This window comes from Bdellovibrionales bacterium (assembly GCA_041662785.1).
In the GTDB taxonomy this organism is placed as follows: Bacteria; Pseudomonadota; Alphaproteobacteria; order UBA9219; family UBA9219; genus UBA8914.
Genome location: JBAZRW010000001.1, coordinates 1 through 57,671, shown reverse-complemented (window position 1 = coordinate 57,671; position 57,671 = coordinate 1). Strand labels below are relative to the sequence as shown.

At 55.3% G+C, this 57,671-nt stretch carries 50 protein-coding genes (1 of these 50 running past the window's edge); 39 read left to right on the top strand and 11 right to left on the bottom strand.

From position 1 onward, the window contains the following. Both WC612_00250 and WC612_00245 read right to left on the bottom strand, forming a co-directional pair. On the bottom strand, positions 1-183 hold the 5' portion of the coding sequence (locus WC612_00250; protein ID MFA6279211.1) for an HU family DNA-binding protein. The gene continues 180 nt to the left of window position 1, outside the view; 183 of the gene's 363 nt are visible here — the first part of the coding sequence; it begins with the start codon at positions 181-183; its stop codon lies beyond the left edge, outside the window. 178 nt (positions 184-361) lie between these two features. Continuing rightward, positions 362-1,408 carry a hypothetical protein gene (locus WC612_00245; GenBank protein MFA6279210.1) on the bottom strand — a complete coding sequence of 349 codons (1,047 nt, stop codon included), beginning with the start codon at positions 1,406-1,408 and terminating at the stop codon, positions 362-364. An 81-nt stretch (positions 1,409-1,489) separates the two neighbouring features. On the opposite strand from WC612_00245, the gene lpxD reads away from it, so the two are divergent. Continuing rightward, positions 1,490-2,587, top strand: a complete 1,098-nt coding sequence (gene lpxD / locus WC612_00240; protein MFA6279209.1) for a UDP-3-O-(3-hydroxymyristoyl)glucosamine N-acyltransferase — start codon at positions 1,490-1,492, stop codon at positions 2,585-2,587. A 9-nt stretch (positions 2,588-2,596) separates the two neighbouring features. Here lpxD and clpA read toward each other — a convergent pair whose 3' ends face one another. Next, positions 2,597-4,921: an ATP-dependent Clp protease ATP-binding subunit ClpA gene (gene clpA, locus WC612_00235; protein MFA6279208.1), complete on the bottom strand. Its 2,325-nt coding sequence runs from the start codon at positions 4,919-4,921 to the stop codon at positions 2,597-2,599. 17 nt (positions 4,922-4,938) lie between these two features. Continuing rightward, positions 4,939-5,298, bottom strand: a complete 360-nt coding sequence (clpS, locus tag WC612_00230; protein ID MFA6279207.1) for an ATP-dependent Clp protease adapter ClpS — start codon at positions 5,296-5,298, stop codon at positions 4,939-4,941. Positions 5,299-5,390: 92 nt separating this feature from the next. On the opposite strand from clpS, the gene WC612_00225 reads away from it, so the two are divergent. The 7 genes from WC612_00225 to WC612_00195 all read left to right on the top strand — a co-directional run bounded on the left by WC612_00225 (position 5,391) and on the right by WC612_00195 (position 13,485). Next, positions 5,391-6,293 (top strand): nicotinate-nucleotide adenylyltransferase, encoded by a 903-nt coding sequence (locus tag WC612_00225; protein ID MFA6279206.1) that lies wholly within the window; start codon positions 5,391-5,393, stop codon positions 6,291-6,293. A gap of 94 nt (positions 6,294-6,387) precedes the next feature. Beyond that, positions 6,388-7,416, top strand: coding sequence for a ribosome silencing factor (gene rsfS, locus WC612_00220; GenBank protein ID MFA6279205.1), 1,029 nt, complete (start codon positions 6,388-6,390; stop codon positions 7,414-7,416). Next, a complete protein-coding gene (locus tag WC612_00215; GenBank protein MFA6279204.1) occupies positions 7,413-7,847 on the top strand; it encodes a 23S rRNA (pseudouridine(1915)-N(3))-methyltransferase RlmH in 435 nt (144 codons plus the stop codon). The genes rsfS and WC612_00215 overlap by 4 nt, the downstream gene beginning before the upstream one ends. A gap of 270 nt (positions 7,848-8,117) precedes the next feature. Beyond that, positions 8,118-9,659: a 2,3-bisphosphoglycerate-independent phosphoglycerate mutase gene (gene gpmI / locus WC612_00210; GenBank protein ID MFA6279203.1), complete on the top strand. Its 1,542-nt coding sequence runs from the start codon at positions 8,118-8,120 to the stop codon at positions 9,657-9,659. Positions 9,660-9,663: 4 nt separating this feature from the next. Then, positions 9,664-10,788, top strand: a complete 1,125-nt coding sequence (locus tag WC612_00205; protein MFA6279202.1) for a peptidoglycan DD-metalloendopeptidase family protein — start codon at positions 9,664-9,666, stop codon at positions 10,786-10,788. A gap of 118 nt (positions 10,789-10,906) precedes the next feature. Then, the gene (locus tag WC612_00200; GenBank protein ID MFA6279201.1) at positions 10,907-12,352 is read left to right on the top strand and encodes a S41 family peptidase; all 1,446 of its coding nucleotides are present in this window, start codon (positions 10,907-10,909) and stop codon (positions 12,350-12,352) included. Continuing rightward, the gene (locus tag WC612_00195) at positions 12,349-13,485 is read left to right on the top strand and encodes a divergent polysaccharide deacetylase family protein (protein MFA6279200.1); all 1,137 of its coding nucleotides are present in this window, start codon (positions 12,349-12,351) and stop codon (positions 13,483-13,485) included. The genes WC612_00200 and WC612_00195 overlap by 4 nt, the downstream gene beginning before the upstream one ends. Before the next feature lie 5 nt (positions 13,486-13,490). On the opposite strand, the gene WC612_00190 is transcribed toward WC612_00195, so the two are convergent. The 3 genes from WC612_00190 to uvrA all read right to left on the bottom strand — a co-directional run bounded on the left by WC612_00190 (position 13,491) and on the right by uvrA (position 19,123). After that, positions 13,491-14,999 (bottom strand): hypothetical protein, encoded by a 1,509-nt coding sequence (locus tag WC612_00190; protein MFA6279199.1) that lies wholly within the window; start codon positions 14,997-14,999, stop codon positions 13,491-13,493. 404 nt (positions 15,000-15,403) lie between these two features. Continuing rightward, on the bottom strand, positions 15,404-16,195 hold the full coding sequence (locus WC612_00185) for a hypothetical protein (protein ID MFA6279198.1): 792 nt from the start codon (positions 16,193-16,195) through the stop codon (positions 15,404-15,406). A 90-nt stretch (positions 16,196-16,285) separates the two neighbouring features. Next, complete coding sequence (uvrA, locus tag WC612_00180) at positions 16,286-19,123, bottom strand: excinuclease ABC subunit UvrA (GenBank protein ID MFA6279197.1); 2,838 nt, start codon at positions 19,121-19,123, stop codon at positions 16,286-16,288. A 124-nt stretch (positions 19,124-19,247) separates the two neighbouring features. Here uvrA and ssb point away from each other — a divergent pair, with 124 nt between their 5' ends. The 26 genes from ssb to WC612_00050 all read left to right on the top strand — a co-directional run bounded on the left by ssb (position 19,248) and on the right by WC612_00050 (position 47,390). After that, positions 19,248-19,718 (top strand): single-stranded DNA-binding protein, encoded by a 471-nt coding sequence (ssb, locus tag WC612_00175; protein MFA6279196.1) that lies wholly within the window; start codon positions 19,248-19,250, stop codon positions 19,716-19,718. A 10-nt stretch (positions 19,719-19,728) separates the two neighbouring features. Next, a complete protein-coding gene (locus WC612_00170) occupies positions 19,729-20,406 on the top strand; it encodes an HAD family hydrolase (protein ID MFA6279195.1) in 678 nt (225 codons plus the stop codon). Between the two features lies 1 nt (position 20,407). After that, positions 20,408-20,731, top strand: a complete 324-nt coding sequence (locus WC612_00165) for a hypothetical protein (protein MFA6279194.1) — start codon at positions 20,408-20,410, stop codon at positions 20,729-20,731. 489 nt (positions 20,732-21,220) lie between these two features. After that, a complete protein-coding gene (gene dnaE, locus WC612_00160) occupies positions 21,221-24,724 on the top strand; it encodes a DNA polymerase III subunit alpha (protein MFA6279193.1) in 3,504 nt (1,167 codons plus the stop codon). A gap of 367 nt (positions 24,725-25,091) precedes the next feature. Then, the gene (locus WC612_00155) at positions 25,092-25,670 is read left to right on the top strand and encodes a hypothetical protein (GenBank protein ID MFA6279192.1); all 579 of its coding nucleotides are present in this window, start codon (positions 25,092-25,094) and stop codon (positions 25,668-25,670) included. A 416-nt stretch (positions 25,671-26,086) separates the two neighbouring features. Then, entirely contained in the window at positions 26,087-26,839 is a 753-nt protein-coding gene (rpsB, locus tag WC612_00150; protein ID MFA6279191.1) for a 30S ribosomal protein S2, read from the top strand. A gap of 111 nt (positions 26,840-26,950) precedes the next feature. Continuing rightward, the gene (tsf, locus tag WC612_00145) at positions 26,951-27,871 is read left to right on the top strand and encodes a translation elongation factor Ts (GenBank protein ID MFA6279190.1); all 921 of its coding nucleotides are present in this window, start codon (positions 26,951-26,953) and stop codon (positions 27,869-27,871) included. A 399-nt stretch (positions 27,872-28,270) separates the two neighbouring features. Continuing rightward, positions 28,271-29,017 (top strand): UMP kinase, encoded by a 747-nt coding sequence (gene pyrH / locus WC612_00140; GenBank protein ID MFA6279189.1) that lies wholly within the window; start codon positions 28,271-28,273, stop codon positions 29,015-29,017. An 18-nt stretch (positions 29,018-29,035) separates the two neighbouring features. Next, entirely contained in the window at positions 29,036-29,584 is a 549-nt protein-coding gene (frr, locus tag WC612_00135) for a ribosome recycling factor (GenBank protein MFA6279188.1), read from the top strand. After that, the gene (gene panD, locus WC612_00130; GenBank protein ID MFA6279187.1) at positions 29,581-29,928 is read left to right on the top strand and encodes an aspartate 1-decarboxylase; all 348 of its coding nucleotides are present in this window, start codon (positions 29,581-29,583) and stop codon (positions 29,926-29,928) included. The genes frr and panD overlap by 4 nt, the downstream gene beginning before the upstream one ends. A 2-nt stretch (positions 29,929-29,930) precedes the next feature. Further along, positions 29,931-30,644 carry an isoprenyl transferase gene (locus tag WC612_00125; GenBank protein ID MFA6279186.1) on the top strand — a complete coding sequence of 238 codons (714 nt, stop codon included), beginning with the start codon at positions 29,931-29,933 and terminating at the stop codon, positions 30,642-30,644. A gap of 361 nt (positions 30,645-31,005) precedes the next feature. Next, complete coding sequence (locus WC612_00120; protein MFA6279185.1) at positions 31,006-32,328, top strand: RsmB/NOP family class I SAM-dependent RNA methyltransferase; 1,323 nt, start codon at positions 31,006-31,008, stop codon at positions 32,326-32,328. Further along, positions 32,325-33,338, top strand: coding sequence for an anthranilate phosphoribosyltransferase (gene trpD / locus WC612_00115; protein MFA6279184.1), 1,014 nt, complete (start codon positions 32,325-32,327; stop codon positions 33,336-33,338). The genes WC612_00120 and trpD overlap by 4 nt, the downstream gene beginning before the upstream one ends. Before the next feature lie 246 nt (positions 33,339-33,584). Continuing rightward, complete coding sequence (locus tag WC612_00110) at positions 33,585-34,421, top strand: phosphatidate cytidylyltransferase (protein ID MFA6279183.1); 837 nt, start codon at positions 33,585-33,587, stop codon at positions 34,419-34,421. A gap of 15 nt (positions 34,422-34,436) precedes the next feature. Next, entirely contained in the window at positions 34,437-35,603 is a 1,167-nt protein-coding gene (locus tag WC612_00105; GenBank protein MFA6279182.1) for a 1-deoxy-D-xylulose-5-phosphate reductoisomerase, read from the top strand. A 261-nt stretch (positions 35,604-35,864) separates the two neighbouring features. Then, a complete protein-coding gene (locus tag WC612_00100; protein MFA6279181.1) occupies positions 35,865-36,731 on the top strand; it encodes a transporter substrate-binding domain-containing protein in 867 nt (288 codons plus the stop codon). Positions 36,732-36,768: 37 nt separating this feature from the next. Beyond that, complete coding sequence (gene rseP, locus WC612_00095; GenBank protein MFA6279180.1) at positions 36,769-37,917, top strand: RIP metalloprotease RseP; 1,149 nt, start codon at positions 36,769-36,771, stop codon at positions 37,915-37,917. Between the two features lie 6 nt (positions 37,918-37,923). Then, positions 37,924-40,278, top strand: a complete 2,355-nt coding sequence (gene bamA / locus WC612_00090) for an outer membrane protein assembly factor BamA (protein MFA6279179.1) — start codon at positions 37,924-37,926, stop codon at positions 40,276-40,278. Next, the gene (locus WC612_00085; protein ID MFA6279178.1) at positions 40,278-40,892 is read left to right on the top strand and encodes an OmpH family outer membrane protein; all 615 of its coding nucleotides are present in this window, start codon (positions 40,278-40,280) and stop codon (positions 40,890-40,892) included. The genes bamA and WC612_00085 overlap by 1 nt, the downstream gene beginning before the upstream one ends. Before the next feature lie 11 nt (positions 40,893-40,903). Further along, positions 40,904-41,779 (top strand): transporter substrate-binding domain-containing protein, encoded by an 876-nt coding sequence (locus WC612_00080; protein MFA6279177.1) that lies wholly within the window; start codon positions 40,904-40,906, stop codon positions 41,777-41,779. Positions 41,780-42,014: 235 nt separating this feature from the next. Continuing rightward, complete coding sequence (fabZ, locus tag WC612_00075; GenBank protein ID MFA6279176.1) at positions 42,015-42,494, top strand: 3-hydroxyacyl-ACP dehydratase FabZ; 480 nt, start codon at positions 42,015-42,017, stop codon at positions 42,492-42,494. Then, positions 42,491-43,288, top strand: coding sequence for an acyl-ACP--UDP-N-acetylglucosamine O-acyltransferase (gene lpxA, locus WC612_00070; GenBank protein ID MFA6279175.1), 798 nt, complete (start codon positions 42,491-42,493; stop codon positions 43,286-43,288). Before fabZ ends, lpxA begins: the two co-directional genes overlap by 4 nt. An 8-nt stretch (positions 43,289-43,296) precedes the next feature. Next, entirely contained in the window at positions 43,297-44,148 is an 852-nt protein-coding gene (gene lpxI, locus WC612_00065; GenBank protein MFA6279174.1) for a UDP-2,3-diacylglucosamine diphosphatase LpxI, read from the top strand. Next, positions 44,141-45,331, top strand: coding sequence for a lipid-A-disaccharide synthase (gene lpxB, locus WC612_00060; protein ID MFA6279173.1), 1,191 nt, complete (start codon positions 44,141-44,143; stop codon positions 45,329-45,331). The genes lpxI and lpxB overlap by 8 nt, the downstream gene beginning before the upstream one ends. Further along, positions 45,322-46,473 carry a glycosyltransferase family 4 protein gene (locus WC612_00055; protein ID MFA6279172.1) on the top strand — a complete coding sequence of 384 codons (1,152 nt, stop codon included), beginning with the start codon at positions 45,322-45,324 and terminating at the stop codon, positions 46,471-46,473. Before lpxB ends, WC612_00055 begins: the two co-directional genes overlap by 10 nt. Beyond that, a complete protein-coding gene (locus WC612_00050; GenBank protein ID MFA6279171.1) occupies positions 46,470-47,390 on the top strand; it encodes a glycosyltransferase family 9 protein in 921 nt (306 codons plus the stop codon). Before WC612_00055 ends, WC612_00050 begins: the two co-directional genes overlap by 4 nt. Here WC612_00050 and WC612_00045 read toward each other — a convergent pair. Continuing rightward, positions 47,370-48,485, bottom strand: coding sequence for a Gfo/Idh/MocA family oxidoreductase (locus tag WC612_00045; GenBank protein MFA6279170.1), 1,116 nt, complete (start codon positions 48,483-48,485; stop codon positions 47,370-47,372). The two genes, WC612_00050 and WC612_00045, sit on opposite strands and share 21 nt — an antisense overlap. A gap of 129 nt (positions 48,486-48,614) precedes the next feature. Next, entirely contained in the window at positions 48,615-50,081 is a 1,467-nt protein-coding gene (gene guaB / locus WC612_00040) for an IMP dehydrogenase (GenBank protein MFA6279169.1), read from the bottom strand. Between the two features lie 262 nt (positions 50,082-50,343). On the opposite strand from guaB, the gene WC612_00035 reads away from it, so the two are divergent. The 5 genes from WC612_00035 to phbB all read left to right on the top strand — a co-directional run bounded on the left by WC612_00035 (position 50,344) and on the right by phbB (position 55,244). After that, positions 50,344-51,051, top strand: a complete 708-nt coding sequence (locus tag WC612_00035; GenBank protein ID MFA6279168.1) for a response regulator transcription factor — start codon at positions 50,344-50,346, stop codon at positions 51,049-51,051. Between the two features lie 8 nt (positions 51,052-51,059). Next, positions 51,060-52,772 (top strand): stimulus-sensing domain-containing protein, encoded by a 1,713-nt coding sequence (locus WC612_00030; protein MFA6279167.1) that lies wholly within the window; start codon positions 51,060-51,062, stop codon positions 52,770-52,772. Between the two features lie 150 nt (positions 52,773-52,922). Next, positions 52,923-54,095: an acetyl-CoA C-acetyltransferase gene (locus tag WC612_00025; GenBank protein MFA6279166.1), complete on the top strand. Its 1,173-nt coding sequence runs from the start codon at positions 52,923-52,925 to the stop codon at positions 54,093-54,095. A gap of 172 nt (positions 54,096-54,267) precedes the next feature. Then, positions 54,268-54,504 carry a tautomerase family protein gene (locus tag WC612_00020; protein MFA6279165.1) on the top strand — a complete coding sequence of 79 codons (237 nt, stop codon included), beginning with the start codon at positions 54,268-54,270 and terminating at the stop codon, positions 54,502-54,504. Then, the gene (gene phbB / locus WC612_00015; protein ID MFA6279164.1) at positions 54,501-55,244 is read left to right on the top strand and encodes an acetoacetyl-CoA reductase; all 744 of its coding nucleotides are present in this window, start codon (positions 54,501-54,503) and stop codon (positions 55,242-55,244) included. The genes WC612_00020 and phbB overlap by 4 nt, the downstream gene beginning before the upstream one ends. Here the strand turns inward: phbB and lpxK are convergent. Continuing rightward, entirely contained in the window at positions 55,241-56,227 is a 987-nt protein-coding gene (gene lpxK, locus WC612_00010) for a tetraacyldisaccharide 4'-kinase (GenBank protein ID MFA6279163.1), read from the bottom strand. The two genes, phbB and lpxK, sit on opposite strands and share 4 nt — an antisense overlap. Beyond that, positions 56,224-57,486, bottom strand: a complete 1,263-nt coding sequence (locus WC612_00005) for a 3-deoxy-D-manno-octulosonic acid transferase (protein MFA6279162.1) — start codon at positions 57,484-57,486, stop codon at positions 56,224-56,226. The genes lpxK and WC612_00005 overlap by 4 nt, the downstream gene beginning before the upstream one ends. Between the last annotated feature and the right edge of the window lie 185 nt (positions 57,487-57,671).

Sequence of the window (57,671 nt, the reverse complement as noted above, 5' to 3'; positions counted from 1 at the left end):
ACCAACACCCTTGGGATGAATGGATCCCATCATGGTGTTGACCAGCGTATCAAACATACCAGTTGCCACTTTACGCGACACTTCATTTTGTTCCGCGATCAAGCCAATCAGGGCTGATTTTGTCAGCGTTTCCTTGACAGGACGAACGGCTGTTACGGTTTTGACGGTTGCTTTTTTGACCATAAGACTCTCCTAAGGTTTGAATGTGTGCTGAAAAGAATAAGGTAGAATCACATCAGCATCCCTATTGTGTTAGCAGCAAATTCACGCGATGCAATCGGGATAATGCAGGAATCGCCTTTAAAAGCGCATTTTTTGTTGGGGCGCGTCTTTTTGTTAACAAATAACGGGGGAAGAGGGGCTATTGCGCGTTGCCTGCCTGTGTTTTGGCAAGGCTAAGGATGGCTTTGGCCATCTTGTCACGGGCTGCCAGAGCCTCGGTTTTCCCTTCGTTTTGGCCTTCATGCGTGAAAACGGTAAAGCCGCCATGAGGGGTCAGGTAGAAAAGAAGAGCCACGGTGACCGTGGGATCCTTATCCTTGTCGTCTTTTTTATCAGCCTTTTTGTCTGTTTTGGGGGCGCAAACGGCGCTGGCAAGGCGCAGGGTCAACCCGCCTTCTTTTTGTTCGCGCTCAATATCAACCTTAAAGGTTCCGGGGCACTGGTCTTTAAGTCCCCCCATATAAATGCCGATCAAATCGGCAAGTGACTTGCCTTCCGGCGCTTTGCGTTCACGGATGCCTGCCAGCACGCTGCCTGTTTTCCAAATATAATCAGCGGGGCGTTCTTCGGCGGGGATGCCTTCCATCGACATGGGAATAATGTCGGTGAAGCCAGCGGTGATCAAAAGGGCTTTCAGCGTTTCAGGCAAGGCGTTTTCGCTTTGAGCCACGGCCTCGTTCTTTTGGCCTTTATTCTGCTTGAGACAAGCTTTCAGCGAGTCGAACAGAGGATTCATCGCGGGCAGGGCAAAGACCAAGGTCTTAGAGGTCGTCCCGACCGAAAGCGTTTGGGCGGCGACTAGTTGTTTGCGGAATTTGGGACTTGCCCCCATTTGCAGCAACAGCGTGCCATCGTCGATGGCTTGGCCGCGGATTTTGCGCCCGTCTTGGCTGCCCAGCGTTAGGGTGATGTCATAACGTGCGCCGACTTCAAAATGTGCGTCAGGGATAGTGAGGCCAAGGTTAAGCTGATTTTCCGGCGATTGGGCGACAGTCATTTTACGCCCATCACTATAGGTATAGCTGCTTAGACAAAATCCAAAGCGGCCATCAGGCTCGAACACGGGGTGCGCCTCGGTAGATGGTGCGGTGGGGGGGGGCGTTGGGGCGGTTTTTGGCGCCTTGCTGGCCGCAAGAGCCGGAGCCGACATCAAACACAGAACAAGGAGGGGGGTAAGGATGCGCATGGGGTATTCTATACAAAAACAGTCCAAACCGCCAATCTTAAGTTTTTGTGTTTTTTACCGTGGGATGGTAGAAGGTTGGTTATGACAAAATCATACACCATGGCAGAAATTGCCGACATTCTGGGGGCCAAGCTGATAGGCGATGGCGCTGTTGTTGTCACGCATGTGGCTCATCCCGCCTCAATTCTTGAGCCGGACGCTCTGGTTCTGGCCATGGACAAGGCCTTTTTGCCGATGCTGGAGCAAAGTGCCGCCAAGGCCGCTATTGTTGCGGACGAAACCGAAATCCCCGCCACGATCCGCGCCTCCATCGCTGTGGGGCGCTCACGCGTGGCGCTGTCCACGTTGACCCGTTTGTTTGAAGAGGTCGTGGCCCTGCCTGTGGGCATCCATCCGACTTCCATCATCGAAGAGGGTGCGATCATTGCGCCAGATGCGCGGATTGGGGCGCAGTGCTTTGTGGCCTCGGGCGCGGAAATTGGCGCAGGCACAACGTTGCACCCACAAGTTTACATTGGGCCTAAGGCCAAGATCGGCGCGGGCGGGTGTCTTTATTCTGGCGTGCGGATTGGGGCGCGGGTTGAGATCGGGGCACGGGTGATTATCCATTTCAACACCTCTATCGGTGCGGATGGCTTTAGCTTTGTTACGCCGCAGATGGGCAGCGTCGAAAGCGCCAAGGCAACGGGCGAGGGTGGTGGCGCATCCAACACATCGCTTATGCGTATCGCGTCGCTGGGCTCCGTGATCATTGGGGACGATGTTGAGATTGGCGCGAACAGCTCAATTGATCGTGGAACGATCATCTCGACGCGGATCGGGAATGGCACAAAAATCGATAATCAGGTTCAAATCGGTCATAACGTGCAGGTTGGTGACAATTGCATGCTTTGCGGACGCACAGGCATTGCGGGGAGTGTTGTGATCGGCAACCGTGTGGTGCTAGGTGGCGCGGTGGGCGTGGCGGATCACGTCAAAATCGGCGACGATAGCGTTGTGATGGCGATGAGCGGCGTTGCGGGTAACCTGCCGCCTCAAAGTCTTGTTATCGGTGTGCCCGCCAAGCCGCGCAAGAAAATGATACAGGACATGCACAATCTGGCTCGCGTCAAAGGGCTTGTCGAAAAAATCGCTGACCTAACGAGTCGTTTGGACGCGTTGGAGAAAAAAGAGGGGTAGACCCCTCTTTTACGCTGTTTCCAGAGGTTCTTCGGCCTCTTTTTCCTTCGGCATCTTTTCTGGCGCAGGGGGAGGAGAGAAAGGCTCTTTAAACAGGAAGGTCAGGGTGTCCGTGGCTTCGTTCACGCCGACCAGAATGGTCCCCCCGTTTTGCAACTTGCCAAAGAGAAGTTCTTCGGCCAGCGGCTTTTTGATTTTTTCCTGAATAAGCCGTGCAAGAGGCCGCGCCCCATAAAGCGGGTCGTATCCTTTTTTGCCAAGCCAGCCTCGCGCCCGTTCCGAAACCGTTAAACTGACCGCGCGATCCGCAATCTGGTTTTCCAGCTGCAGTATAAACTTGTCGACGATGCGAGCCATTGTCTCGGGGGTAAGCGTCTTAAAGCCGATAATGGCATCAAGGCGTCCACGAAACTCTGGTGTGAAAAGACGCTGGATCGCTTCATAATCGTCATCGGTGCGTGTTGTGCGCTCAAAGCCGATGACCGCGCGGGCTAAGTCTGCCGCGCCCGCGTTCGTCGTCATAATCAGAATGACATTCCTGAAGTTGACGCTTTTGCCGTTGTGGTCGGTCAGTTGGCCGTGGTCCATGATTTGAAGCAGGATGTTGAACAGGTCAGGGTGAGCCTTTTCAATCTCGTCCAAAAGGACAACGCAGTGAGGATGCTGATCGACGGCATCGGTCAAAAGTCCCCCTTGCTCAAACCCAATATAGCCCGGGGGCGCACCAATCAACCGCGCGATGCTGTGCTTTTCCATATATTCCGACATATCAAAGCGTTTTAGCTCAATGCCCATGTTTTTGGCCAGTTGCCGTGCGACCTCGGTTTTGCCGACGCCCGTGGGGCCTGAGAATAGATAACTGCCGATAGGCTTTTCCACCTCACGAAGGCCTGCGCGTGCCAGCTTGATGGCGCTGGCCAGCGCTTGGATGGCTTCGTTTTGGCCAAAGACCATCGCCGCCAAATCACGCCCCAGATGTTGAAGGATCGTCTTGTCGTCCTGACTGACAGAATGCGCGGGGATCTGGGCCATCTTGGCGATGACGGCCTCGATATCCTTGGCCTCGATGATTTTCTGGTGTGAGCCCTGAGGAATAAGCTTTTGCGCCGCCCCAACCTCGTCGATAACATCGATGGCTTTGTCGGGCAGTTTACGATCATTGATGTGGCGGGCGGAAAGCTCTACCGCCGCGCGAAGCGCTTCGTCGCTATAGAGCACGTCGTGGTAGGATTCAAACGTGGTCTTAAGACCCATCAGGATAGTTACGGCTTCCTCAATCGAAGGCTCCTCGACATTGATCTTTTGAAAGCGCCTTGCCAACGCATGGTCTTTTTTGAAGATAGCGCTGTACTCTTTATAGGTGGTGGAGCCGATGCAGCGAAAAGCGCCTTCCGTTAAAGCCGGTTTAAGAAGGTTGGACGCGTCCATAGAGCCGCTAGAGGTCGCGCCAGCCCCGATTACACTGTGAATTTCATCAATAAAAAGGATAGCATGGGGGATTTTCTTGATAGCTGCCAAAACATTCTTCAGCCGTTCTTCAAAATCGCCGCGATAGCGCGTGCCCGCGACAAGGGACCCCAGATCAAGGGTCAAGATCGTGGCTTCCTTTAAAACGTCGGGCACTTCGTTTCTTACAATGCGCCGTGCAAGGCCTTCAACAATCGCTGTTTTGCCCACGCCCGCCTCGCCGACGAAAAGGGGATTGTTTTTCTGACGGCGGCAGAGAATCTGGATGGTGCGCTCAATTTCCTTATCGCGGCCAATAAGGGGGTCGATGTTCCCTTGAGCCGCCTTTTGGTTGAGGTTGATGCAATAGGACTCAAGCTCTTCGGAATCGTTTTGTGCTTCGTCGCTGCCTGCGCTCTCTTTGGAAAGGTCTTTGGCTTTTTTGTGGTGTGTGGCCTTTTTCTTAAGGCCGTGCGCGATAAAATTCACGATGTCCAGCCTTGTGACGTTCTGTTGGGTCAAGGAAAAGACGGCGTGGCTTTCCCTCTCTTGGAACAAGGCGGCCAAAAGGTGCGCGCCCGTTGCCTCTGTCTTTCCGGCGGATTGGACCTGGATCACGGCGCGTTGCAAGGCGCGTTGAAAGCCCATGGTGGGCAAAGGCTCGACAATCTGATCGGTGATCAAAACGTCCAGTTCTTCTTCCAAATAGTGATCCAAACTGGCCTGTAACACACCAACATCGACGGCGCAGGCCGTCAAAACGGGCAGCGCATCGGGATCTTCGGTCAGCGCCAGCAGCAAATGTTCCAACGTCGCATATTCGTGGTGATGAACGCTGGCCAAGGTTAAAGCGCGGTGCAACGTGTCTTCAAGATGGGGAGAAAGCATGGGGGCTGTCCTTAAAGTTACGCACGTTCCATTTTGCATTGAAGGGGGTGCTGCGCAACATGCGCGGCTTGAAGTACTTGGGAGACTTTGGTTTCCGCAACGTCAAAAGGATACACGCCGCACAGGCCGCTGTCACTTTGATGCACTTGCATCATGATGCGCATAGCCTCTTCGTGATCCTTGTTGAAGACCGTTTCCAAAACAACGATCACAAAATCCATCGGCGTGTAGTCGTCATTCAAGAGATAAACTTTATACAGCGAAGGCTTTTTTGTTTTGGTTTGAGTGTCGGCGGATGACTGAGTCCATGTGGCGTGACTCTCGCTAGGGTCACTTTCGCGTTCACTCATCATGAGGGGAGAGAGGGTGTGTGTCATGTCTTCCATCTTATATAAAACCGTGCCACAAGACAAATAGATGAAAAGTGTGTATGATTTGCAACACTCCTGTAAAGGGGTAAATTTGAATCATGAAGCTGAAAATGGACGAGAAAAAAATGATCACGAAGCAAAAGCGCATCGGTCTTTTGGGCGGCTCTTTCAACCCTGCGCATGAAGGCCATGTGGCGATGAGTTTGTTCGCGCTCGCGCGGCTGAAACTGGATGAAGTCTGGTGGTTGGTGTCACCGTTGAATCCCTTGAAAACACGGGATGAAATGATGCCTTATGCGGTGCGCCTTACGATGGCGCGTGCCATCGTGGCGCGTCACAAAAACATCATCGTGACGGACATCGAAAAGCGTCTTGGCACGCGCTTCACCATCGACACATTGCACGCGTTGAAAGCGCGTGAGCCGATGAAAAAATTCGTCTGGTTGATGGGCGAAGACAACTTTAAAACGATCTCTTCGTGGAAATCATGGCAACAGATTTTCCTTGCTCTACCCGTTGCTGTTTTCCGCCGATCGGAGTATTCTGATTCGAACGTAGGGGGTGACGCTCATGCAGTCTTTGCAAAAGAGCAGTTGCCTTTAGCGCTGGCCGAGGATCTGGCCGATACCAGTCCGCCCGTCTGGGTGATGCTGGACAATAAAGTGAATCCCTTGTCTGCGACGCAGATAAGACAACGAAGTAAGGTCGCTTCAAAATCTAACCCATCCAATGAAGGAGTACTAGAAATGGTAGTCAAGAAACCAGCCGTTAAGAAACCAGCCGTTAAGAAACCAGCCGCCAAGAAGGCCGTTGCCAAGAAACCCGCAGCCAAGAAGGTTGTGAAGAAGGCCGTTGCCAAGAAGCCAGCCGCTAAGAAGGTTGTGAAGAAGGCCGTTGCCAAGAAGCCAGCCGCTAAGAAGGTTGTGAAGAAGGCCGTTGCCAAGAAACCAGCCGATAAGAAGGTTTTGAAGAAGGCCGTGAAGAAAACAGTCAAGAAGTAAGCTTGATTGACTTTTTATGCCCCATCCGCCTTGCGGGTGGGGCATTTTTATTGCATGATCGGTTTGTAATTATCAGCAATTGGAGAGTTCCCAGATGGTCGTTAAGAAAAAGGTCGCTGCCCCTAAAAAAGTCGCCGTCAAAAAGGCTGTGACCAAGAAGGTTCCGGCAAAGAAGGTTGTCGCCAAGAAAGCGGCCCCTAAAAAGGTTGCCCCCAAGAAGGCTGCTGTCAAGAAAGCGCCTGTGGCAAAAAAGGCTCCTGCGAAAAAAGTTGCGGTGAAGAAGGTTGTAGCCAAAAAGGCCGCTCCCAAGAAGGCCGCTCCCAAGAAGGCCGCTCCCAAGAAGGTAGCTCCCAAGAAGGTAGCTCCCAAGAAGGTAGCTCCCAAGAAGGTAGCTCCCAAGAAGGTAGCTCCCAAGAAGGTAGCTCCCAAGAAGGTAGCTCCCAAGAAAGCCGCTCCCAAGAAGGTAGCTCCCAAGAAGGCCGCTCCCAAGAAGGCCGCTCCCAAGAAGGTAGCCGTGAAGAAAGTACCTGCGGCGAAAAAGGCCCCTGCGAAAAAGGTTGCGGTGAAAAAGGCTGTTGTCAAAAAAGCTGTGACGAAGAAGGTTCCGGCGAAGAGGGCAGCCCCCAAGAAGGTGGCGCCCAAGAAGGCTGCCGTAAAGAAAGCGCCTGTAGCGAAAAAGGCTCCGGTCAAGAAAGTCGTAGCCAAGAAGGTCGCGCCTCCTAAGAAGGTCGCTGCCCCAACGACTGTGGTGACGCCTCCCTTAAGCCTAGAGCCTCTTGGCTTGCCAGAGCAAATGAGGGACGTTGCGTTGCAGGTTCTTGATGAGCGGCAAGCGGAAGATGTGATGGCGCTTGATGTGCGTGGTCGCAGCGCGATTGCCGACCATGTCATTATCGCCTCAGGCCGTTCAGCGCGTCAGTTGGCCGCGATGGCGGAGTATCTGCGTGAGGCCTTCTCTAAACTAGGCGTTAAGAACATGCGTGTCGAAGGGTTGACCCAAGGCGATTGGGTCTTGATCGATGCGGGGGACGTTATTCTTCATTTATTCCGCCCCGAAGTGCGTGCCTACTATCATATTGAGACCATTTGGTCGGCGACAACGCCTGTTGAAACAGGGGAATGAAAAGCCGGATTCTGGCTGTTGGCAAAGTGCGTGGCGCTCAGGCAGCGCTTTGCGATGAGTATATCAAAAGGTTGACGGGTGGCTTTTCTGTTCGTGAATTGGCCACCCAAAACCAAAAGGCTGAGAATGAGGCTATCTTGGCCGCGTTGCCCGCGCAGTCCTTTGTTGTGATTTTGGATGAGCATGGGCAGGATTTGACCAGTCGTGAACTCGCCCACAAAATGGCGGCATGGCAGGATCAAGGCGTATCAGAGCTTGTCCTTGTGATCGGTGGGGCGGATGGCCTGACGGCAGCCGTTAAGGAACGCGCCGATTTTTGCCTAAGCCTTGGCCATAAGACATGGCCTCATCAGTTGGCGCGTGTGATGCTGATTGAGCAGCTTTACCGCGCCCAGCAAATCAATAACGGACATCCTTATCATAGGGATTAAGAGGGGGGCGGGCATATTCCCCTGCTGGTCTTTATGCTTTATACGGTCTTCGTCAGATAAAATGATTCAAAAAAACTGGATCCCCGCTTTCGCGGGGATGACGGTAAGGGGTTAAATTAAAACATAAATCCTGTCATTCCCGCGCCCTCGTCCCGCCGCGCTTGCGGCGGGCGAAAGGGCAAAGCGGGAATCCCGTTTGTTTTCTTTTTTCATGATCACTTTATCGGAGATAGGTTATAGTTTTATAAAACGTCATCCTAAGGAATCACCATGCCTCATTCACTCCCGCATTCCCGCCCCGTTATGTTGTGTATTCTGGATGGTTTTGGCTACCGCGAGCCTGCGGCGGATAACGCCATCAGTGTCGCCAAGGCCCCCACATGGCAAAAAATATGGAACGATCATCCCCATGCGTTGTTAGAAGCATCGGGGGAGGACGTTGGGTTGCCCGTAGGGCAAATGGGGAATTCCGAGGTTGGGCATATGAATCTGGGTGCGGGGCGCGTCGTGTATCAGGATTTGCCTTTGATCGACCGCGCCATCGCCTCCGGCTCCATTGAATCGAACGAGCCATTGACGGCGTTTATCACCAAGCTTCGCGCCAGTGGCGGCGTGTGTCACCTAATGGGGTTGGCTTCTACGGGCGGCGTGCATTCTCATCAAGATCATATGGTGGCGTTGGCCAAGCTTCTGACGGCGGCGGGGCTAACGGTTCAGGTTCACGCTTTTCTGGATGGGCGCGATGTGCCGCCGCAAAGCGCGGTGGAGCAAATCGGCCAGCTTGAAGATTCTTTGATCGACTGCGTGGGCGCGTCCTTGGCGACGGTGTGTGGTCGCTATTACGCGATGGATCGTGACAAAAGGTGGGAGCGCGTCCAAAAGGCCTATAATCTACTGGTGTCTGGTGAAGGCGCACGCGTGCCAGCGGCGGTGGACGCGATTGAATCCAGCTATGTAGATGGGATTTATGACGAGTTTGTGTTGCCTATCGCGATGACCTCTTATCAGGGCATGAAGGATGGCGACGGAATCCTGTTTGCGAACTTCCGGACGGATCGTGCGCGTGAGATTCTTGAGGCCTTACTGTTGCCGTCTTTTAAAGGGTTTAACCGCAAGAAGGTTGTTCTTTTCGGCGCCGCGATGGGCATGGTGGAGTATTCAGAAGCGCTCAATCAGGTGATGACGCCGCTCTTTCCGCCCAAGAAAATTGACATGGGGCTGGGCGAGTATGTAGCTCACCTTGGCTTGACTCAGCTGCGGCTTGCCGAGACGGAAAAGTATCCTCACGTCACGTTCTTTTTTAATGGCGGGCGCGAGGACCCTTACGCGGGTGAAGACCGGATCATGGTTCCCTCGCCTAGGGTGGCAACGTATGACCTTCAACCTGAAATGTCCGCGAAAACGGTGACGGACAAGGCAATTGCGGCGATGGAAGGCAACGCTTATGACCTGATCGTTGTGAACTATGCCAACCCCGATATGGTGGGGCATACGGGATCATTGCCTGCTGCCGTCAGGGCGGTGGAGACGATTGATGCCTGTCTGGCGCGGCTTGTGGCGGCCCTTGAAAAAGCGGGCGGCGTGGCCTTGATCACAGCGGATCACGGCAATTGTGAGGTTATGGCGAATGCGGAAACGGGTGGCTCCCATACGGCGCACACCCTATCCAAAGTCCCCGTTGTGATCGTGGGACGGACATCGTGCCATCGTTTGCGTGATGGTCGTCTGGCCGATGTCGCGCCGACGCTTTTGTCGCTTATGGGAGTCGAGAAACCTTCCCCCATGGAAGGCTCGAGCTTGATTATAGGATAAGGCTTTGCCCCAAAAGACGATCTTTCTTATCGCGTTAGTCGCCGTTTTTCTCTTGTCGCTTAAGGCGCCCAGTCTTGCGCAGACGCCTGCCGATCTCGCGCGGGTCGAAAAGCAACTGGAAGAGCAAAAGGCCGCCGCCCAAGGGCTGGAGAAGAAAGAAACCGCGACGGCTCAGGAGCTGGAGACCTTGCGCGATAAGTTGATTACGGCTGGCCAAGAGCTTCAGACCAAAAGCAATGAACAGGAAGAGCTTGAGGATCGTTTGACGGCTTTAGAAAAGGAAACGGAGCGGCGCACCCTTTCTTTAAATGAATCCCGCCGCCGCCTTGCGTTGCTGACGCGCCTCCTTTTGCAATTTTCCCGTCAGCCGTCCGAGGTTGTCTTGATGCAAGAGGCTTCGCCTGACGATCCCATTCATCGCACGATCTTGCTTCGCTCCATGCTCCCACACCTTAAGGATGAAACGAACCAACTAGCGCAAGAGGTTGAACAATACACGCAATTACAAAATCAGACTGAGAAGCAGCGGAACCTTGTCAAGGCCGCGGGGCAAAATCTTTCATGGCAAAAGAACAAGCTGGATCAACTCATTCAAACGCGCCAAGGGTATTTGGAAAAAACGACTGAAGAAAAAGAAGCCTTAACGCGGCAGCTTGAAAGCCTCACCAATGAAGCGAAAGACCTTCGGCAACTTATGGAAAAGGTTACCGATTCCTCGTGGAGCAAGGCTATCGGCAAGAGCCGCCTATCCCCATCCTCTCGTGCCAAGGCCGGCCTTATCAAGATGCCCGTTTCGGGCAAGGTTGTGCATGGTTATGGCGACAAGGACGATTTTGGCGTGACGAGTGAGGGGATCACCTTTGCGGCGGCGGCGGGTAGTCCCGTGATTGCGCCGCGTGCGGGACGCGTGATGTTCGCGGGCGCTTTTCGTGGGTACGGTAAGGTGATTATCCTTCAGCATGAGGGGGGATATCACTCCTTTCTATCGGGTTTTGCGCGCCTTGATGTCGATGTCGGGCAGCAGGTTGAAAGCGGCGAGCCTTTGGGCATTTTGCCCACCAAGGGGCAGGGCAAGGCTGAGCTTTACTTTGAATGGCGTCATGATTCTAAGCCCTTGGCTCCTGTATAAGAAAAAGGCCGTGCGGCTTCCGATAAGCCTTCTTTTTTTCCGTTTTCTCCTTGGCCACTTATACTCTAAAGTGGCTTAACCTTACCTTCTTCCCCGATTCGATCTGGAGCTTCCCCTTATGACTCGTTTGCTTTCACGAATTTCTCTTGTTGTTTTGTTGGCCGGCTGTCTTGGCGCAGGGGGTGGCGTTTATGCCCGAACGGTGGATCAAAGCACGAGCGCGATGTCAAGCAAGGGGATGGCCGCCGATACGGACACCTATAAACAACTGACCCTTTTTGCCGATGTGCTAGAGCGCACGCGCGCCGATTATGTGGACGAAGTCACGGACGAGAAGCTGATTGAAAACGCGATCAACGGGATGCTTTCTGCGCTGGATCCTCATTCGGGCTATTTGAATAAAAAGAGCTATGAGGACATGCAGACGCAAACGCGTGGCGAGTTTGGTGGTCTTGGCATCGAAGTTACGATGGAAAACAGCCTGATCAAGGTTATCTCGCCTATCGATGATACGCCTGCCGCCCATGCGGGGCTTCAGTCGGGTGATCTTGTAACACATCTGGATTCCAAGCCCGTGACAGAGCTAACGCTTAGCGAGGCCGTTGATAAAATGCGCGGTGTTCCGGGAACCAAGATTACGCTGACCATTCGGCGCGGCGGGCTGACGGGGCAGCCATTTGACGTGACGCTGACGCGTGCGGTTATTCATGTGCAGGCCGTTCGGTGGGAAGTTAAGGACGACGTGGCCTATATCCGCATCAAGACGTTTAATGAACAGACGCAGCCGGGGCTTGATAAGGCTTTGGCCGAGGCGAGCAAGCAAATCGGCGCAAAACTGGTCGGTTATGTGATCGATTTGCGCAACAATCCGGGCGGTTTGTTGGATCAAGCGATTTCGGTCAGTGGCAGCTTTATCGACGGCGGGAAAGAAGTCGTCTCGACGCGCAGCCGTCACAAAGACGAAAACCAAACCTATCTGTCCAAGGGCGGCGATAAAACGGGAGGCAAGCCGCTGGTTGTTCTGATCAATGGTGGCTCGGCGTCGGCTTCGGAAATTGTCGCGGGTGCTTTGCAAGACTATCACCGCGCCATCATCCTTGGCACAAAGAGCTTTGGCAAAGGCTCTGTCCAGACGATTATTCCTCTCGCGGGATCGGGGGCAATGCGCCTGACCACCGCGCGGTATTACACGCCGTCGGGTCGTTCTATCCAGCAAAAGGGGATCGAGCCTGACATTGCCGTTCAGCCCGCCAAGCTTGAAGAAATCGCGACGGGTAAGGGCTTGAGCGAGGCGGATCTGCGCGGCGCTTTGGTCAACGATACGGTCAAAGACGGCAAGGATTCCAAGAAGGACAAGGAAAAGAAAGCCAAGCCTTCTGAGGATGAGGGGGCTTCAGGCGATGGCGTTGATGATAGCAAGAGCGCGGATGGCGATAAGAAGGACAAGACAGGCAAAAAAGCCGAGGCCTATGATTATCAGCTTGAACGCGCCTTGGATCTGATCAGGGGCATTCATTTGTTCAGCCTTAAAACGGCAACAGTGGCGGAGGATAGGGCGAAGTGAGCGACGACGCGCAAGCCCCCGATGTCGGTTCCGTCAATGTCGCCATTGCCCTTCAAGCGGCGCTGGCGGCGCGACGTGAGACATTTCTAGCGCGCTACCCGCGCAAGGTGAAGCTGGCGGCGACGGGCCTGTTGTTGGTTCTTTTGGTGCTTCCTCTTTTTATGGGGGGTGGGGCGCATGTTCGTCCTTCTTACCGTGCGGCGCATGATGTCGCGCCAGAGGAAGAGATGGATTTGGCCTCGATCCCCACGACCCTTGATAAAACACCGACAAAGGAACGTCATGAGCCCAAGACAGAGGCCGAGCAACAAGCGGCCACGGCCAATGACGCGAATACCGAGCCTTTAAGCATTGCGCCCGATATGGCGTTGGTGGAGGAAACGCCGACGGGCTTTCTTCCCAAAATAGCGGAAGATGGACGCCGTCCTTGGCAGGTTTATGCCAGAACCTTTGATTTTCGCGACCCGCGCCCCCGCATTGCGCTGGTGATTGGCGATATGGGCTTTTCGCGGGTGGCGACGGATGCCGCCTTGCATCGCCTGCCGCCCGCTGTGACGCTTGCGTTTGATGCGCAGGGCACGTCGATTGACGAATGGGTAACGCGGGCGCGGCAAGACGGGCATGAAACGCTGCTCTCCTTGCCGATGGAGCCGTTTGACTACCCGCGCAATGATTCAGGGCCGAAGTCCCTTTTGACGACCTTGCCGAACAGCGACAATATGGTGCGTCTGCGTGATGTGTTGCGCCTTGCCCAAGGCTATGTCGGGCTGACGACCCTTTCCGGATCGCGTTTTGTGACGGACTCGGTGAAGATGGAGCCCGTTTTGGAAGAGGCGCGCAAACGGGGGCTTTTGTTTTTAGATTCCAAAATCTCGTCGCACAGCATCATCAGCGATTTGGCGGTCAAGATGAAAGTGCCGACAGCGCAAAGCGTGCGCTTTATTGACTCGACCCCGACGCCGCAAGCCATCGACGCGGCGCTCGCGCAGCTAGAACAAATCGCGCGGGTTGAAGGCGCTGTTGTCGCGATGGCGGAGCCTTTGCCCGTCACGCTTGACCGGATTGAGATTTGGGCGCGTCACCTTCGCGAGCGCGGCGTTGCGCTGGTTCCGCTCTCCTCGGTGGTGCGATAGGCGGCTTAAAAGCGAAGGAACGTGGCGGCCAGAAACAGCGCGACGTACAGCGCGAAAACAAGGCCGAGCGTTGTATAGCCCGTGCGCCCGATGCTTTGCGTGGCGGCCAAGGGAAGGGTGGGGAATTTCTTTTTTAAAGCCCACCGTGCGGCCTGACTCAAAACAAACCAATCTGCGCCTACAACAAAAACCGGTAACGCGGCCTTGATAAGGGTGGCCGTTTTTATTGATAACGACGCCAGAAGCGGCGAGAAAAAGAACAGAGCAAAAATCGCGCCGCTGGCCACAAGGCAACAGGCCGCGATAATAAGGCGCAGCTGCCTTGTTTGGGCACGAAGGGCAAGCTCCATGTGACCCATGATTTCCTTGGCCGTGTCGCCCGACAGGCCGACGGGATAAAGGCGGCGCAGATCGTTGGGACTTATTTTTCCCGCGAGCGCCAGTTTAAGCGCATCTTGAAGGGCACGCGCCGTCAGCGCGGCTTTAAGGGGGATTGCGCCATGCGCGGCCCGCGCCAGTTCGCGGCGCGGTTCTTTGAGCGAAGCATCCAAAAAGGCCGGCACGCCTAAAAGCCGCCCCATCTTGCCCGCGCAGGCGATGAGGGAGCCTTTGCCGTTGATAACAATCTTGATGTCGGCATAGGGAATCTTGGCCTCAAGAAGCAGCGTTGTTTTCTTCTGCGGCTTTTCGGGATCCTCTGGCACAAGGGTGATGTCCGCGTGGCCTTTGGGCAGGTTGGCTTCGCCAAAGCGCGAGACAGCGCGAAGAAGCCCGCTGGGAAGACCCGATGTGGCACTTAGGGAAAAGGACAGCTTTGCGCCCTTGGTGATGTGCGCCTCGCGGCTCATCACGCCCGTGCCTTCGCAGGAGCTGCAGGGCGTCGAGCCCTTCCCCTGACAGGTGATGCAGAGGAGACGGCCTGCTTGGTTGCAGTGGCGGCAGGGGGCATAGTGCGTGCCTTGGCAAATCGGACAGGGGTTGGACGGGTTGGCGGGATCTTGGCCATTGCCGCCGCAGTTATAGCAAAGCTCTCGCCCACGCCCTTCGCAGTGCAGGCATGTGGTAAAGCCAAGCCCCTGACAGTCAAGGCAAGGATGCTGCGCCGTGCCATTACAAGAAGGGCAGTTTTCTGTGGCGACAAGCGTGGTTGTCGGATCGCTCCATGTCAAAAGCGAGTCGTGTTGTCCCCAGCCAAAGCCTTTTGTTTTCTTTATTTCGGCCACGGCGTCCTTGACCCAAGCGTCCTCTTTTTCAAAGGCCTGCTGGCTTTGGGTGATTTCCTCGTCAAGCGCGGCAAAGGAGGGAAGAACCCGCACGCCTTTAAGCTTGCTGCGCCCGTTATAGGCATTGGTGCGAACATCGATATGGGGCGTCATATTTAAAACGCCCGTCAGCGTGTAGGTTTCCTCTTTGAATTCAACAAGCCGAATGGCTTCGGGCGCAAGGCCGTTGCCCTTGGCCAAGGCCTGAAGGCGGGAGAGGGCGGTCTTGGTGAGCGTCTTTTGTTCGGTCACGATGGTTTTTCTTTTCAGACAAAAAGCCGAGGTTTTCCATTGTGCATCAAAAAGCGGGGATTTGCAAAAGGGGAATAGGGGAGGCTTTTAATGAGAACGAAAGTAAAATAACATAAACGACACAAAAAACCACCGTCATCCCGACGAAAGTCGGGATCCAGTTGCGCCGCGTCTGCGGCGCGTATGACTCAAAAGTATAAACAAAAGGGCTGCTTTGATTGATTTGACTCTTATGCCTCGCAGATGCGAGGCCGCTGGATACCGGCTTTCGCCGGTATGACGCTAAAGGGAAATGCGGCCACAAAAACCACCGTCACTCCCGCGAAAGCGGGAGTCCCGTTTGTTTTCTTTACCACTTGCCATCTCTTTAATTGTTTTGGCTATACCCCCTTTTTTTCTTAAAATTAACCCAAGCTCTTATCTTTGATAATTTGCCGAATTGTTTTTCCAAGCCTCTCTCTACGGTCAAGGGCGCGGCGGATCTCAGTTTTTTCGAGCGTAATCGTAATGTTGCGATCATTTTCACACGTTTGAACATGACCAATGGCAAAACGGGTTCTCACCCCGCTGATTTCTTTTCCAGCCATGCGGAAGCAAGTGCGTTCCAAGGCATCGCAAAGCCCTTTGATCCCTACCAAAGGGGCGCTGCTACCTTTCATCATTTTAAGGCAAAATTGTTGATTGTTAAGGGGTTTGCTTTCCCAAAATCTGTTGGTTGCGCGGTTAAAAAACGAAATAAGGCTTTCAATGTTTTTTTCTGTTTTTTTAGTCTCTGCTTCAGCGTTGACTGTTTCCGCCTTTTCGTAGGCTAGAGCGACCATCTGGGCGTTTTGGGTAAGAAGCTCTTCGCGCTCGACGAGTTCTTTAATATCTTCTGGAGGAAGGCGGAGGATCCACCCGCTTTCTGACTTGTAGAAGCCGCCGATCTTGCGCGATCCGGGGCGCAGGATTTTGAGCTTGCCATCGACAACAATGTCGGAGCGCTCTAAAGCAAGGCTAAGTTTGGCGACTTGAAGCGGAGTCAAAGCCGTGCGCGCTGCACTTTGTACAGGCCTAAAATAATTTGCCAGTGTCGTTCTCTCAAAACAAAGGCCCAGAACGCGCATGGAATCGTTGAGCGTTCTTAGCGCGTCGAGTGTTTCGAATTCTTTTTCGCCAGCGTTTGTGGGGATGGTTTCAGTAATTTCGGTTTTCATAAAAGCTTCCTTTTTTAATCATTGAACGCGCGGAGAGCCTATCAATTCGCGGCTTCCTTCGTCAACGCAAGAAGATGGTTAATGCTCCCCTTATCGCCTGAAGGGTCCCAAACACGCTTTCAAATACGCGCCGGTGACGCTGGCTTTGTTCGCCGCGATTTCTTCGGGCGTGCCCGTGGCGATAATCTTGCCGCCGCCATCGCCGCCTTCGGGGCCGAGGTCGATGATATGATCGGCGGTCTTGATGACTTCCAAATTATGTTCGATCACGATGATGGAATTGCCTTGATCGACCAGCGCGTGCAGAACCTCCATCAGCTTGCGCACATCGTCAAAGTGCAGGCCCGTGGTGGGTTCGTCCAGAATGTACAGCGTCTTGCCCGTTGCGCGGCGCGAAAGTTCTTTCGAAAGCTTGACGCGTTGCGCCTCGCCGCCCGACAAGGTGGTGGCCGCTTGCCCAATTTTGACATAGCTTAGGCCCACGCGCTCCAGCGTTTGCAGCTTGTCGCGAATGGAAGGGACGGCAGCAAAGAAAATCGCGCCTTCCTCCACCGTCATGTCCAAAACGTTGGCGATTGATTTGTCGCGATAGGTAATCTCTAGCGTCTCGCGGTTATAGCGCTTGCCGTTGCATACGTCGCAGGTGACGTAAACATCGGGCAGAAAGTGCATCTCGATCTTTGTGACGCCGTCGCCCTCGCACGCCTCGCACCGCCCGCCCTTGACGTTAAAGGAAAAGCGCCCCGCCGCGTAGCCTCGCGCCTTGGATTCCGGCAGGGCGGCGAACCAATCGCGGATGGGCGTAAACGCGCCGGTATAGGTCGCGGGGTTGGATCGCGGCGTGCGGCCAATCGGCGATTGGTCGATGTCCACGATCTTGTCGATAAACTCAATGCCTTTCAGGGAGTCATGCTTGCCCGCCGGATCGCGGGCATTGTTCAGCGCTTTGGCCAGAGCCTTATACAGCGTTTCGTTGACCAACGTGGATTTGCCACTGCCCGATACGCCCGTGACGCAGGTCAAAACGCCCAAAGGAAAACGCGCATGCAGGTTCTTCAGGTTGTTTTCGCGTGCGCCAAAAAGCTCTAGCCATTCTCCCTTGCGTCCCTTGCGGCGTTGCGCCGGAACGGGGATGCTTTTCTTGCCCGTCAGGTATTGCGCGGTCAGGCTGTCCTTACACTTTAGGACTTGCGCGGGTGTTCCCGCCGCCACGACGCTGCCGCCATGCACGCCAGCCCCCACGCCCATATCGATCAGGTAGTCGGCGCTGCGGATCGCGTCCTCATCATGCTCGACAACCAGAACGGTGTTGCCCAGATCGCGCAGGCGTTTCAGTGTTTCCAGCAGGCGATCATTATCGCGTTGATGCAGACCGATGGACGGCTCATCCAGAACATACAAAACGCCCGTAAGGCCAGAGCCGATTTGCGAGGCAAGGCGGATGCGCTGGCTCTCGCCGCCCGATAGCGTACCACTGGCGCGGGACATAGACAGATAGGAAAGGCCGACGTTGTTAAGAAAGCCTAAGCGTTCATTGATTTCCTTAAGGATGCGTGAGGCAATGTCGCGCTGCTTTTTCGTCAGCTTTTTGTCCAGTTTGGAAAACCACGTCGCGGCATCGGCAATCGAGAACGCCGCCACCTCGCTGATATTCAGGCCACCGATTTTTACGGCCAAGGCTTCGGGCTTCAGGCGTTGCCCACCGCAAGCGTCGCAAGGTGTAGAGGCCTGATACTTGCCGATTTCCTCACGGATCCAGCTGCTATCCGTTTCGCGCCAGCGCCGCGCCAGATTGGGGATTACACCTTCAAACGGCTTGGTGGTTTTAAAGCTGCGCGTTCCGTCCTCATAGGCGATTTTGATGGAAACATCGCCGCTGCCATGCAGGATTGCCTCACGAAATGCGGGTGACAGCTTGCGCCACGGCGTTTCCATGCTCTCTTTGTAATGCTTGGCCATAGAGCGCAGCGTTTGTTGATAAAACGCGGCAAAGGTTGTCTTCCACGGGGCAAGCGCACCTTCGTTCAGCGATAGGCTTTCGTCGGGTACGACAAGCGCGGGATCGAACGAGAGTTTTTGCCCCAGCCCGTCGCAGGCAGGGCACGCGCCATGCGGGTTGTTAAAGGAAAACAGGCGGGGTTCAATTTCATCAATTGTAAAGCCGCTGACGGGGCACGCGAACTTAGCGGAGAAAAGGGTGATTTCTTTCGTTGTCGCGTTCTCGGCAAACATCAATCCATCCGCCAGCTTCAGGCAGGTTTCGATGGAGTCGGCAAGGCGGTGATCCATGGCCGTGCGCACGACAAGGCGATCCACCACCACGGCGATATCGTGCTTGATTTTTTTATTCAGCGCGGGCGCGTCCTCAATATCATAAACCGTGCCGTCGATCTTGACGCGCTGGAAGCCCTGTTTTTGCAGGTCGGCAAGCTCCTTGCGGTATTCGCCTTTGCGGCTCCTTACGATGGGGGCAAGAAGCAGAAGTTTCGTGCCTTCCTCCATCGCCGCTATGCGATCCACCATCTGCGAGACGGTCTGGCTTTCGATGGGCAGTCCCGTCGCGGGGGAATAGGGCACGCCAATCCGCGCAAAGAGAAGGCGCATATAGTCATAGATTTCCGTGACCGTCCCGACGGTCGAGCGCGGGTTGCGCGAGGTCGTCTTTTGCTCGATAGAAATGGCGGGGGATAGGCCGTCGATGCCATCCACGTCCGGCTTTTGCATCACTTCCAAAAACTGCCGCGCATAGGCCGACAGGCTTTCGACATAGCGCCGCTGCCCTTCGGCATAGATGGTGTCAAACGCCAGCGAGGACTTGCCCGAGCCGCTCAGGCCCGTGATGACCACCAGCTTATCGCGCGGAATCACCACGTCGATATTCTTTAAATTATGCTCACGCGCCCCGCGCACATGGATGGATTGGTTCATAGCGCGATATATGACCCAACTTTGATCAAAAAACAAGAACAAAAAAAGAACAAAAGCCCTTGCGGTTTGGGGCGACTCTGGGTAGGGTGGTGGCTTAACATCAAGCCTTTGAACGGAGAAAAAGATGGCCGGAAGCGTCAACAAAGTTATCCTCGTCGGCAATTTGGGCAAAGACCCCGAAGTCCGCGCTTTTCAAAACGGGGGGCGCAAGGCGAGTTTCTCCATCGCGACATCCGAAAGCTGGAAGGATAAGGCGACGGGCGAGCGCAAGGAAAAAACCGAATGGCACAATATCTCGGTGATGAACGATAATTTGATTACCGTGTGCGAACGCTATTTGAAAAAGGGCGCGAAGGTCTATATCGAAGGCCAACTGGAAACCCGCAAGTGGCAGGACAAAGAAGGCCATGATCGCTATACGACGGAAGTCGTCTTGCGCCCCTATCGCGGTGAGCTGACGATGCTGGATTCTAAGGGCTCCGGCGGCGGCTCTTCCTATGGCGGCGGCGAGCCTTCGTTCGAGGGTGGCTCCTCCAGTGGTTCCATTAGCGGCGGCTCCAGCGCCCCCGATTTGGATGACGATATCCCGTTCTAAGGGGAAGGCGTTGTCCCCTGACCTTATCATCTGGGACTGTGATGGCTGCCTTGTGGATAGCGAGGTTTTGGCGTGCGCCGTTGCGGCGGAATGCCTGACCGCTATCGGTTATCCGTTGACGGGGCAGGACTATGTCACGCGTTTTGCAGGGCAGACGATGGCCGCGACGCTCGCAGCGCTTGAGGCCGAGACGGGGCGCTCTTTTGCCGAGCGTTTTTCTTTGGACTCTTTTCGGCAAAAAGTGTTGGACCTCTTCGAAACAGCGTTAAAGCCCACGCCCTATGTGGCTGAAGTTTTGCCGCTTTTGGATGTGCCGATGTGCATTGCGTCAGGGAGCAGCCTTAAGCGCAATGCGCGGGCGCTGACGTTGACGGGGCTGGACGCGCACTTTGACGAGGGAACCCTTTTCAGCGCGGAGCAAGTGGCGCGCAGCAAGCCCGCGCCGGACGTGTTTTTATTCGCGGCGGAACGGATGAAGGCGTCTCCTGAAAAATGTCTGGTGATTGAAGATTCCGTGACGGGCATCACGGCGGCCAAGGCGGCTGGCATGCCTGTGTTTGCCTATCTGGGTGGCTCCCATGTGAACGCGGCGTGGCGGCAGCGCGTTGAGGCGGTGCAACCCACTTCGATGTTTGACGATATGCGGCAGTTGCCAGAGATGGCCCTTCATTACAAAAGAGGAGCGTGAGATGACAAAAAAAGTCCTAACAGGTTTTTTGTTTGCTGTCGTTCTTTTGACGGCGTCATATGTGTTTGCTTGTGGTGAGGAGGGCAATACGCCAGAAAAATTAGCCAAGCGGCAAAGCGAAGATTTTGCGCGTAAGGATGTTGATCATGACAATCTCTTATCCTTTTCCGAGTTTTCTACCTTTCAAGACTGGGAAATGGGAGGGCAAAAGGATCACGCCGTCTTTTTCCGTGCGTTGGATAAGGATGCGTCCGGTTCTTTGACTTTCGATGAGTGGCAAGTCGGCTTTCCCTTGAAGGGTTATATGACAAAAGGGGGCTGTTAATAAGAGGAGCGAAAAGTGAGACATTGACCCAAAACACCTCAAGCGTTGGTAAAGGTATTATCGCCCTTTCCCCCTTTGCCTCCCCCCTTGCGGGGGAGGAACGTTTTTCTTGGGTTTATGCCAGTAAGCCCTAGAAAAACGAGGTGGGGGGTTATGATGGGTAGCGTGGTTTTTGTAACCCCCTTCCTGAAAAAACTAAGGTGCTATACCAAAAAGCGAATGAAGTGACTCGTAGAGAAAAAACAAACGGGATTCCCGCTTTCGCGGGAATGACGGTGTTTTTATAGCGATATTCCCCTTTAGCGTCATCCCCGCGAAAGCGGGGATCCCGTTTTCTTTTCTTACAAAGGACAATAAACAACAATGGTGCTAATGGATAGAAAACAAAAAATATACTGGATCCCCGCTTTCGCGGGGATGACGGTAGGAAGGCGGAGCGCTAACCCTTAAATTGTCTGAACCCTAAACCCCTAACCCCTGATCCCTTTTATGACCCTTGCCGACTTCATCCATCTTCGCGTGCATTCCGCCTATTCGTTGGCGGAGGGCGCTATTTGCGTGGTGGAAGCCAAAAGCAAGGATGGCCGCCCCACCGCTCGCAAAGACCTGATTAAACTATGCACGCAACAGGCCATGCCCGCCGTTGCGCTGACGGACAAAGGCAATTTGTTTGGCGCGTTGGAATTCGCGATGGCCGCCAGTGGCGCTGGCGTGCAGCCCATCATCGGCTGCCAGTTGGCGGTGGTGAGGCCGGATCAAAAGGATAAGCTTCCGGCGCGGCGCGATCTGTATGACCAGATTGTCTTGCTGGTTCAAAACGAGCTGGGCTATCGCAATCTGTGCGCCCTTGTCACGCAGTCGTTTTTGGTGACGGATCGCCCCGATCCTTATGTGACCGAAGAAGAGCTGGCGCGGCATGCGGGCGGCCTGATCGCGCTGACGGGCGGCATCGATGGCGTGGTGGGGCGGCTTCTTGCGGAAGGGCAGGCCGAGGCCGCGCAGGAAAAGCTGCTGGCGCTGCGCGATTTGTTCTTTGATCGCCTTTATGTTGAAATCACGCGCCATCATGGCGGCGAGGTCGGCGCACGCGAACAGAAAATTGAAAAAGCCTTGATCGATCTGGCCTATCGTCACGACCTACCGCTTGTCGCGACGAACGATGTTTATTTTGGCGACGAGTCGATGATGGACGCGCATGACGCGCTGCTTTGCATTTCGGACAAAAGGCTGGTGGAGGAAGGCAACCGCCGCCGCCTGACCCCCGATCATCGTTTTAAATCTGCTGCCGAAATGCGGGCGCTGTTCGCGGATGTTCCCGAAGCGTGCGACAACACGCTGGTGATCGCAAGGCGCTGCGCTTTTATGCCAGAGCCTCGCCGCCCGATCCTGCCGCCCTTTCCGATGGAGGAAGGCCGGACGGAGGTTGAGGAGCTGACCGCGCAGGCGCAGGAGGGCTTGGCCAAAAGGCTGGATGCGGCGGGCATTACGGATCGCAAGGTTTATGAGGATCGCTTGGCGTTTGAGCTGGACGTGATCATCAACATGGGCTTTCCCGGTTATTTTTTGATCGTGTCCGATTTTATCAAATGGTCGAAGGCAAACGGGATTCCCGTCGGCCCCGGACGCGGCTCTGGCGCGGGGTCGGTGGTCGCGTGGTCGCTGCTTATTACCGATCTTGACCCCATTCGCTTTGGTCTGCTGTTTGAGCGGTTTTTGAATCCTGAACGCGTTTCCATGCCTGACTTCGATATCGATTTTTGCCAAGAACGGCGGGACGAGGTCATCCGCTATGTGCAAGGCAAATACGGCGCGGATCGCGTCGCGCAGATTATCACCTATGGTAAGTTGCAGGCCCGCGCGGTTTTGCGCGATGTCGGACGTGTTTTGGCGATGCCTTATGGCTATGTCGATAAAATCTGCAAGCTTGTGCCGTCCAATCCCGCCAATCCCGTGACGCTTGCGCAGGCGCTGGAGATGGAGCCTCAGTTGGAGGCGATGCGCCAAGAGGATCCCGTTGTGGCGCAGATGATGGATCGTGCCTTGAAGCTGGAAGGGCTTTACCGCAATGCCTCAACCCATGCGGCGGGCGTTGTGATCGGTGATAGGCCTCTGGTTGAGCTTGTGCCACTTTACCGCGATCCTGATGCGACGCTGCCCGCCACGCAATTCAACATGAAGATGGTGGAGACGGCGGGGCTGGTGAAGTTCGATTTTCTCGGCCTGAAGACGCTGGACGTGATCCAAAACGCTGTTGATCTGATTAAGGCCAGCGGCGTTGATTTTGATCTGGCGACCCTTCCTTTGGATGATCCGAAAACCTACGCCCTGATGGCCAAAGGCGACACGATGGGCGTGTTCCAGCTGGAAAGCTCGGGCATGCGCGATGTCCTGCGCCGCATGAAGCCGAACAGGTTTGAGGATATTATCGCGCTTGTTGCTTTGTATCGTCCGGGGCCGATGGATAATATCCCGCGCTATATTAAATGCAAAAACGGTGAGGAAAAGCCCGACTATCTGCATCCGCTGCTTGAGCCGATTTTGAAAGACACCTTCGGCATCATGATTTATCAGGAACAGGTCATGCAGTCCGCGCAGTTTTTGGCGGGCTATAGCCTTGGCGGCGCGGATTTGCTGCGCCGCGCGATGGGTAAGAAAAAGGTCGAGGAGATGGCGGCGCAACGTGCTACCTTTATCGCGGGCGCGGCCAAGAATGGCGTGGATGACAATCAGGCGGGTCGGATCTTTGATCAAATCGACAAATTCGCGGGTTATGGCTTCAATAAGTCGCACGCGGCGGCCTATGCGCTTATCGCGTATCAAACCGCATGGCTCAAGGCTAACCACCCTGTCGCGTTTTACGCGGCGGCGATGAACTTTGAAATGAACGATACCGACAAGCTGGGCGTGTATCGCCAAGAGCTGGCGCGTCACGGCATTGCTTTGTTGCCGCCCGATGTCAATCGCTCGCGTCCTTCGTTTATGCCAGAGGAAACAGCGGGTGGGCGCGGCGCGATCCGTTATGCCTTGGCGGCGATTAAGGGCGTGGGCGCGGCGGCGATGGAAAGCCTGATCGCGGCGCGGGCAGGGGGCAAGCCGTTTGCCGATCTGTTCGATTTTGCCGAGAGGATCGATCCGCGAGTCATCAATCGCAAGCAGATGGAAGGTCTTGCGATGGCGGGCGCGTTCGACTCTCTTCTTAAAAATCGTGCTCAGGTGATTGCGGCCATCGATATTCTGCTCAAGCATTCGCATGTTATGGCCGATGAGAAAAACAGCGGGCAGGCCAACATTTTCGGCTTTATGGAGGCCGCGCCAAGGCCTCCTTTGCCGCCCGCCAAGGCGTGGGATGAATTGCTGCGCCTTCAAAAAGAGTTTCAGGCGCTGGGCTTTTATCTGTCCGCGCATCCGTTGGACAATTATGGCGCTTTGCTGGATCGCCTTGGCGCGGTGGCGTCGGTGTCAGTGGCCTCGCGCAAGCAAACCTCGGCCTCCAGCCGCTTTAAGCTGGCGGGCATCGTGATGGGCAAGCAGGAACGCACCGCGAAGTCGGGCAATCGCTTTGCCTTTGTGCAGGCCTCGGACTCCAGTGGTTCTTATGAGGTGATGGTGTTTGCCGATCTGCTGGCCTCTAGCCGTGAGATGCTGGAAGCGGGGCAGGCGTTGCTGATCGAGGTGGATGCCCAAGGCGGCGGGCAGGGGAGCGCGGAGGGCGGCGGCGAACTGCGCTATCTTGCGCGGCGCTTTGATCGGTTGTCGGAAGTCGCGGCGCGGCTGGCCAAGGGTATTCGCATCAAGCTTTATGAGGGCAGCGCGTTGCCCGAAATCCAAAAGCTTCTGGCCAACGCTCCGGCAGGGCGCGGCAAGGTGGTGCTGTCGCTGGACCTTGAGGACGACGTGGCGGAGATGGAGCTTTCCGGCGCATGGCTCCTCACCGATGCGCTGAAGACCAGCCTGCGGCAGGTCGGCAATGGCCTTGAAGTGCAGGAATGGTAAGGGGCAGTTAGCATTTAGGATTCAGGCTTCAGGATTCAGCATTTAGCTGCCGTAAAGAGATTGTTAACAGATTTTTGCGCCTCACCAAAGTCGGGAAATTCGGTTTTTCCGTTAAATTAGCCAACCGTTAATGGTTTCTGGGATATCCTAGACTAGAGCTAATATCAAATGCTTGATGAAGTGACACACAAAGAAAAAAAGAAAACGGGATCCCCGCTTTCGCGGGGATGACAATAACGGGTTAAATTAAAACATTAATCCCGTCATGCCCGTGAAAACGGGCATCCCGTTTGGTTTCTGTTTCTATAAGTCACTTCTTTGAGATGTCGGTAATAAGTGTCCTTCAGTTAACTTAAGGAGATCGACCATGTTTCGTAAAATTGTTTTTATTGCTTTGCTGTCTTTCCTCGCGCTGTACGTCATGCCTGCCATGGCGAAGACCGTTCCGCCGAAACCTACGGCAGCGCCGGATACCAGCAATCGGCTTTTCCCGCCATCGAATGTGCAGGGTAATGGTGACGCTTGTCCTACAGGAGAGGTTCTCACGTGGACAGGCAAGGGAGTTGCTTGCACGAAAGGTTATTCGACATCGCAAGGGTGTCCTCTTGGAACGTATGCAACAGGTGTTAGTAACGGCAAGACGGTTTGTATGACCTCCATTCAGGGTTGCACCAATCCGACGGTCGGTAGGGGGGTTTGGACATTATATCCCCAAGTCATCATCGACAGTAGCTCTTCGCTAGGTTTGGCGGCGACGCCGTTGGGCTTTGGGCTGGGTGGTTCAAAGAAGACCACAACAACGGTCATTTTGAGGAAAAAGGATTTTCTGGGCTGGGCAGTGAACTGCACCAATAAGCCGCCTGATGGCGCTTATGGGGATGAAGTAAGTCGTGGCACGAGTAACGAAGACACAACATCCATCCCCGGCACGATAAAAACGTTCTAGTCGGGGAGAAGGCTAAAGTTAATAAGGCCTCCTGTCGAAAAGGCAGGGGGCCTTCTTTATGGGCGTTATTTTCCCCTTAAAATATGCAGTCCATTGAAAGATAACAAAAATAAAAATGAAGTGTAGTGCGCATTTTCCCTTGACATAGGGGATATCTCTGTGGTATTGACATCGCTACGCGCAGCTGTGTCCAAAGTCGCCCCCCCGCTTTTACTGCCTTTGGACAGGCTTTGCTCTTTCCCTTGTCTTTTTCGCCCACGTTGTGTAAAACCGCCCCAGCTTGAAGCCAAGGTGGCTTTAGGCATATCGCACATGCGCTGGGTTATCGGGGGGAGACATCCTTCGAAACCATCCGGTGTTCCCGTTGGGAACGCAATCGGCGCATGGAGGCTTAACCGGAAAATGAAAGGCAGATCATGACAGTTCCCGTCGTGTCACTAAAAGAATTGTTCGAAGCTGGCGTCCATTTTGGACACAAAACGCGCAGCTGGAACCCCAAGATGCAATCTTATATTTTTGGCGTGCGTAACGGCATCCATATCATGGATTTGGAGCAATCCGTTCCCATGATGCAGGCCGCTTTGCAGCAGCTTCGCGACACCACGGCCAAGGGTGGCCGCGTGCTGTTCGTCGGCACAAAGCGTCAGGCGCAGGAAAAGGTCGCCGAGACCGCTAAGCGTTGCGGGCAATACTACGTCAATCATCGTTGGCTGGGCGGTATGCTCACCAACTGGAAGACCATTTCGCTGTCGATCAAGCGCCTTCGTGAATTGGATGAAAAGCTGGCCTCGCAGTCGGCCAAGTTCACCAAGAAGGAAACGCTGGAGATGACCCGCCATCGCGACAAGCTAGAGCGCGCTTTGGGTGGCATCAAGGATATGGGCGGCACGCCTGATATCCTATTCGTGATCGATACCTGCAAGGAAGCTTTGGCCATTCAGGAAGCCGTCAAGTTGGGCCTTCCCGTGATCGCGATTGCGGACAGCAACTCTGACCCCACAAACATCACGTTCCCCGTTCCCGGTAACGATGATGCGGCGCGCGCGATTGAGCTTTATTGCGACATGGCGGCGATGGCCGTTTTGGATGGCATTGAGGCCGAAGTTGTTGCCAGCGGTGTGGATGTCGGCGCAGCCGTCGACGTTCCGGCCAGCGAAACGAAGGTCTAAGCGAGAGATCAGGGGGCAGAGTTTAGAGTTCAGGGAAAGGCTTTCCCTGAACCGACTCTTTGACCCTCTGAACTCTGAACTCTGAACTCTGACCCCCATAGGAGAACCCCAATGGCTGACATTACAGCAACGATGGTTAAGGATCTGCGCGAGAGCACGGGCGCGGGCATGATGGATTGTAAAAAGGCTCTGGTCGAAGCGAACGGCGATATGGAAGCCGCGATTGACTGGCTGCGCAAGAAGGGCCTGTCAGCAGCGGCAAAGAAGTCGGGCCGCGTCGCGGCGGAAGGCTTGGTCGCCGTGACCTCGCAAGGCAAAAAAGCTGTTGTTTTGGAAGTTAATGCGGAAACCGATTTTGTCGCGCGTAACGATGCCTTTCAGGCGTTCGCGTCAAACGCGGTGGCCGTGGCGTTGGATGCCGCCGATATTGAGGCGCTTAAGGTCATGCCTTATCCGAACGCTGGCCGTACGGTTCAAGAAGAGCTGACGCAGATTATCGCGACGGTCGGTGAGAACATGAACCTGCGCCGCATGGCGACGCTGTCTGTTTCACAAGGCGTGATCGCTTCCTATGTTCATGGCGCGATTGCCCCGAGCCTTGGCAAGATTGGTGTGCTGGTTGCTTTGGAATCATCTGCGGATGAAGCCGCTTTGGCCGCTTTGGGCAAGCAATTGGCGATGCACGTCGCTGCCGCTCGGCCTGAGGCTTTGAACACGGCAGACGTGGACACCAAGGCTTTGGATCGTGAGCGCAACGTGCTGGCCGATCAGGCGCGTGCTTCGGGCAAGCCCGAAGACATTATCGCCAAGATGGTTGAGGGTCGCCTTCGCAAATACTACGAAGAAGTCGTGTTCATGGAGCAGGTCTACGTCGTCGATGGCGAAACGCGCATCAAGGACGTGATCGCTAAGGCCTCTAAGGATCTGGGGACTGAGGTCAAACTGACGGGTTTTGTCCGTTACCAGCTGGGCGAAGGCATCGAAAAAGCGGCGGACGATTTCGCCGCCGAAGTCGCCAAGATGGCGGGATAAAGATAGAGTTCAGGGATCAGAGTTCATCCGCCTATGCTCTATGAGCTTCGGCGGACAAGGGGTTCAGGGAAAGGGATTGGGGGTTTTAGGCAAGATTATTCTTCCTAACCCTTGTTTCCCCGCCTCTGAACCCTTTTTCTTGCGCCGTCGTTGCCGAAATCGTAGGGTATAATACCAACGGCTATAAATACTGACTCTTATGGAAAGCTTTTTCCTTTAGCGTCATACCGGCGAAGGCCGGTATCCAGTCGCGCCGTGTCCACGGCGCACAAGAGTCTTATGCCGCGCAGACGCGCGGCGCTGGATCCCGCTTTTCAGCGGGATGACGAAAGGGGATTTGTCCGTCCATGTGTCATTAATTATATCCGTTGGTATAAAAAAGTAGAGAAAGGCCAAATCATGTCGTCATGCGAGTGCGAAGAGAAAACAAAAAGCCCAGCCGCTTATAAGCGCGTGCTTTTGAAATTATCGGGCGAGGCCCTGATGGGGGATCGCGAATACGGCCTTGACCCGCAGACGGTCGAGCGTGTCGCCGAGGAAATCAAGGAAGTCGTTGCCGAGGGCGTTGAGGTTTGCGTCGTGATTGGCGGCGGAAACATCTTTCGCGGCGTGTCCGGCGCGGCCAAAGGGATGGATCGCGCCACCGCCGACTATATGGGCATGCTGGCCACGGTCATCAATGCGCTGGCTATGCAAAACGCTTTGGAAAAGATTTCGGTCAGGACCCGCGTCCAGTCCGCTATCCCGATGGCAGCGGTCAGCGAGCCTTACATTCGCCGCCGCGCCATTCGTCATATGCAAAAGGGGCGTGTCGTTATTTTTGCCGCTGGCACGGGTAATCCTTTCTTTACGACGGACTCCGCCGCCGCGCTTCGCGCCTCGGAAATGCAGTGCGATGCGATCCTTAAAGGAACCAAGGTGGATGGCGTCTATAGCGCCGATCCCGTCAAGGTTACGGACGCCACGCGCTATGAGCGTTTGACGTATATGGACGTTTTAGCGCAGGATTTGCAGGTCATGGATACCTCGGCCATTTCGCTGGCGCGGCAAAGCAACATTCCTATCCTTGTCTTTTCGATTTTCGCGCATGGAGCCTTTGCCGACGTCGTGATGGGCAAGGGCCGGTTCACGATCATCACCGATTAAACCAAAAGGAAACCTGTCATGGATTTAGAAAATGTCAAACAACGGATGGACGGCGCAGTAGACGCGCTGCATCGCGAGTTCTCCGGCCTTCGGACGGGTCGGGCGGCTTCCTCAATGCTGGAGCCTATTCACGTTGATGCGTATGGCAGCTTGATGCCCCTTAATCAGGTAGCGACCATCGGTGTGCCAGAGCCGCGCATGCTGTCGGTTCAGGTATGGGACAAGGGTTTGGCCAAGGTTGTTGAGAAAGCCATTCGTGAGTCGGGTCTTGGCCTCAATCCTCAGGCCGAGGGCGCGGTCATTCGCGTTCCTATTCCCGAACTAAGCCAAGAGAGGCGTTTGGAGCTGGTCAAGGTGGCTAATCGCTATACCGAGCAAGCGCGCGTGGCCGTTCGCAATGTTCGCCGCGATGCGATGGATGCGATCAAGAAGCAGGAAAAGGCCAGCGAGATTTCCGAGGACGAGCTGAAAACTCTTGAAGGCAAGGTGCAGCAAGCCACGGATGCCGCGATCAAGAAAATCGATGAGGCTTTTGTTCACAAGGAAAAAGAAATCACGACGATATGATAAAAAAGCTCAAATGCAAAATCCATCGCGCTCGTTTGACCAAGGTGGATATCGAGTATGAAGGCAGCTGCTCGATTGATCGCGCTTTGATGGAGGCGGCGGGGTTGGAGCCTTTTGAGGCGATTAACGTCTGGAACGCCAGCACAGGCGCACGGCTTGAGACGTATGTGATCGAAGCGCCCGCCGGTAGTGGCGAGGTTGGATTGAACGGCGCGGCGGCGCGTGGTGCGGCGGTCGGCGATATCGTTATTTTGGCGGCATGGCGCTGGCAGGAGGAGGGGGCGACCCTTGCGCCTGCCATCGTTTTTGTGGACGATCATAACCGCATCAAGCAGGGATCCTAATCGTGCAAACGGAGGCGAAAAGTGATCGTCCGCTCCACGTCGCCATTATTATGGATGGCAACGGACGCTGGGCTTCTGCGCGCGGCTTGCCGCGTACGATGGGGCATAAGGCTGGGATCGAGGCCTTGCGCCGCACGTTAGAGGCGGCGCGGGGGATGTCGATCAGTTATCTGACCCTGTATAGTTTTTCAGCTGAGAACTGGCAGCGTCCCGTTCCCGAAGTGCGTGATCTGATGGGGCTGCTTCGCTATTATTTGAAAAGCGAGCTGGAGACTTTGCACAAGAACAACATAAGGCTGCGCATTATTGGCGATCGTGGCTATCTGGCGGACGATATCGCTGCGATGATCGTGCAGGCCGAAAACAAGACGGCGGCCAATACGGGCATGACGCTTGTTCTAGCGCTTAGCTATGGCGGGCGGCAGGAAATCGCGGCAGCGGTCAGGGCTTTGGCGCGTAAGGTTGAATCGGGGCTGTTGACGGCTGAAGCCGTAGATGAAAAGCAAATCGCCGCGCATTTGTACACGCATGATATGCCCGATCCCGACGTGGTGATCCGCACCAGTGGTGAAAAGCGCACGTCCAACTTTTTGCTGTGGCAATCGGCTTATGCCGAATATGTGTTTCAAGATGTTTTGTGGCCCGACTATGGCGAGGCGCATTTGGCCGCCGCCCTTGAAGAGTTCGCCATGCGAGAGAGACGGTTCGGGAAGTAGAGGCAGGATTCAGGATTCAGGATTCAGGATTCAGGATTCAGGATTCAGGATTCAGGGAAGGATGACGCAGAGAGGTTTTTTAAACGTTTTTTCCTGTTCTTTTCCTTTAGCGTCATCCCCGCGAAAGCGGGGATCCAGTTTCCTTTTTTTTTTGCAAAGAGTAACAAGCAACCATGGCGCTAACGGATAGACATTTAAAACAAACGGGATTCCCGCTTTCGCGGGAATGACGGAAGGGTGAGAAAAGCGCGGGAATGGCGGAAGTAAGAAAAGCACGAGAAAGCCAAGTCGTTGAGGAAGGTGTAGGGGCGGTTATGTGCTGCCTTAGAAATATAAAGCAGGAAACAAAGGAAGATAAAGCATGACCCCCGCCGCTCGCCTTGCCGCCGTTTGTGAGATTTTGATAACTATCGATGAAACGCCGCGCCCCGCCGACTCGTTGGTGAGCGGCTATTTTCGTGCGCGGCGCTATATTGGCTCTAGCGATCGCGGCGAAATAGCAAAGCTGACTTATGACATTTTGCGCCATCAGGCGCGGCTTAATTGGTGGCTAGATTATCTGGGCCATCCGCAAACCGCCCGCGCCCGCTTTTTGGTTTATCTCAAGCTGCATGAGAAAAAAACCGCAAGCGAGATTGATCGTTTGTGCGATGGATCGAAATACGCGCCCTCGACGCTTTTACAGAATGAAAAGAAACTGATCGCCGACCTTAAGGGGCATACGCTGCTGCATCCTTCCATGCCGCAGACTGTTGTGGGCGAGTGTCCCGCTTGGGCGGCAGAGGGGCTGACGACCCGCTTTGGTAAAACGTTGATGACGGAGCTAGAGGTTTTGCTGCGTCCTGCGCCTTTGGATCTGCGCGTCAATCCGCTGAAGACGACGCGTGAGAAAGCCATCGCGCATTTGCGCCATCTTGATTTGGATGTGGAGGCGACGCCTTATTCGCCCGTGGGCCTGCGCGTGCATAATCGCCCTGCGCTGGGGCAAATTACGATGCTTAAGGACGGCTCGCTTGAAATTCAAGACGAAGGCTCGCAGCTTGTCGCGCTTTTGGTTGATGCTAAGGCGGGCGAGCGCGTTGTGGATTTCTGTGCGGGCGCGGGCGGCAAGACTCTCGCGATTTCGGTAGGGATGCAAAACAAGGGGCGGATTATCGCGTGCGATGTGCTGGCCAATCGCCTGAAACGTAGCGGGGAGCGATTCCGTCGCGCAGGCCTTCATAATATCGAAACGCACCCTTTGACCAGTGAGCGCGATCCGTGGGTTAAGCGTCATAAGGCCGCGTTTGATCGCGTGCTGGTCGATGCGCCGTGCAGCGGGTGCGGAACATGGCGGCGCAACCCTGATGCGCGGTGGAAATCGCTGGGCCCTGGGCTGGAGGCGTTGGTTCCGTTGCAGGCCAGCATTCTTGAAAGCGCCTCGCGCCTTGTCAAAGGCGGCGGGCGGCTGGTCTATGCGACGTGTTCGTTGTTGCCAGAGGAAAACGAAAAGCAGATCGAAAAGTTTTTGGACAATCATCCCGACTTTACGCTTGTGCCTGTGCGGGAATGCGGCGCGGAATTGCCCAACCTGCCCGACACGGGTGATTGCCTATCCTTGACGCCCGCTCAGCATAAAACGGACGGTTTCTTCGCCGCCGTGATGCAGCGGAAGGTTGAGGAAAAGAAGGAAGAGGGGGAATGACCCTTGCCACCGCCCTTGGTCAAATTACCTTAGGCCAAGACTTGCCTGCTGAGGAAGCGCGGGCGGTTTTTGACCAGATTTTTTCTGGCGAGGTGGCGGAAAGCGATATCGCCGCCTTGCTGGTCGCTTTGCGCAGCAAGGGCGAGGCCGTTTCGGAACTTCACGGCGCGGTGGCTTCTATGTGCGCGCATATGAAGGCGCTGGATGCGCCAGAAGGCGCAATCGACATTGTGGGGACGGGGGGCGATGGGCATGGGACGCTGAACGTCTCAACCGCTGCAGCGCTCGTTGTCGCGGGGGCGGGCGTGGTGGTGGCCAAGCATGGCAACCGCGCCGCCAGCAGCCAGTCCGGCTCATCCGATGTCCTTGGCGAGCTGGGCGTTACGCTTGATCCGCCGTGGGAGGTTTTGGAGAGGGCCGTTCATGATATCGGCCTCGTCTTTCTTTATGCGCCGCGCCATCATCCGGCGATGAGTTACGTCGCGCCGGTTCGGCGCAAGCTGGGCGTGCGTACGATTTTCAACCTGCTGGGGCCTTTGACCAATCCAGCGCAGGTGCGACGCCATTTGATCGGCGTGTTTAATCAGGCATGGAGCCAGCCGATGGCGCAGACTTTGGCGGCGATGGGCAGTGAGACGGCATGGATCACGCATGGCGCGGATGGGCTGGATGAAATATCAATCACGGGACTGACCCATGTGACGGCTTTGGAAGGGGGCACTCTTCGCGATTTTGATCTTTCGCCGCGTGAGGCGGGCGTGCCGCTGGCTAGCCTTAGCGAGATTCAAGGCGGCGACGCGAAGGCCAATGCCGCCGCGATCCATCGTTTGCTGGCGGGCGAGACGGGGGCGTACCGCGACATTGTCCTGATGAACGCTGGTGCAGCTTTGGTGATTGCGGAAAAGGCCAAGGACATTCAAACGGGCGTGGTGCTTGCCGCTGCGTCTATTGATTCTGGCTCGGCGAAGGATAAGCTCGCGCAGCTGGTGCGGATGACAAGCGGGGGGTAGGGGGCAGAGTTCAGAGTTCAGAGTAGGATGTTGCTTAACATTTTTCCCTTCGCGTCATCCCGCACAGCGGATGGCGCGAAGGCGCCAGACGCGAAGATGCGGGATCCAGTTTGTTTTCTTCTTTTTAAAAAGAAAACGGGATCCCCGCTTTTGCGGGGATGACAGAAGAAAGAAAAGAAGAAAAAAGCGTGGCGATGACGGAAGAGGTGAGCGCTATAACATTTCGGAAGTGAAAGGGAGCGAACGATGACAGTGAATTTTTCTGACAATCATTCTGGTTTTTTAAACGCCAATTTGCGGACGCGCGTTTTGTCCGCGCTGGTGATGGCGCCACTTGCGCTGGGCGCTGTTTGGCTTGGCGGATGGGTTTTTGCCCTTGTGGTTTTGGCGGCCATGGCCATCAGCTTTTGGGAGTGGCTGGGGCTGACCGCGCCGCGCTTTACCTTACGGGGTAGGGTGGTGGCCTTTGCCGCGCTGGCGTTCGTGTTCCTTGTGGCGGGTCTTGTCGATGCAGGGTTGGCTGCCGCTTTGTCGATTGGCGTGGCTGTTGTTCTGGCCTTCTATGATGGGGAGCAGGGGGCGCTTACGCCGCGCCTGACAGGGAATGCCCTTTGGGTTGCCTTGGGCATTCCTTATCTGGCGCTTAGCGGATTGTCTCTCATCCTCTTGCGGAACGATGACTCCTATGGCCTTGCTTCCGTTGTCTATTTGCTGGTTGTTGTGTGGGGGACGGATATTGGCGGCTATCTTGCCGGAAGGCTTATCGGCGGCCCCAAACTTTTGCCGCAAATCAGTCCCAAGAAGACATGGGCGGGCCTTATCGGTGGCATGGCTTTGGCCACCGTTTTGGGCTACGCTTGCGAAAGGGGATTCGGGTTCCATCCGACCCTTAGCGGGATCTTGCTTGCCCCTGCTTTGGCGGTTATCGCGCAGGCGGGGGATTTCTTTGAGTCATGGGCTAAAAGGCGCGCTGGCGCGAAGGATAGCGGTACGCTGATCCCCGGCCATGGCGGCCTGTTGGATCGTATCGATGGTTTGTTGTTCGCGGCGATGGCTTTGGCGGCGTTCAGTTTTGGTGATTAAGGGAGAGAGTTTGTTATGGTTGAGAAAAGACGCGTCGCGATTTTAGGATCAACGGGATCGGTGGGCACGCAGACGATTGATTTGATTGCCCGTGAGCCAGAGAAGTATCAGGTCGTCGCGCTGACGGCGCACCGCAACGTCAAAAGGCTGGCCGAGCAAGCGCATGCGCTAAAGCCGGAGCTGATCGTCATCGCGGATGAGTCCCAGTACGGCGAGATGAAAGAGGCCGTGGCCGATTTAAAGGTTGAGGTTGCGGCGGGCGCGGATGCCGTGACGGCGGCGGCCCAGATGGATAGCGATTGGGTTATGGCGGCGATTGTCGGCGCGGCGGGTTTGCCGTCTACCATCGCGGCGGCCAAGCGCGGCGCGAAGCTGGCCTTTGCGAATAAGGAAACGCTGGTTTGCGCGGGCCCCCTTATGATGGATTTGGTGGCCAAGCACAACTGCACGCTTTTGCCCGTAGATAGCGAACATAACGCGATTTATCAGGTTTTTGATGAACAGCACCGTGAGGGAATCTCTCACCTGATTATCACGGCGTCGGGCGGGCCTTTTCGCACGTTCACGCGTGAGCAAATGGCGGTTGTTACGCCCGAACAAGCGGGCAAGCATCCCGTGTGGAACATGGGCGCGAAGATTTCCATCGACAGCGCCTCGCTGATGAACAAGGCGCTGGAAGTGATTGAGGCGGCCTTTCTGTTTCAGATGCCATCCGAGAAGATTGAGGTGCTGGTGCATCCGCAGTCCGTCATTCATTCGATGGTCGCATATAAGGACGGCTCGACCCTCGCGCAGCTGGGCACGCCCGATATGCGGATTCCTATCGGCTATTGCCTTGCATGGCCCGACCGGATGGAGACGCCTGCCGCCAAGCTGGATTTGGAGAAGATTGGCCAGCTGACGTTCGAAGCACCTGACCCTGTCAAGTTCCCGACGCTCCGGCTTGGGCGTGAGGCGATGGCGATGGGTGGAACCGCCCCAGCCGTGTTGAACGCGGCGAATGAGGTTGCGGTGCAGGCGTTCCTTGATGGGAAGATCGGCTTTTTGGATATTGCCGTGATTATCGAAGAAACGCTGGCCCATGTCGGCGCGGCGGCCCTGACGGATTTGGACGTTTTGGCGCAAGCCGATGACGCCGCGCGCAGGTTTGCGGGGGAATGCGTGGATGCTGGAGGGAAGTAAGGGGGGGGGAGGGACGGTGATGTTGTTTGGAGAGCGCCACTCTCTCCTTTAGCGTCATCCCGCTGAAAAGCGGGATCCAGCGGCGAGCGTCCGCGAGCCGTGTGAGTCTTGACTCTTGTGCCGCGTGGACACGCGGCGCTGGATACCGGCTTTCGCCGGTATGACGGTTGGATGGATCGTCTTATTGTGATACTACTTATGTTCTGATTAATAGACGTTAATGAAAATACGGAAATCAACTTGAACAAAGGATGTTCACTTATGAAGCTTTCACAAATTGTTTTGATCGTTGCGCTTTCTGCCGTAACGGCCTTTGCCGTTGGGAAGTACACCACGCACGCCGAGCGGACCGCAACTGCTGGGGAAACGGCTTTTGATCGAGTCACGCGGACGAATACATTGCGGTGCGGATATGCCACCGCTACGCCGTGGTTTATGACGGATCCCACCACGAAAAAACATTACGGGGTTGGGTACGAGATCACGAATGCCGTGGCTGACAAAATTGGTCTTAAAGTTGATTGGGTGGAAGAAACAGATTGGGGCCTTGCTGAACAGGGTCTAATTACTAATCGATATGATATGCTGTGCGGCAGTGTTTGCATTGACCCTAAGCGAGCACGCGTTGCAACCTTTTCGACACCTTTTCTACATATCCCTGTTTTGGCCACGGTTCGTGAGGGGGATCATCGTTTTGATGCAAGTTTAAAAAGCATGAATGACCCGAGCGTAAGAATTGGGGTTAAGAATGGTCATATTTTCGAGTTTATTGCTAATGAGCAGTTCCCTCTTGCCCAAAAAGTTTATGCCAATAATCTTTCTGATGATGGCGAGTTTCTTCAAATGCTCAAGTTTAATAAAATTGACGTTGCCTTTTCTGGACAGACGACGATAGATGCTTTCAATGAAAAAAATCCTGAAGGCAAGACCCGTTCCCTTGACGAGCCTGTTCGTTTTTGTAATGGCGCGTTTATGCTTCCCTTGGGAGACGAGCGTTTAAAGAATGTTGTCGACAATGCAATTGGTGAAATTAACAGCAGCGGTTTGATCAAAACTATTCTTAACAAGTTTGTTAAGGATGACCCGCGTTATGTTCGCACCCCAGCCTTGTTGTTTCGTAATAAGTGATCAAGACAAAACCTAAGGCTTTAAAGGAAAGAAAACGATGGATACTATGTTAGCGGCGGCTCTTTCGGCAGCGCACACGATCATTCCTTTTTTGATCGTTCTTAGCGTTGTTGTGTTCGTGCATGAGTTCGGCCACTTTTGGGTGGCGCGGCGGTGCGGCGTGAAGATCGAAACATTCTCGATTGGCTTTGGCCCTGAGATTTTCGGATGGAACGATAAGCGCGGCACGCACTGGCGTGTGGCGTGGTTGCCTTTGGGCGGCTATGTGAAAATGTTTGGTGACGCTGATCCTTCCAGCTTTGGCACTTCGGAGGGAGCTGCGCAGATGACGGATGTTGACAAGAAGATCGCGTTTTTCTCGCAGCCTGTGCGCAAGCGCTTTGCGATTGTAGCGGCGGGGCCGGCTTCGAATTATCTTTTTGCCGTGGTGGTTTTGGCGGGGCTGTTCTTGGTGAACGGTCAGCCCTATACCGCGACAACGGTGGCCAGTGTGGTCGAAGGTAGCGTGGCGGCAACGGCGGGGCTTTTGCCCAAAGACAAGGTCTTGTCCATCGATGGCAGCGCCATGAACAGCTTTGAAGATATTCGCCGTACGGTTTCTTTGAATGCTGGTACGCCGATGCGCATCGTTTTTGAGCGTGATGGCAAGACGATGGACGTGACCGCCACGCCAGAGGTTTTGACCACCATTGACCGGTTGGGCATGGAACATAAACAAGGTCGCCTTGGTATTGTTTCAACGGAAAATGCGTTTCGCAAGCTGGGGCCTATCGCCGCGATTCGGGAATCAGGCGTTGAAATCTGGAACATTACCGCCGGAACCCTTCAAGGTGTTGGCCAAATGATCATCGGCGTGCGTGGTGCCGAGGAGCTGGGAGGGCCCTTACGCATCGCTGAAATGTCGGGAAAAGTCGCCAAAGACGGCATTTTCGCGCTTTTTTGGTTTATCGTTGTGATCTCGGTCAATTTGGGGCTTATTAACCTCTTCCCGATCCCCTTGCTTGATGGGGGGCATCTGATGTTCTATGGTATCGAGGCGCTAAGGGGCCGTCCGCTTAGCGATCGGGTGCAAGAGTACGGTGCGCGCCTTGGCGCGGGTCTTGTGCTTAGTCTGATGCTTTTTGCGACGTGGAATGATCTGGTTCATTTGCGCGTCGTGTCCTATCTTCGCGATTTGATTTCTTGAGTGGTCATGCAAAACAAACCTCGCCTTCTTAGCACAACAGTTCTTTCAGCTCTTTCGGTTGTAGGGCTGCTGGCCTTTCCGACTGTGACGCGGGCGCAAAGCGTTGCCGCTGCGCCGATCATGGCGGTCGAGCAGACGGCCGAGGATATGTCCGCGCCGATCATTAGTGAAATTCGGATCGAAGGTGCGCAGCGCCTTGAAAAGGAAACGGTGTCATCTTATTTGACGCTGGCCGTAGGCGACCGCGCCGATGAAGAAAAGATGGATGCCTCGTTAAAGGCTTTATACGCCACAGGCCTTTTTGCCGATGTGGCGCTGACGATGGATGGCGAGGCGTTGGTTCTTCACCTTGTCGAAAACCCCATCGTAAACAGGATCTCGTTTGAGGGCAGTGATGCGATCTCGAAAGAGGATTTGGAAAAGGAAGTCCAGCTTCAGCCGCGTTTAGTCTATACCTTGCCGAAAGTGCAAAAGGACGTCGCGCGTTTGCTGGAGCTGTATCGTCGCCAAGGCCGCTTTGCCGCGACGGTTGACCCCAAAATTGTCAAGCTGGATCAAAACCGCGTCGATGTGATCTTTGAAATTGCCGAGGGCAAGCATACGGGCGTTCGCCGCATCAAGTTTGTCGGCAACGATCATTATGACGAAAGCAAGTTGCGTGGCGCGATCAACACGCAGGAAAGCGCGTGGTGGAAGTTCTTTTCGTCCTCCGATTTTTATGATCCCGACCGCACTAATTATGATCGCGAGCTTTTGCGCCGGTTTTATTTGAATGAAGGCTATGTTGATTTCCGCGTCGTGTCGGCGGTGGCCGAGATGACCCCCGACCGCGCTGACTTCTTCCTGACCTTTACGGTGGATGAAGGCCCTCGCTACAAGTTTGGCAAGATTTTGATCAAAAGCGATATTAAGGGGCTGGACGGCGAAACCTTGCGTGAGGATGTGCTGACGAAAGAAGGCGATTGGTACAACGCTGATCTGGCGGAAAAGACCATTGCTAAGCTGACGGCGGTGCTGGGCGACAAACAATACGCCTTTGTCGATATTGCGCCTGAGCCGGATAAGAAGACCGATGAGAAGGTCGTCAACCTGACCTATCATATCAAGCCGGGTGAGCGCGTTTACATTGGCCGCATCAATATAGAAGGCAACACGCGCACGCTGGATAAAGTTGTACGCCGTGAAATGCAGGTGGCCGAAGGCGATCCGTTCAGCACGTCGAAGATTAAGCGATCCGAGCAAAAGATTAAAGATCTGGGCTTTTTTGAGGATGTTAAGGTCACGCCGGCGGCAGGCGCTCAACCCGATCGTTCGGATATCAAGGTCGAGGTTAAGGAAAAATCGACGGGCGAGATTTCGATGGGCGCGGGCTTTTCCTCGACCGATGGGCCTTTGGGCGATTTCAGCATCCGCGAGCGCAACTTCCTTGGCAAGGGACAGGACGCTCGTTTGGGCGCGACCATTTCAGGTGTGACCAAACAGTTTGATTTCAGTTTTACAGAGCCATACTTCCTTGATCGCGATCTATCAGCGGGCATCGATATTTTCCATGTGCGCAGCGATCAACAGAAGCAAAGCGCCTATAACGAAGTCAATACGGGCTTTAGTTTGCGCATGGGCTATCCCCTGTCCGAACGGCTGCGCCAAATGTTGAGCTATACCTTGCGCACTGACGAGATTAGCGATGTGTCTTCGACGGCATCGCGTTTCATACGCGATCAGGTTGGGGAAAGCATGACCTCAATGGTGTCACAAGAGCTGACCTATGACGCGCGTGACAGCAAGCTGGAGCCTACGGAAGGCTTTATGACCAAGCTGAAAACCGATTTGGCGGGTGCTGGCGGCGACCGGAAATATTTCCGCGCTCGTTTGACTAGCGCGCAGTATTATTCGCCGTTTGAGAAAATTGTTTTTGGCGCAACGGCGGAAGTCGGTGTGATCGAGGGCTTTGGGCAGGATGTGCATATCAATGATCGCTTCTTCCTTGGCGGCGATACGCTGCGCGGGTTTGCTTATGCGGGCATTGGCTCTCGCGATTTGACGTCAGGCGCGAACGACGCTTTGGGCGGCAACAGCTTTGCCAGCGGCTCGCTAGAGATGACGTTCCCGACCTTTATGCCAGAGGATCTTGGCTTTAAGGGGCATCTGTTCGTGGATGGCGGCTTGTTGGGCAAGAATGACGAAACGCCACTTCCCACCGAATTGTTTATGTCGGATCAGAGTCTTCGTGGCAGTGTCGGCGTTGGCGTTTCATGGCAGTCGCCCTTTGGCCTCGTTCGGCTTGACTATGCCCAGCCTGTCTTGAAAGAATCGTACGACAAGGTTGAGCATATCCACTTTAGCTTCGGTACGAGGTTCTGATGAACCCACTGCGCCTTTTCCTGTTGGCGTTTATGCTGCTGGGGGTTTTGCCTATAGCCCCTTCGCAGGCCGCAGGCGGCATCGCGATTGTCGATGTGCAGCGGTTGCTTCAGGCGGCCAGCTCGGCCAAAAGCGTGCAGCAGCAACTGGAAACTCAGCGTTCCAAGTTCCAGACCGAGATTGCGGCGGAAGAAGCGGATTTGCGCGAGGCCGAGCAAAAGTTGGCCAAAACGGGTGAGGCAGGCAAGACCGAAGCCTATGACGAGCAAGAGCAAAAGCTGCAGCAGCGCTTTTTGACCGTTGAGCGTCAGGTGCAGGCGCGGCGCAAGGCGCTGGATCAAGCGCTTACGGACTCCATGAACGTGGTGCGGAAAAACTTGATCGATATTGTCTCGCAGGTGTCGAAAGAAAAGGGCATCACGCTGGCGATTGTCAAGCAGCAGGTGATTTGGAACGATTCCGCTATCGACATCACGGACGAGGTTCTGACGCGGCTGGATAAGGTCTTACCGCATGTGGCCGTCACCATTGCGCCGGATGAGGCGGGGATGGAAAACGAGAAACCTGTTGCGCTTAAGCGCCCACCCGTGCCGAAGGCAACCAAGAAGAAGTAGGAGCTACCCCTATGAAACTTTCACACGTTGTTTTGATTGTCGCGCTTTCTGTGGTGACGACGCTTGCAGTCGGTAAATACACGGGGCTAAGCGGTGGCGCGGGGCATATCGCGGCTGCCAAGGAGTCCGCGTATGATCGCGTGATGCGTACGGGAACACTTCGGTGCGGGTATTTTTTCTATCCAAAGTTCTTTGAAAAAGACGTTAACACGGGAAAGCTCTCAGGTTTTTATTATGATCTTGTTGAAGAAATTGGCCGCCGATTAAGCCTTAAGATCGACTGGACGGAAGAAGTTGGTATGGCCAATGCGTTTGAGGGTCTCAAAAGCAATCGATATGATGCTGTATGTGTGCCGTTTACTATGACGCCTAATCGTGCGCGAGAAACGGAGTTTACGCAACCTGTGATGATGGCTCCTTATTTTGCCTATGTCCGCGCTGATGACACGCGCTTTGATCATAATTTAAAGGCTATCAACGATCCTTTGATTAAAGTTGCCTTTTTAGAGGGAGAGTTGTCGCAGACAGTCAGGAACGAAGATTTTCCGAAATCCCAAGCTGTATCCTTGCCAAATATGACGGATGTCTCTCAAGTCTTGCTTCAGGTTGAAATGGGCAAGGCGGATGTGGCTTTTACCGAACCTTCGACGGCTGAGCCTTTTTTGACGATGAATCCGGGGAAACTAAAGCGCGTGGATGCTCCCTCTATACGGATGCAGGCAGTTGGCCTTGATGTTGGAGTGGGCGAGGAAAAGCTAAAGGCTTTGTTGAATACCACGATCCAGTCGTTGCACAGCACGGGCTTTATCGAACGCTTGTTTATCAAGAGCGAAAAGGATAAGGATTTCTATTATCTTCCAACGCAACCTTGGCGGCGCGTGGAGTAGGGGGCAAAATGATTCCGTCATCCCCGCGAAGGCGGGGATCCAGCGGCGAGCGATAGCGAGCGTATGAGTAAAAAAAGAAAAACAAGCGCTGTTGTAACGTTTTTTTGAGTCTTATGCCGCGCCGCAGACGCGGCGCAGCTGGATCCCCGCCTTCGCGGGGATGACAAGAGAAAAGACACAGATGACGGAACAAAAAAACGATCAGAGACCCTTTATAATCTAAACGGAGAATAAGATGGCCGAGCCTAAAACCAATTCAATCGATGTCAACGGGATCATGAAAAGGATTCCGCATCGGTATCCCTTTTTGATGATTGAGAAGGTCATTGATATCGTGCATGGCGAAAGCTGCACGGGGGTTAAGAACGTCTCGGTGAACGAGCCGTTTTTTCAGGGGCACTTTCCGGGCCATCCCATTATGCCCGGTGTGTTGATCATTGAGGCGATGGCGCAGACCGCCGCGACGCTGGTGGTGGATTCCATCGAAGGCGTGGATGCCGGCACGCATGTCGTGTATTTCATGAGCGTTGAGGACGCCCGTTTCCGCAAGCCTGTTTTACCCGGTGACCAATTGCATATCAAGGTGAAGAAAGAACGTAACCGTGGCACGGTCTGGAAATTCCGTGGCGAGGCGTTTGTGGACGGTGGCCTTGTGGCCGAGGCCACGTTTACCGCGATGCTTGTCCCCGATGAGGGCAGGACGGCAACAGTATGACCCAAATCATTCATCCTACGGCACTGATCGATCCTGCGGCTCAGCTGGGCGAAGGCGTGGACATTGGGCCCTATTGCGTTATCGGCGCAGATGTTGTTTTGGGCGATAAGGTCAAGCTTGTCGCGCATGTTGTGGTGGACGGTCGCACGACGATTGGAGCGGGGACGGTTATCTATCCTTTTGCCTCCATCGGGCAGCGTCCACAGGATTTGAAATATCATGGTGAGCTTTCGACGCTAGAGATTGGCGCGAATAACCAGATCCGCGAATATGTGACGATGAATCCCGGCACCGAAGGCGGTGGCATGCTCACCAAGGTTGGTGACAATGGACTCTTTATGGTTGGCGTTCATGTCGCGCATGATTGCGATGTGGGTAACAACGTTGTGATGGCCAACAATGCGACGTTGGCGGGCCATGTGCATGTCGGTGATTTTGCCGTGATCGGCGGCCTTTCCGCCGTGCATCAGTTCGTGCGGATTGGCACTCATGCCATGATCGGCGGGATGTCGGGCGTGGAAAGCGACGTGATCCCTTACGGCATGGTGAAGGGCGACCGCGCCTATCTGGCGGGGCTGAACATCGTGGGCCTTGAGCGTCGCGGCTTTTCGCGTGAGGATATTCATGCGCTGCGTAGTGCGTATCGCATGCTCTTTTCCAAGGAAGGCACGATGGCCGAAAGGCTTGAGGATGTGGCCGAGCATTACGGCAGCCGTTCGCTTGTGGACGGTATGGTTGACTTTATCCGTGCGCGTACCTCGCGGGCGCTGTGCCAGCCGGAACACGAAGAGTAGGGGAGGGTATGGCCGTGACCAACGCCCCAAAACTTGGCATTTTAGCGGGCGGCGGGGCCGCGCCGCGCCAGCTGATTGCCGCGTGTCAGGCGTTGGATCGGCCCTTCTTTGTCGTATGCCTTGAAGGTCATGCGGAGCCTGATCTGGCGGGCGCGGGCGTGCCTCATGAAGTCTTGCCTTTGGGTGCGTTTGCGCGGCTGAAAGAGCTGTGCGAGCGAGAGAAGATTGAGGATATCATTATGCTAGGGCGCGTGCGTCGCCCCTCGGTGGCTGAGCTGAAGCCCGATTGGCTGACGCTGAAAATCCTGACAAAAATTGGCATGAACGCTTTGGGTGACGACGGGCTTTTGCGCGGCGTGGGCAAGGCTCTTGAGGACGAATGCGGCGTTCGCCTTGTTGGCGTGGCGGATGTGTTCGCCGATTTGCTCGCGCCCGAAGGGACGCTTACCACCGTTGTGCCTGATGAGCTGGCGCAAGAGGATATCCGTCGTGCGGTTGAGATTGCCAGCACATTGGGTCGTCTTGACGTGGGGCAGGCCGTGATCGTGCAACAGGGGATCATTCTGGGCGTCGAGGCTGTCGAGGGCACGGATGCGCTGATCGAACGCTCGCTTGGCGTTCGGCGCGATGGCGGCGGCGGCGTCTTGGTCAAGATTGCCAAGCCGCAGCAGGACAATCGCTTTGATCTGCCGACCATCGGCATCGATACGGTGCGCCATGTTCACGCGGCAGGCCTTGCCGGAATCGCGGTGGAGGCAGGTCGCAGCCTGATCCTTGAGCGCGAAAAAACGATTGAGGCCGCCGACATGCTGGGCGTCTTTATCGTAGGATTGCCGTTAAACGGTGCGGAGAATGGCTGAGGCTGGAACAAATGAGGCCCCGCTTTTCTTCCTTGTCGCGGGGGAAGCGTCGGGCGATTATCTGGGCGCGGATTTGATGCGCGGTCTTAAAAAGAAAACGGGCGGTCGCGTGCGTTTTGCGGGCGTCGGCGGGCCTCGTATGGAGGCTGAGGGGATCGATCTGTTGTTCCCTCAAGCGGATTTGGCGCACATGGGCTTGTTCGAGCTGGTCCGTCATCTGCCGCTGTTGTTGCGGCGTTTACGTGAAACGAAAGAGGCCGTGAAGGCGGCGCGTCCCGCCGCGCTGATCACCATTGACTCGCCCGATTTTTCCTTTCGCGTCGCCAAGGCGCTGAAGGGACAGGGTATCCCGTTGATCCACTATGTTGCGCCGACGGTGTGGGCATGGCGGGCAGGGCGGGCGAAGAAAATCGCACAATTTTTGGATCATCTGCTCGCGCTTTTGCCGTTTGAGCCTCCGTATTTTACCAAAGAAGGGCTGCCTTGCACGTTCGTCGGTCATCCTTTGGTGGAAAGCGGTGCGGGGCGCGGCGACGGGGCGCGGTTTCGCGAGGCCTTTGCCATCGCGCCGGATACGCCGCTTTTATGCGTGCTGCCCGGAAGTCGCATGGGTGAGGTGAGCCGTTTGCTCCCCACGTTCCGCGAGACGGTGCGCCAGCTGCGCGAGCGTTTTCCCAAGCTGGAAATTGCTTTGCCGGTGGTGGAGGCCGTTGCGCCCTTGATCGAAAAGGAAACGAAGGCGTGGTCTGTGCCCGTTCATCTGGTGCGCGGTGATGAGGCTAAATACGATGCCTATGCGGCCTGCCGCGCTGCGCTGGCGTGTTCCGGTACGGTGTCGGTTGAGCTGGCCTTAGCGGCGTTGCCGACCGTGATCGCGTATAAGATTGGGCGGCTGACGGCGGCTCTTTATCGCCCCTTTATCAAGGCGCGGTTTGCGACGCTTGTGAACATTATGCAAGATCGCGCCGTGATGCCGGAGTTCTTGCAGGAGCAATGCACGCCCGAAAATCTTGCTGCCGCGCTTGTGGAAGTGATGGGGGATTCTAAGCGTCATGCGGCGGCAAAGGCGGATTTGACATCTATTGGCGCGTGGCTGGGGCGCGGGGCGTTCACGCCTTCCAATAAAGCGGCTGAGACGGTCTGGCGCGTCGCCTTTCCGGAAAAGGAGCCATCATGCCCCTAACCGTTTTGCAAATTATTCCGGCGCTTGGCTCTGGCGGGGCGGAGCAAGCCTGCGTCGATATGGCCGCCGCGCTAGTCAAACGCGGTGATCGTGCCATCATCGTGTCCACAGGCGGCTGGCGCGAAAAAACGGCGGAGGAGGCTGGCGCGGTTTTTATCAAGCGCGACGTGGCGACCAAGAATCCGGCGCGGATTATTCGCAACGCGTTTTGGCTGGCCGAGCTGATCCGCCGCGAGGGCGTGGACATTGTTCATGCGCGGTCCCGTGCCCCCGCGTGGAGCGCCAAGATCGCCTGCCGCCTGACGGGGTGTCCTTTTGTGACGACGTTTCATGCGGCGTACAAGTTTTCTAGTGCCGTTAAACGCGCGTACAACAGCGTGATGGCGGCGGCGGATCGCGTGATCGCGATTTCGCCTTTTATCGCGGCGCATGTCAGCGAGCATTACGGCGTGGGCAAGGATCGCCTACGTCTGGTTGATCGCGGCGTGGATGTGAAGGCTTTTGATCCTTTGGCGATAGAGCAGGGGCGTGTCGAGGCCTTGCGAGAGGCATGGGGGATGAAGCCAGAGGAAAAAGCCATCCTTTTGCCTGCGCGGCTTTCATCTATCAAGGGGCATGAAACGGTCATTCGCGCTGTTGCCCTTTTAAGGAAGCAGGGACAGGTTTCGCCACCTGTTTTGTTGGTAGGCGACGATCAGGGGAGGGAGGGCTATACGCAGCGCCTTCGCTCCTTGATCCAAGAGGAAGAGTTGGATGACGTTGTGAGGCTTGTCGGCGCGTGCAAGGATATGGCGGCGGCTTATGCCCTTGCGCGGCTTGCCCTACAACCGTCCAAGGTTCCCGAAGGCTTTGGCCGCGTGCCGGTGGAGGCGATGGCCGCTGGCGTGCCCGTGATTGCCAGCGACCTTGGCGGGATGAAGAACACGATTGTGGTGGGGAAGACAGGCTGGCTGGTCGCACCGGACGATGCCCCTGCGTGGGCAAGCGCGATGGCCAAGGCGTTGGCGATGACGCCAGAGGCCACTGCCGCGATGGGCAAGACTGGCCGCGCCCACGTTGCTGCACACTTCACGGATGCGTTGATGATCGCCAAAACGCTGGCGGTGTATGATGAGGTGGCGGCGGAAAAGGCACGGCCATGAAAGAACGAATTCTAGTCATCAAGCTTGGGGCTTTGGGCGATCTGGTTTTGTGCATGGGCGCGTTTGCCGCTATCCGTGCCGCGCATCCTGAGGCTGAGATTGCGCTTTTGACCGCGCCGCCTTTTGCGGCTTTTGGCCTTTCGATGCCGTGGTTTGATCTCGTGCTGCTTGATCCTAGGCCCAAGGTTTGGCAGCCTCTGAAATGGATCAAGTTGTTGAGGCTGGTTCGTGCCTTTGCGCCGACACGCGTTTACGATTTTCAGGGCAAGCCGAGGCAATCAATTTTGTTTCATGCTTTGGGAAAGCCCGAATGGTCTGGCGCGGTCAAGGGCTGCCGCTTCCCGCGCCCGTGGCCACCCGCGCCCAAGACGCACTATACGGATTTTCTGGCCGCGCAGCTGGAGGCGGCGGGGATTAAAGAGGTTCAGCCTCCCGATCTGTCATGGCTGGCTGCCCCGATGAAGGGCGTTGCGATTCCAGAAAAATACGTGCTGTTGATTGCGGGGTGCGCCCCCGATCGTTTGTATAAGCGCTGGCCGCCGGAATCGTTCGCTGCGTTGGCACAAAAGCTGGCGGAAAAAGGGATTGTGTCGATTGCTGTTGGCACAAAAGCTGACGCGCAAAGTATCGCTGCCATTCGTGCCCTTGCGCCAGAGGTTATGGATTTAAGCGGACAGACGACGTTGGCGCAGTTGGCAACGCTGGCGCGGGGCGCAGAGTGCGTTGTGGGCAACGATACGGGGCCAACGCATCTGGCGGCGGTGGTGGGGGCACGGACGGTGGCTCTGATGTCGGATCAGGTCGATCCTTACTGGTCATCGCCTCGCGGCGCGCATACGACATGGCTGCAAGGCAAGCCGCTCGCGGCCTTGAGCGTTGAGGCGGTGATAGAGAGCCTAGGCCTGACGCGGCGTTAATACGCTTAACGCGGGACGCTGGGTGATCACCATGGGGGCGTTTGGTGCGCGGATTTGCTCGATGGTGTTTTGAAGCAGCCTTGATGATTCTAAATTGGATATTTTATGCGCCGCCAGTTGGTCATCGGGTTTCAAATAAGCGCGGAAGCTCCAGCCGATAAAGGCAGAAACCCTGTCGCCCACCATGCCCTGATAACCCGTTTGGACATCGTCCGGCTCACTGGTGTAGGTGGTTTGAGAAAGTTGCTTTCCGTTTGAGGCATAGTGCGAGAAGACAAGGCGATCCGTTGTGCGCGCTACGTCGAATTGAAGGTCAGCGATGCAAGTTTCTCCTGCGGCACTTTTGTAGTAGGCGATAACTTCGCGCTGTTGCTTGGGGTAAGCATAGCTTGTTTGCAAGGTTACGGGGATTTTCTTGTCCGTCATCCAACGCGTGTCGATTTCGTACACGACATCTTTGGCCCCATCGCTCAAATAGCCCTGATAGCCTGTGCCAGCCATCAGCGTTATGGCGCCTTGTTTAAACATTTCCGACACGATGCCAAGGGGGTGGATAATATCAGAGACAATACCGGTCGAAGGGCGCGTGTCCTTTGTGCGGTCTTTGCGCCAGAAACAATCAAAGTGTGTGAGCGCCATATCGTTGGGAAGATATTGACGTAAGGCGTCAAAGACGGGACTGAAGTTAATAATGGTATCAAGGGTTACAAATTTATCATGCATAAATGGATAAAGGCACTCCGCCTGTTCTTGTGTTGCGGCCAAAGGTTTTTCCGAAAAAACAGCTTTGATCGAGGGGGTTGTTTCAAGAAGGTTTTTGAACGCGGGAAAATGCTCCACATCGTTAAAGGCCATGACGATGATTTCTGGCGAGGTGTTGGTGGCTGTCATGGAATCGAGCGCCTGTGTGTAGGATGGGAATCCAGACTGCACAAAACGCTTGGCGTCTTCCAGCCTGTCGTTCATGCGCTCGACAACGACAAGGTTGAGCTCCCGATTCTCTTTTTCCATTTCTTGGCGCAAGGAGAGGATGGCTTTGCCCTCAACGCTGCCCATCTTGCCCCAACCAAGAAGAAGGACGTTTAGTTTTTTCATTTTATGCGTCGTTTAAATAAAGCGTTAGAATAAGAAAGCGCATTTCAAGCGTGTCGGAACATAGCGCAAAAGCGCCCCGTTTGGTAGTGGGGTTGGCTGAAGGTTAATACTTTCGTTGGGTAAAAAGCCTTATTCCGCCCTGTAATTGGGGGCTTCGGCGGTGATGGTCACGTCATGGACGTGGCTTTCACGCAAGCCCGCACCCGTGATGCGGACGAACTCGGCCTTGGTCTGCATATCGGCAATCGTGCCGCAGCCCGTATAGCCCATCGCGGCACGAAGGCCGCCGATCAGCTGGTGGATCACGCCCGACACAGGGCCTTTATAGGGGACGCGGCCTTCGATGCCTTCGGGAACCAGCTTGTTGAGGTTGCCGGTGTCGGCTTTTTGGAAATAGCGGTCGGCTGAGCCTTCCACCATCGCGCCAAGGCTGCCCATGCCGCGATAGCCTTTATACGAGCGCCCTTGATAGAGGATCACCTCGCCCGGCACTTCATCGGTTCCGGCAAACAGGGAGCCAAGCATGACGCAATCGGCTCCCGCCGCGATGGCCTTGGCAATCTCGCCCGAGAATTTGATGCCCCCATCCGCGATGACGGGAATGCCTTGTTTGCGGCAGACCGAGGCCGCGTTCATCACGGCGGTGAGTTGCGGCACGCCTACGCCCGCGACGATGCGCGTGGTGCAGATAGAGCCGGGGCCGATGCCCACTTTGACTCCGTCCGCGCCAGCATCAATAAGCGCCTGCGCGGCGGATGCCGTGGCGATGTTGCCCGCAACGATATCCACGCCAGAGGTATGGGCGCGAATTCTTTTTACGACGGCCAGAACGCCTGCCGAATGGCCATGTGCGGTATCGACGACGATCACATCGACGCCTGCGTCCACTAAGGCCTCAACGCGCTGGATGGAATCCGCGCCCGTTCCGATGGCGGCGGCGGCGCGTAGGCGGCCTTGACCGTCTTTGCAGGAATGGGGGTGAAGTTGCGCCTTTTCGATGTCCTTGACGGTTAACAGGCCGACGCAGCGATAGGCCTCGTCCACGACAATCAGCTTTTCAATGCGGTTTTGGTGGAGAAGACGTTTGCTCTCTTCCTTGTTCACGCCCATTCCGATGGTGATCAGATTATCCTTGGTCATTAGCTCGGCCACGGGCTGCTGCAGGTTGGTGGCAAAGCGCACGTCGCGATTGGTCAGGATGCCGACCAGCTTGCCAGAGGGTTGCTCCACCACCGGAATGCCGGAAATGCGATAATCGGCCATGAGCTTGAGCGCGGCGGCCAGCGGCGCATCGGGCGCGATGGTAATGGGGTTCATGACCATGCCCGATTCAAAGCGCTTGACCTTGCGGACTTCCTCGGCTTGCTGCGCGGGGGACATGTTGCGATGGATGACGCCGATACCGCCCGCCTGTGCCAGCGCGATAGCAAGGCTGCTTTCAGTCACGGTGTCCATGGCGGCGGAAACAAGGGGGATTCCAAGGCTGACATTGCGGGAAAAGCGGGTGGCGACGGAAACGTCCGAGGGCAAGACGTTAGAGGCCGCCGGAATGAGCAGAACGTCGTCAAATGTCAAAGCTTCTTGGAAATTGGCCATCTTTGCCCCTTAAGGTTAGCATTTAGAATGATGGCGAAGACGTTTAACATGAGGGCAGAGAAGGGGCAAGGGAAAAGGCTTCGGGGATCAGGGCTTAGAGATCAGGGGTCAGGGAAAATGGTGTTCAGTGGCCAATAGGCTTGATAAAAGCCGCAATATCTTCCAAATTGTGCCATAGTTTGAAAGGTAATATGATGTGACGGGTAGAGGGGCTATCCCCCTGATCCCTGAATCCTGAACCCTGACCCCTATGGAGAAGCCCTTGTCCCAGACCATTGTTCTTGTCGATGACGACCGCAACATCCTGACGTCCGTGAGCATGGCCCTTGAGGCTGAGGGTTATCAGGTGCGTACCTATTCGGATGCCGAGGAAGCCTTGCGCGGTCTTAGCCAACGGCCCGCCGACATGGCCGTGTTGGATATCAAGATGCCTCGCCTGACGGGGATGGAGCTTCTCTCGCGTTTGCGCCAGCAGCCGTTGACGCAAGCGATGCCTGTTATCTTCCTGACCTCAAAAGACGAAGAGGTGGATGAGATTATGGGGCTGTCCATGGGTGCGGACGATTATATCACCAAGCCTTTTTCTCAGCGCCTTTTGTTAGAGCGCGTTCGCGCGATCCTGCGGCGTGAGCAGTTGCGCCTTAACCCGCCGGCTGACGATGCAGCGCAGATGATTACGCGCGGCGAGCTTGTCTTGGATGGCTCGCGCCATCAATGCACATGGAAAGGCAAGCCCGTCGATTTGACGGTAACAGAGTTCTTGCTGGTCAAGGCTTTGGCGCAGCGCGTCGGGCATGTCAAAAGCCGCGATCAGCTGATGGATGCCGCGTACGGCGAGTCCATCTATGTTGATGACCGCACGATTGATAGCCACATTAAACGCCTTCGCAAAAAGTTTCGCGTGGTCGATGAAACTTTTGAGCAGATCGAGACGCTTTATGGCGTCGGTTACCGCTACAAGGAAGATTGAGCTTTCTGATGCCTTTTTGCGCGTTCCATTCCTTTTTTCATCGTTCGCTTGACGCGCAGGCTTGTCCTTGGCCACCGCGCTTTTGGAGCAAGCGGACGCCGCCGTGTCTTTCGCCGCTCATGCTGCGGATTCTGGCCGTTAATGTGATGGCGCTGGCCATTCTGGTCGGCAGCTTGTTGTATCTGGGGCGCTATCAGGATCGTTTGATCGCGACGGAGTTGGACGGCCTTAGGATGCAGGCGCGGATGTCCGCCAGCGCGATTGCCGAAGGTGCGGTCGTTCTGGACCGCGACGAGCGCAATATCCTCTCGCCCCTTTTGGCGCGGCTGATGATCCGGCGTTTGGTGGAGGCCAGCGCAACGCATACGCGGCTTTACGACGTGGATGACACGCTTTTGGCCGATAGCCAGATCCTTCTTGATCCGGCGGGCAAGGTGATGGCGCGGCGCTTGCCTCCTTCCACGGGGCATTGGCTTGGTGACCGAGTGATGGGCTTTTTTGACCTGATGGATCGTTTGGCGACCAAGGCCGATTATCCCCTTTATCCTGAAGAAGAGCTGCAACAAGGCGACCAATACGATATCGTCAAAAGGGCGCGTGACGGGGTTGTCTCGACGGAGGTCTGGCGTCTGCCAGAAGGGGGGCTGTTGCTTTCGGCAGCGTCACCCGTTCAGCGTTATAAGCAAGTACTCGGCATGGTCATCCTGACGCGTTCCGATACGAAAATCAGCGCGGCGATTCATGAAGTCCGCATCGATATACTCAAGATATTCGGCGTCACGCTGCTCATTACGGTACTTTTGTCGATCTACCTTGCGCGGGCGATCGCAAGGCCGCTTAAGCTGCTCGCCAAAGCAGCAGAAAGCGTGCGCCATGGGCAGACGGAGATGGTGGGCCTTTCCGGCACGGCGCGGCTTCTTGATCACAATGCGATCCCTGATTTCAGTGCGCGGCGGGATGAAATAGGCGACTTGTCCGTGGCGTTGCGCGACATGACCTCAGCTTTGGCCAAGCGTATTAGCGCGATTGAAAATTTTGCCGCCGATGTCGCGCACGAGATCAAAAACCCGCTGACGTCTTTGCGAAGCGCGGTCGAAACGGCAGGCAAGGTAAGCGATCCCGACCGGCAGAAAAAACTGATGCAGGTGATCCACGACGATGTGGATCGGTTAGATCGGTTGATTTCGGATATTTCGCGCGCCTCGCGTTTGGATGCTGAGCTAACACGCGATGAGGTCGCCACCGTTGATCTTGCGCGATTGGTTCGTGCGTTGGTGGCCCTTTATGCCGATGATGAAAAGGCAGGCCACACGGTCGCTTTTGTGGTGGCGGATGTGCCTCAAAATGCATCCCTTAAAGTCGAGGGTATTGAGCCAAGGCTTGTTCAGGTGATGCAAAACCTGATTGTCAATGCGCTGTCTTTTTCGCCGCCAGAAAGTAAGGTCGTTGTGAGGCTCGCGCCTGTCAAAGGCGGCTTTATCGATCTGATCGTTGAGGACGAGGGCGGTGGCATTCCTGAAAACAAGCGAGAGGCCATCTTTGACCGCTTTTACAGTGAGCGCCCGAAGGCCGAGAAATTTGGCACGCATTCTGGCCTAGGTCTGAGTATCTCCAAGCAGATTGTCGAGGCGCATCATGGCCGTATTTGGGCTGAAAACCGCCTTGATGCGCAGGGCCATGTGATCGGGGCTCGTTTCATCGTAAGGCTGGCGAGTTCTTAAAGACCGCTTGCTGCGCCGCAACATACAATCGTGACATAAGCATGTGGTTTGATTGATATTTTCTTGCCTTGCTTAACGTTTAGCCCTATGGTTACCGCGATTTCTTAGAACAAGTTCATCCCCCGACCTCTTCAAAGGAGCCTTCTATCCATGACAAACATTGTGATTGTTAGCGCCACGCGCACCGCCATTGGTTCTTTCAACGGCGCTTTGGCGTCTCGTCCAGCCGTTCAGTTGGGCGGTGAGGTGATTAAGGAAGCCCTTATCCGCGCCAAGGTACAGGCGACGGATGTTGATGAAGTCGTTATGGGCAATGTTTTGTCGGCGGGTCTGGGCATGGGCCCTGCGCGTCAGGCGGCGATGGCTGGTGGCATTCCTGCCGAAAAGACAGCCTATGGTGTCAACCAGATTTGCGGCTCGGGCCTACGCGCCGTGGCCAATGGCGCGATGGCGATTAAGGCGGGCGATGCTTCGGTTATCGTGGCGGGTGGCATGGAAAATATGAGCCTGTCGCAACACGCGATCTATCTGCGCAATGGCATCCGCATGGGTGATGGCGCGATGATTGATACGATGATCAAGGATGGCCTTTCGGACATCTTCAATAACTGCCATATGGGCATCACCGCCGAAAACGTGGCCGAGAAATTTGGCATCACGCGTGAGATGCAAGACATCTTCGCCGTGGAATCGCAATTGAAGGCTGAAGCCGCGATTAACGCGGGCAAGTTTAAGGACGAAATCGTTCCCGTGATCATCCCCAATAAAAAGGGCGACATTACGGTTGTTCAGGATGAATACCCCCGCTTTGGCGCAAGCGTCGAAGGCATGGCGAAGTTAAAGCCTGCGTTTAAAAAGGACGGCACGGTGACGGCGGGTAATTCATCGGGGATCAATGATGGCGCAGCCGCGTTTGTTTTGATGACCGAGGAAGAAGCCGCTAAGCGTGGCCTGACCCCTCTCGCACGCATTGCCTCATGGGCGACCGCTGGCGTTGATCCGGCGCTTATGGGCACGGGGCCGATCCCGTCGAGCCAGCTGGCGTTGAAAAAGGCGGGCTGGAGCGTAGGCGATCTCGATCTGGTTGAAGCCAACGAAGCTTTTGCCGCGCAGGCGATTGCCGTGAACAAGGAAATGGGCTGGGATGTGGCGAAGGTCAACGTCAATGGCGGCGCAATTGCTTTGGGTCATCCTATCGGTGCTTCGGGCGCGCGCGTTCTGGTCACGTTGATCCACGAAATGCAAAAGCGCGAGGCTAAAAAAGGTCTGGTCACGCTGTGCATCGGCGGCGGTATGGGTATTGCCATGTGCATCGAGCGGTAACCTGCCCACGCTCTTTCTACTGCGGCGTTGGCTTCCGTGCCGTTTTCTGCGATCCGCTGCGCACGTACTCACTGTACGTTTGCGCTGCGGTTCTCGAAAAAAACACCTAATCCTTAGCCGCAGCGAGAGCGTTTGTCAGGTTACTTAAAAGGAAGAGGGAGGGTCACAGAATATGCCCATCGTTCATATTGATATTATCAAGCGTCCCGTCGCTGCTAAACGCCGTATGGTGTATGCGGTGACGGAGGCGATTGCCACAGCGCTGGATGTTTCTCCCGACAGCGTGTGCGTTGTCGTTAACGAGATGAAGGACGATCAATACGCTGTGGCAGGCGTTTTGTGGGGTGACAAGGCCAAGGCTAAGAAAAAAATCAAAAAACCTACTCAATCATCGAGGAAAAGAACATGACAAGAAAAGTTGAAAAAGCACGGGTTGTTGTTGTAACAGGTGGCACGCGCGGCATCGGTGCGGCGATTAGCGCAACCATGCATTCTTTTGGCTATAAGGTCGCAGCGACCTATATGGGCAATGATAAGGCCGCTGAAGCGTTTAAGGAAAATTCGGGCATTGATGCCGTTTATAAGTTTGATGTCGGTGACTATGACGCTTGCGCCGCCGGTCTTGCTTTGATCGAAAAGAAGCTTGGCCCCGTCGATATTTTGGTCAACAACGCGGGTATCACGCGCGATTCCTTCTTACATAAGATGACGCAGCAGCAATGGCGCGAAGTCCTCTCTACCAATCTTGATTCCGTTTTCAACATGTCCCGCCTTGTGGTGGAAGGCATGCGTGAACGCGGCTTTGGTCGCATTATTTCGATCAGCTCGATCAACGGCCTTGCGGGCGCGATGGGGCAGACGAATTATTCTGCAGCGAAGGCGGGCATCATCGGTTTTTCAAAGTCGCTGGCTTTGGAAGTCGCGGCTAAGGGCGTGACCGTCAACGTGATCGCACCGGGCTATATCGAAACCGACATGGTGAAAGCAATTGCGCCAGAGATTTTGGAAAAGATCGTGGCAAAAATTCCGGTCAAGAAATTGGGCAACGTGCAGGGCATCGCACGGCTTGTCGCCTTCTTGGCGGATGAGCAAAACGGCTTCACGACAGGCGCTACGTTCAATATCAACGGCGGCCAGTATCTGGCTTAAGAAACGTCTGTTTTTCTTTTGTTAAGGAGCGGTGTCAAAACCCGCTCCTTAACTTTGTCTGGCTCGGCAAAAACAAGGTCAACAGACAAAACGGCGACATGGGGCCGGAAGGCCATTGGCACACGCACGAAATCTTTGGTTGTGGTAATAAGGCGAAGGTCTTTTTCTTGCGCCCGTTGCGTTAATCGCGCCAAATCCTCTTCACTGAAACGGTAATGATCGGGAAAATCCTGTGTCAGGACGACGTTAAGGCCTGCCTTGCGGCACGATTCATAAAACTTGGAAGGCCGTCCAATACCCGCAAAGGCCAGCACGTTCGGTTTGGCCAGAAAATCGGGTCTAAGGGCGGGTTTAAGCGAGGCCTGTAGGACTGGCTTGCCAAGGTTTTGGGCGCAGCCGTGGCAATCCTCGCCAATCATCACGATGGCATCGATGCGCGGGAGAGCGTCGTTCATTGTCTCGCGCAAGGGGCCTGCTGGGATCAGGCACTGGTTGCCAAGACCAGCCTCGCCATCGATGACAAGCAGAGCCATCTCCGCCGCAACCTTGGGGTTTTGTAGGCCATCGTCAAGGATGATGACGGTCGCTTCCTTTTCTGCCTCGCGGATGGCGGTAGGCCTTTCGCGGGCGATCCAACAGGGCGCTTTGCTGGCCAGCAGCAGCGCTTCATCGCCGACTTCGGTTGCGGTGTGTTTGTTTAAATCGACGCGCAAGGGGCCTTTTTCGTTGCCGCCGTATCCGCGCGAGACGAAGACGGGTTTCTGTCCGTCCTTGATCAACATTGTGGCTAGAGCCAGCGCTGTAGGTGTTTTGCCCGCGCCGCCCGCTACGATATTGCCGATGCACAGGATGGGAACGGATGCGGCATAAGGCGTGATGATGCCGCGTCGGATCAGCGTTGCTGCCCTATAAAGTTGTCCCAACGGCGCAAGCATCCGCGCACAAAACCCTTTTTGACGATACCAAAAAGCAGGGGTTTTCATGGGGCGGCTCGTGACGTGAAGAAAGGATCCAACACGGCCAGCGTCTCATTCAGGATAGTTTGCTTGTCTTGGGCCCATGTGTGTCCGGCGGAAGCCAGCGTTTCGATAGATACGGGGTTTTTGAATAGGTGGGAAAGCGCATCGCCCAGCTCGTTTTCGTCCAAGACTTGCTGCGCCGCGCCTGCCGCGAGCATATCGTCGGCCATGATCGCAAAGTTGTCCATGCGCGGCCCCAGCAGCGTAGCGCAGCCAAGCAGGGCAGGCTCCACCGGATTATGTCCCCCCCATGTGAAGGAGCCAGCAAGGCAGCATACGGGGCAAAGGCGATAGAAGAGACCAAGCTCGCCCATCGTGTCAGCAAGGTAGAGGGCGACCTCTGGCGTGATCGGCTCGCCCTTGGCGCGGTGGGCAAAGGTGAGGCTCTTTTTCTCGATCAAGCTGGCAATTTCATTCCCCCGTTGGGGGTGGCGTGGCACGATAATTGTCAGAATGTCGGGAAAGGCTTTATGAAGATGGGCGTGAACGCGAAGCGCAATTTCTTCTTCGCCCGCGTGGGTTGAGGCCATAAGCCAAACGGGTCGCCCGCCTATGGCGGCGCGAAGCTGTTCCAGTTCTTTTTCATCGCAGGGCAAAGGTTCGGCGGCGAATTTCAGGTTGCCTATCACGCGCGTGTCTTGAAGACCCAGCGCCGCAAAGCGGCTGCGCTCAGCCCCCGTTTGGGCAAGGCCGAGAGAAAAAACGCTCAGCATTTCCTTGGTTCCGCCAATCATGCGCCAGCGGCGATAGGACTTTTCGGACATGCGACCATTCAGAAGAATAGCAGGGACGTGCCGTTCTTTCAGCGCGGCCAGCATGTTGGGCCACAGCTCGGACTCGACCCACAGCGCCAGATCAGGCTTCCAATGGCCCAAAAAACGCTTCACATAAGGCCAACGATCAACAGGCACAAATTGATGGAAAACACCATCAGGCAAGCGCGCTGCGACAAGGCTGGCCGATGTTGTTGTCCCTGTCGTTAAAAGGATAGACCAATTGGGGTGGCGCTGACGCAAGGCTTTGATAAGAGCCAACACTGACATGGCTTCGCCTACGCTGGCAGCATGACACCAGATAAGTTTGCCGTGGGGACGGGGGATGGAGGCGTGGCCAAGACGTTCTTGAAACCGTGAGGCATCCTCACGCCCCTTGGCCTTGCGAAAGCGAAGGTAGAGGGTAATCAGCGGCGCAAAAAGGTTGGTGAGGAAGCGGTAAAAGGGCATTCAGAGTTCAGGGGTCAGAGTTCAGAGAGCAGGGATCAAGAGCGTGGAGTATAAAGTAATACCAAAAAGCGAATGAAGTGACTCGTAGAGAAAAAACAAACGGGATTCCCGCTTTCGCGGGAATGACGGTGTTTTTATAGCGATATTCCCCTTTAGCGTCATCCCCGCGAAAGCGGGGATCCCGT

What these genes read in the sequence shown, in the direction of transcription:
- WC612_00245 (MFA6279210.1), bottom strand. Translation starts at nt 1,408, where the DNA reads ATGCGCATCCTTACCCCCCTCCTTGTTCTGTGTTTGATGTCGGCTCCG.
- lpxD (MFA6279209.1), top strand. Translation starts at nt 1,490, where the DNA reads ATGACAAAATCATACACCATGGCAGAAATTGCCGACATTCTGGGGGCC.
- clpA (MFA6279208.1), bottom strand. Translation starts at nt 4,921, where the DNA reads ATGCTTTCTCCCCATCTTGAAGACACGTTGCACCGCGCTTTAACCTTG.
- clpS (MFA6279207.1), bottom strand. Translation starts at nt 5,298, where the DNA reads ATGACACACACCCTCTCTCCCCTCATGATGAGTGAACGCGAAAGTGAC.
- WC612_00225 (MFA6279206.1), top strand. Translation starts at nt 5,391, where the DNA reads ATGAAGCTGAAAATGGACGAGAAAAAAATGATCACGAAGCAAAAGCGC.
- rsfS (MFA6279205.1), top strand. Translation starts at nt 6,388, where the DNA reads ATGGTCGTTAAGAAAAAGGTCGCTGCCCCTAAAAAAGTCGCCGTCAAA.
- WC612_00215 (MFA6279204.1), top strand. Translation starts at nt 7,413, where the DNA reads ATGAAAAGCCGGATTCTGGCTGTTGGCAAAGTGCGTGGCGCTCAGGCA.
- gpmI (MFA6279203.1), top strand. Translation starts at nt 8,118, where the DNA reads ATGCCTCATTCACTCCCGCATTCCCGCCCCGTTATGTTGTGTATTCTG.
- WC612_00200 (MFA6279201.1), top strand. Translation starts at nt 10,907, where the DNA reads ATGACTCGTTTGCTTTCACGAATTTCTCTTGTTGTTTTGTTGGCCGGC.
- WC612_00185 (MFA6279198.1), bottom strand. Translation starts at nt 16,195, where the DNA reads ATGAAAACCGAAATTACTGAAACCATCCCCACAAACGCTGGCGAAAAA.
- uvrA (MFA6279197.1), bottom strand. Translation starts at nt 19,123, where the DNA reads ATGAACCAATCCATCCATGTGCGCGGGGCGCGTGAGCATAATTTAAAG.
- ssb (MFA6279196.1), top strand. Translation starts at nt 19,248, where the DNA reads ATGGCCGGAAGCGTCAACAAAGTTATCCTCGTCGGCAATTTGGGCAAA.
- WC612_00165 (MFA6279194.1), top strand. Translation starts at nt 20,408, where the DNA reads ATGACAAAAAAAGTCCTAACAGGTTTTTTGTTTGCTGTCGTTCTTTTG.
- dnaE (MFA6279193.1), top strand. Translation starts at nt 21,221, where the DNA reads ATGACCCTTGCCGACTTCATCCATCTTCGCGTGCATTCCGCCTATTCG.
- WC612_00155 (MFA6279192.1), top strand. Translation starts at nt 25,092, where the DNA reads ATGTTTCGTAAAATTGTTTTTATTGCTTTGCTGTCTTTCCTCGCGCTG.
- rpsB (MFA6279191.1), top strand. Translation starts at nt 26,087, where the DNA reads ATGACAGTTCCCGTCGTGTCACTAAAAGAATTGTTCGAAGCTGGCGTC.
- tsf (MFA6279190.1), top strand. Translation starts at nt 26,951, where the DNA reads ATGGCTGACATTACAGCAACGATGGTTAAGGATCTGCGCGAGAGCACG.
- pyrH (MFA6279189.1), top strand. Translation starts at nt 28,271, where the DNA reads ATGTCGTCATGCGAGTGCGAAGAGAAAACAAAAAGCCCAGCCGCTTAT.
- frr (MFA6279188.1), top strand. Translation starts at nt 29,036, where the DNA reads ATGGATTTAGAAAATGTCAAACAACGGATGGACGGCGCAGTAGACGCG.
- panD (MFA6279187.1), top strand. Translation starts at nt 29,581, where the DNA reads ATGATAAAAAAGCTCAAATGCAAAATCCATCGCGCTCGTTTGACCAAG.
- WC612_00120 (MFA6279185.1), top strand. Translation starts at nt 31,006, where the DNA reads ATGACCCCCGCCGCTCGCCTTGCCGCCGTTTGTGAGATTTTGATAACT.
- trpD (MFA6279184.1), top strand. Translation starts at nt 32,325, where the DNA reads ATGACCCTTGCCACCGCCCTTGGTCAAATTACCTTAGGCCAAGACTTG.
- WC612_00110 (MFA6279183.1), top strand. Translation starts at nt 33,585, where the DNA reads ATGACAGTGAATTTTTCTGACAATCATTCTGGTTTTTTAAACGCCAAT.
- WC612_00105 (MFA6279182.1), top strand. Translation starts at nt 34,437, where the DNA reads ATGGTTGAGAAAAGACGCGTCGCGATTTTAGGATCAACGGGATCGGTG.
- WC612_00100 (MFA6279181.1), top strand. Translation starts at nt 35,865, where the DNA reads ATGAAGCTTTCACAAATTGTTTTGATCGTTGCGCTTTCTGCCGTAACG.
- rseP (MFA6279180.1), top strand. Translation starts at nt 36,769, where the DNA reads ATGGATACTATGTTAGCGGCGGCTCTTTCGGCAGCGCACACGATCATT.
- bamA (MFA6279179.1), top strand. Translation starts at nt 37,924, where the DNA reads ATGCAAAACAAACCTCGCCTTCTTAGCACAACAGTTCTTTCAGCTCTT.
- WC612_00085 (MFA6279178.1), top strand. Translation starts at nt 40,278, where the DNA reads ATGAACCCACTGCGCCTTTTCCTGTTGGCGTTTATGCTGCTGGGGGTT.
- WC612_00080 (MFA6279177.1), top strand. Translation starts at nt 40,904, where the DNA reads ATGAAACTTTCACACGTTGTTTTGATTGTCGCGCTTTCTGTGGTGACG.
- fabZ (MFA6279176.1), top strand. Translation starts at nt 42,015, where the DNA reads ATGGCCGAGCCTAAAACCAATTCAATCGATGTCAACGGGATCATGAAA.
- lpxA (MFA6279175.1), top strand. Translation starts at nt 42,491, where the DNA reads ATGACCCAAATCATTCATCCTACGGCACTGATCGATCCTGCGGCTCAG.
- lpxI (MFA6279174.1), top strand. Translation starts at nt 43,297, where the DNA reads ATGGCCGTGACCAACGCCCCAAAACTTGGCATTTTAGCGGGCGGCGGG.
- lpxB (MFA6279173.1), top strand. Translation starts at nt 44,141, where the DNA reads ATGGCTGAGGCTGGAACAAATGAGGCCCCGCTTTTCTTCCTTGTCGCG.
- WC612_00055 (MFA6279172.1), top strand. Translation starts at nt 45,322, where the DNA reads ATGCCCCTAACCGTTTTGCAAATTATTCCGGCGCTTGGCTCTGGCGGG.
- WC612_00050 (MFA6279171.1), top strand. Translation starts at nt 46,470, where the DNA reads ATGAAAGAACGAATTCTAGTCATCAAGCTTGGGGCTTTGGGCGATCTG.
- WC612_00045 (MFA6279170.1), bottom strand. Translation starts at nt 48,485, where the DNA reads ATGAAAAAACTAAACGTCCTTCTTCTTGGTTGGGGCAAGATGGGCAGC.
- guaB (MFA6279169.1), bottom strand. Translation starts at nt 50,081, where the DNA reads ATGGCCAATTTCCAAGAAGCTTTGACATTTGACGACGTTCTGCTCATT.
- WC612_00030 (MFA6279167.1), top strand. Translation starts at nt 51,060, where the DNA reads ATGCCTTTTTGCGCGTTCCATTCCTTTTTTCATCGTTCGCTTGACGCG.
- WC612_00025 (MFA6279166.1), top strand. Translation starts at nt 52,923, where the DNA reads ATGACAAACATTGTGATTGTTAGCGCCACGCGCACCGCCATTGGTTCT.
- WC612_00020 (MFA6279165.1), top strand. Translation starts at nt 54,268, where the DNA reads ATGCCCATCGTTCATATTGATATTATCAAGCGTCCCGTCGCTGCTAAA.
- phbB (MFA6279164.1), top strand. Translation starts at nt 54,501, where the DNA reads ATGACAAGAAAAGTTGAAAAAGCACGGGTTGTTGTTGTAACAGGTGGC.
- lpxK (MFA6279163.1), bottom strand. Translation starts at nt 56,227, where the DNA reads ATGAAAACCCCTGCTTTTTGGTATCGTCAAAAAGGGTTTTGTGCGCGG.
- WC612_00005 (MFA6279162.1), bottom strand. Translation starts at nt 57,486, where the DNA reads ATGCCCTTTTACCGCTTCCTCACCAACCTTTTTGCGCCGCTGATTACC.